The following is a 57,671-nucleotide window of genomic DNA, read 5'->3' as shown; positions in this document are numbered from 1 at the left end:
TTTGTATGCCGGTCAATGGAATCCCCCGGTTTTGGTTGGTGTGTGCGAGGTAGAAGATCGTAGCGTAGTCAACGACCTTGTCGAAAATACAGGCCTTTATCTACTTAATTATTCCGTTGTTCATTTTGATTCTCCCGATCCCCGAGGAATAGATGTTGCCCTTCTTTATCGTTCAGATCGATTTAGCGTCATTAAAGCCTATCCGGTTAAAGTGGGAATGCCGGAAGTTTTGCAGCGCACTCGTGATATTTTGTATGTGAGTGGTGTCATCGATCAAATTGATACGCTTCATGTTTTAGTAAACCACTGGCCTTCCAGAAGAGGCGGGGTAGGTGCTTCTAAACCGAAAAGAATGGTGGCAGCCAATACTTTGAAAGATATATGTGATTCCATTTTATCTGTGTCACCACAATCAAAAATTATTGCTATGGGTGATTTTAATGATGAGCCGGGTGACAATAGTTTGTTAAGAGTGAGTAGAAAACCGGGTGCTAAAGGGCCGGGACTTGTGAACCTTGCCTGGCGACCCAAAGGAGATGTGCCGGGCACCATTAAACATGGTGCATATTGGGCCTGCTTTGACCAGATACTGGTATCTTCTCCTCTTTTGAACTGTCATCAAGAATCTTACTGTTTAGAGGATTCAGTAATGCACATTCTTTCCCCTCAATTTCTTTTGGAAGAAGATTCTGCATTTCCGGGTGTCAAACCATACCGTACCTATTTGGGGTACAAGTACCGGAAGGGGTTTAGCGATCATCTGCCTGTAATGATAGAATTGAAGCGAGAAAAGGACTGTAATTGAATTCATATTAGGTTTTTCCTTGAATTTATTGCCGGTTTTGATCTTGCATAGTTCGATCGGTTTATCCTGTCGGAATTGAAAGACGTAACTAAACTTGTGATTGAATGCATTGTCCTGTTGTTTTGCTTTAATTGCAAAATGTTTTTTAGTTATGTGTTTTTTTAGTTTAAGGGGGATACTTCTCTTTTCTTAAGGATCGATTTTTCCCATTTAATAGGGAATATCACTTCCGTAGGGACGCTGGTTTGTCTTGCTTAATTCCGGAATATTAAAATATCTGAAAAAGAAATCATTCAGAAGAGAAACAAAGTGACCAGATATTCGTACTTGTTAAAGAAATTTTTCTTTATAAGGGTTCATGATGTACAGTTCTTCAAAAATTTTATTGCTAAACAACAAACCTGATTTAGCAAGAGATCTGCAATTCTTCCTTTCAGAAGAGTTTGGGGTGGTAAATCGTTCACATCAGAGCAAAGAGGCTTTGCTCCAAATATTCCATAACGACTATGATCTTTTGATTCTTTCCAATAATCTGGACGACCGAGAGGGAACAGAGTTTATACGAGAATTAAGGAAAAACGGTGCAACCCTTCCATTTATAATGATTGCGGGAAATGGAGGAATTAAACAGGCTGTGGAGGCAATGAAACTGGGAGCGGTAGATTTTCTCCAGTGGTCAGATGACAAGGAGGCTTTTTACCCTTTCGTAAAAGAAGTCGTTAAAAAAGCACTGCATGATCAGGTTTTTAAAAACTTATTTTCCGAGGGAGAGCTCATCTATAAAACATTGTTTGAGAATCTTCGTGATGCAGTTTTTTTGCATTTGATCGATGAGAAGACTCGTCGACCGGGTTTTTTTATTGAAGTTAACCCTGTGGCATGTCGCAGGTTAGGGTATTCTCGCCAGGAATTTGCATCCATGAGGCCTGAGGATATGGAGCTGCCAGGGACTGTAGATCAGGAAAAAATTATTTCGAAACTATTGGAGGAAGGGTCGGCCATTTTCAACTCCTTTCACAAAGCAAAAGATGGTAGAGTTATCCCTGTTGAGATTAATTCCCGAATTTTTGATTTAAGGGGACAGAAGGCGGTTTTGTCGGTGGCAAGAAATATTACAGACCAACAGAGAATTTTGAATGATTTAAAAAAAAGTGAGTTGCGGTTCCGATCTATTATAGAAAAGTCATTCGTGGGGATCTGTATTAGTAATGATAGAGGGATTTTGGAGTATGCAAATGATGCTTTTTGCAAAATAAGCGGGTATTCATCAGAAGAGACCGTGGGTCGCCATTTTAGTGACTTTTTCCTGGATGATTTAAAACAAAAGGTATTCGATCTGTGCGCTGATTTTTTCCATTCCGGGAAGACAGATGGAAAGACCGAGTTGGTTATGATGGATAGATTGGGAAACCAAAAGTATGTTATTATAGACTCAATACTTATTTCTGATATTGATGGTCACCTTAGAGGTGTAACTTTTGTAGAAGATATTACCGAAGAGCGCTTGGCCAAACATGCTCTGGAAATGAGTGAGCTAAAATATCGGACCATGATGGAAGCGCTTCACGATCCGGTTTTCATCAGTGATGACAAATTTAATATTGTATATGCTAATAGCGCTTTCAAAAAGCGGTTTGGCTATGTGGACAAACATACCAAATGTTATAATCATGTGTTTGGTGAAAATGCCCCATGCCCATGGTGCATCTCCGCAATTCGTGAGATGTCAAAAATACGAAAACGACAAGAACGAACGATCAATAAAAGGGTGTACCAAATTACCACAATGCCTATAGAGTTAAATGGAAACTTTCAGGCCAAAATGACCATCCTCAGGGATGTTACAAAAGTGGTAAAAGCTCGAAAAAAAGCGGAGGAAAGTGACCGGTTGAAATCAGCATTCTTGGCCAATATTAGTCATGAAATACGTACCCCGTTGAATGCCGTTCTAGGCTTCTCGAACTTGCTTAAGGATGAGCAACTCACAAGGGACGAGATGTCGATGTATATAGATATGATTAATGAAAGCAGCTCTAATCTTCTGCATGTCATTGATAATATCATTGAATTTTCCTTTGTCGATTCAGGGTTGGTAAAAGTCAGTCCGACACAAATCAAGATTGATCGGTTGTTTGATTTTTTGTATAAAGAGACAGAACAACTGATGGAGAGACTTAATAAAAAGCATCTTCAGATGGTTTTTGAGAATTTTCTCCCGGATGGTTTTGAAATTGTGAATGACGAAGTACGGATCAGACAGGTTTTGCAAAACCTTCTTTCCAATGCAGTTAAATTTACCGAAATGGGTGAAATAACTCTGAGTGCCTATTATGATGAAAACAAATGGGTTGTTTTCTCCGTAAAGGACACTGGCATTGGTATCCCCAAAAACATGCATAGTGTAATATTTAGGCGTTTTCGTCAGGGAGATGAAGGATATACCAGAATGTTTGGCGGAAATGGGCTGGGGCTGGCTTTAAGCAAAAACCTTGCTGAAATGATAGGTGGACATATAAAAGTGCATTCCATGCCGGGAAAAGGTTCTGAATTTAAATTTTATATGCCTGCAAAATTCGATGAATCATTGGCCAAGGCTCTTTCTGTGGAATATGTGCGCTAATGCTTGATTGTCTGTTTCGTTGAAAAAAATGTAGAAATTTGTGGCAATAAACCGAATGATTTTTTGTTTTTAACGGTCAAAAGGAAGTATTGATTGTTCTTTTATTTAAAAAGTGATAAATTGAACATATTTAAAACTTTACTTCCTTATGATTGATGCCATTGTTAGTTTTAGTGTCCGCAATAAACTGATGGTATTTTTGTTTACTGCCACCATATCAGCTTTCGGAATATTTTCATTAACACATCTGCCCATTGGTGCTACGCCTGATGTTACCAATAATCAGGTCCAAATCATTACTACCTCCAGAAATCTGTCAACCCTGGATGTGGAAAAATTTCTGACCTATCCCGTGGAGATGGAGATGGCCAATTTGCCGGGGGTAAAGGAAATACGTTCAATTTCTAAATTTGGACTGTCTGTAGTAACCATCGTCTTTGACGAAAACATGGGCACCTACCTTCCTCGACAGTTGATTGCAGAAAAAATTGTATCGGCTGCCGAAAATATTCCCGATGGTTTTGGAAAACCTTTTATGGGGCCCGTTTCCACTGGGTTGGGAGAAATTTATCAATACACGCTGGAAGTGAAGCCGGAGTTTAAAGATCGCTATTCTCCAATGGAATTACGCTCTATTCAGGATTGGATCGTGAAACGCCAGCTCTCCGGGATTGAGGGCGTTGTGGAAGTAAACACATGGGGTGGACAGCTTAAACAATATGAAGTAGCAATCGATCCTTCACGATTGCAGGCGTTGAATTTAACCCTTGAACAGGTTTTTGAGGCAGTTCGGGACAATAATAGTGTTGCCGGCGGAAGTTATTTGGAGCGTACCGGCAAAAGTTATTTTGTTAGGGCAGAAGGATTAATTGAAAACCTGGAGGATATACGTAATATTGTAATTGCCCACAACAAAGGCAACTCGATAAGGGTGAGAGATGTCGCGGATGTTCGATTTGGTCATGCCAACCGTTTTGGTGCAATAACCGGAAATGGTGATGGAGAGAAGGTGATGGGCCAGGTGATGATGCTCAAGGGGGCCAATCCCAAAGCAGTTATCGAACGAGTTAAAGAACGGGTGGCGCAGATTCAACAGTCGCTGCCCGAAGGGGTATACATTAATCCGTTTCTCGAAAGAAGCAAGCTTATTGGTCGCACTACTACTACCATTGCGGAGAATCTGATTCTCGGTGCGTTGATCGTAATTTTCGTGGTGGTTCTTCTGTTGGGAAGCTGGCGATCCGGTCTGGTGGTAGCCTCTGTGATACCATTGAGCCTATTATTCGCTCTTTCTCTAATGTACATAACCGGCGTAGATGCCAATTTGATGAGTTTGGGGGCCATCGACTTTGGTATCATTATCGACGGGGCCGTGATTATTGTGGAGTATATCAGTTTCAAAGTGAAAGTTCATAGCTCCGGATTACTCAAATTATCCAGAAGGGAGCAGTTGAATGCCTGTGATGCGTTGTCTGTCGAAGGCACCTCCAGAATGATGAAATCTGCCGTATTCGGACAGGTAATTATCATTATTGTCTTGATTCCCATTTTAGCTTTAAGTGGTGTGGAGGGCAAAATGTTTAGACCTATGGCATTAACCTTCAGCTTTGCACTGCTTGGTGCCATGGTTTTCGGATTTACTTTTGTTCCGGCTGTTTCTGCTTATTTCATTAGGCCTACGGTACAGAAAAAAAGAAGTATTTCCGATCGTTTGATGGACTTTTTGAATAAAATGTATGCGCCCTCCATCGATTGGGCACTTTCCCATAAATTGAGTGTTCTTACCATGGCCCTTGTTGTTTTTCTTGGCACTCTGATTGTTTTCAACCGAATGGGGTCTGAATTTGTTCCAACGCTTGACGAAGGTGATTTTGTGATACAACCGGTTCTGAAGACAGGGACCAGTCTGGGTAGAACCATTGAAATTATGACCCGGATTGAAAAAATTGTCCGTTCTTTTCCCGAAACACAGCAAGTGGTCAGTCGTATCGGTGCGGCGGAGGTGCCTACCGATCCTATGTCTATGGAAGAAACGGATGTTATCGTTACACTTAAACCCAAAAAAGATTGGACCTCAGCCCATACCAAAGATGAATTGGTGGACCGTTATAAGGAAAAAATTATGAGTAAAATACCTGGAATAGAGCTGGAGTTTACTCAACCTATTGAGATGCGGTTTAATGAACTGATTACCGGTGTTAGAGCCGACCTGGCGATAAAAGTCTTTGGTGATGATTTGGAGGAGCTAAATCGTAAAGGACAGCAAATAAAATTATTGATGGAGCAAGTCCCTGGTGCTGCAGATGTGGTTTTGGAGAAAACGGCCGGATTACCGGAAATGAGAGTAGAATATAATCGTCAAAAGATGGCTTCCCTGGGGCTTAATATTGCGGATGTTAACCAATTGGTGAGTATTGCTTTTGCAGGGGCAACAGCCGGAACCGTTTATGAGGGGGAGCGTAGGTTCGATTTGGTGGTGCGACTTCATGAAATGGCAAGAAATTCTCTGGCAAATCTTGAAAATATAGCAGTTGCGCTACCGGGTGGTGGAACCATTCCCCTAAAAGAGGTGGCTGATATAGAGATGACTAAAGGTCCGGCCCAAATTTCTAGGGATAATACCCGACGACGTATTGTGGTGGGTGTGAATGTAAGAGGACGGGACCTTCAATCTGTGGTGGAAGATGCCCAAAAAATAATCAATGAGAAGGTGGAATTAAAGCCCGGTTATTATATTGAATATGGCGGGCAGTTTGAAAACTTGAACAGTGCTCGTAACCGATTAATGGTGGTGGTGCCGATTGCACTAATTCTTATTTTTATTATGCTCCATTTTGCCTTTGGACGTATTGGTCCGGCCATCCTGGTTTTTTCGTCGATCCCATTATCTTCCATTGGCGGGGTATTGCTGCTGTGGCTAAGAGGAATGCCTTTTTCCATTTCGGCAGGCGTCGGTTTTATTGCTTTGTTTGGAGTTTCTGTGCTTAATGGTATCGTATTGATAGATTATTATTCAGAATTAAAGAAAGGCGGTATGAATGATTTACGTGAAAGAGTATTGACCGGAGCTCGTCAGCGGTTGAGACCTGTTCTTCTGACTGCCACATCAACGGCATTCGGGTTTTTACCAATGGCTTTTTCAACAGGTGCGGGAGCCGAGGTGCAGCGCCCCTTGGCAACAGTTGTTGTAGGAGGGTTGGTCACCGCGACACTTTTGACCCTCATTGTTTTGCCGGTATTGTATTGCCTGATGGAAAATAAACAAATGAGGCGTCGCATACTGATACCGGACCAACTGGCTTCCTTGGCTTTGGTGTTGGCTTTCATGCCTTTTTAAACTACGATGTGATTGCCCTTAAATGATGAATGGGGCGAATGGCTCTTTAAAAAAGAATAGATGGGATGAAACGAACATGACATGAAAAGTTGTCAAAAAAGAATATGTATTAACCCTTTGTCATGTGAGTTCCATCAGACCAATGAATTAACCTAATTTTGTACTGATGAAACCAATCGTAATTTGTTTTACTTTTTTTATGTTACTGGTTACTTCCTGTGGACAGAAGGATGGTAATGACCGGAAGGATGAAGCTGTTGCACAGGAAAAGAGACTTACCATAACCAGAGAACAATTCGAAGCTTCCAATCTCTCTTTTACTGAATTGAAAAAGATGGAAATTAGCGACAAGGTCAAGGTTACGGGCAAAATAACCGTAAACCCCGACAAGCTGGCTTCGGTTACGAGTATCGTTGAGGGGCGTGTTTTAAAAGTGTTTGTTTCACGTGGGGAATGGGTTAAAAAAGGAGATCCGTTGCTTCAACTTGAAGGGCCTGCCATCCTGGAACTTCAGCAACAGTTCTCCGAGGTCGATGCCCGCCTGCCGGTATTGAAATCCGATTATGAACGGCAAAAAGTATTATTTCGGGAGCAAGTTGCTTCTGAAAGAACTTACCTTGAGGCAGAAAGCTTGTATCGATCTGCTTTGGCCAAATGGCAAGGGCTTAAAATGCAACTTGAGATGTTGGGGATTGATCCTGATAAAGCTGCAATGGTTCGCTTTTCTTCCTCTGTTTTTATTTATGCCCCGGTTGACGGAAATGTGACAGAGTTGAACATTATTAATGGAATGTATATCCATCCCGGGACAGAATTTCTGCAAATTGCCGATCCAGAGGAGGTGTATGCCGATCTTAATGTATATGAAGAAGACTTCTCCGGACTTCAAAAAGGGCAACAGGTGGTGGTCTATCCGATTGGAGAGCACAAAAAATCTTTTAATGGAACAATAGAGACAATAACCTATAAGGTGGATGATGAAAAGAGAAGTATTGCCATACAGGTGGTGGTCTCGGGAAATGACGGACACCTTGTTCCCGGTATGTTTGTGGACGCTGAAATCGTGAAACAAACGGAAGAAAGATTTGTCCTTCCTTCCGAAGCCATTGCCGAAAGTGGAGGAAAGTCGTATGTCCTGATGAAAACTGGTGAAAACAATAAATCATTTGAACTAATTCAGGTTGAGGTTAAGGTCTCTTCTCCTGAAAACGATTATGTCGTTTTGACAGAGCCCTGGAAGTTTCCTCCTGAGGTTAGGTTTTTAAGGAAGGGCGTATTTGCTTTGATAAAAGAATAAAGAGGTTAAATTTGCAGGAGCGGAAGTTGATATCGGGGAAAAAAGAAACCAGCGAAGAGTTTTTCAACTATGACGGAAATTTCACTAACCATAGAAGAAACGGCCAAAAAGGCTGCAGGATTGATTATTCCCGCTCTGTTTGCCACAGGGATCCCATTTTTTGTTTTACATGGGAAGAGTCCTTTCTTTGACTGGTCATTGTACGATGTGTTCCTCTTCATGATATTGTTAATTGTTGGCGTTCCCATGCATGAATTGCTTCACGCATTGATCTTTGGTGTCTTTGCCAGAGGGGGGTTCAAATCCGTAAAAATAGGGTGGGATCGTTCCACCTATACGCCCTATTGCCATTGCTCAGCACCTATAAGGGTTCTTTACTATCGCCTCGGAGCATTGTTGCCATTGATCATTCTTGGGGTTGTGCCTTTTGTGGGATCTCTGTTCCTCGGCTCTTTCGGATGGTGGCTCTTTGGCTATATTTATATTATTGCTGCCGGAGGTGATCTGGTGGCCTTAAAAATGCTGAAGAGTATTCCTGCCCATACAAAAGTCCTGGATCATCCCCATAAAATGGGCTTCTTTGTGTTGGACTAAGTTTTCAACACTATAAAATTAGGTGAAATCATTGGTCTGATGGAACTCGCATGACCATTAGTTTATACATGTTCTTGTGGTGACCATCTCACATTATCCTGTTTGTTTCATCTACGTTTATTCACCTATTCAAATATTACGTTTTTGGGCTGTTTTTCGGCTTAAAGCATCGGCATATCTTTGATTGAAAATAGCATGGCATCATTTGAGGCTTTTTCCACGATTCTAAGGATGCAAAAAAGCTGTATTAAGTGAGTCTTTCCATGCGATAGAAATGTTTTAGCTTCGATTAAACTAAGAAGATATGCATAGTGAATTATATCGCTCACTCTTGGCGGATGTCCGTTTAAAAGAGGGGCTGCATGCTTGTATGAACTGTGGCATTTGTACTGCGGTTTGTCCCGCCGCCGAATATTACGATTACGATCCCCGAAGCATAGTGGTAGCCACGCAAACAGGGAATATTGAACGTATCCAAACGCTGCTGGAAGGAGATGAAATTTGGTACTGTGGTCAATGTATGTCGTGCAAAACCCGTTGCCCCAGAAATAATTGCCCGGGATTGATTATTAGTGTTCTGAGGGAATATTCTCAATGGTCAGGTGCGTTCATAAAAAGCCGCTTTGGGCGCCAGCAATATCTTTTAGTGAAATCGCTTGGCGCCAACATCCTTAAGTTTGGATATTGTGTCCATCCTTCGGTTGTTACACCCGATATGCATCCCGAACAAGGCCCGGTATGGGAGTGGATCTTTAATCATCGCGAAAAAGCATTTGAGGCGATTGGGGCCAATCTGGACAGAGAAGGAAACGGAGCCATGCGAAAAATTGACCCTGTAGATCTGGCTGAAATCAATGATATTTTGAGCGTGGGAAATACCATTGACCTTTTTGAAAAAATTGAAAAATATAGCCAACAAGCCGCAAGGGAATTTGGGTTTGTCAATGATGACGGATCGCCCGACATGGATCAATATTCCATGTTTATTGCCAACGGAGAGGAGGGAATGGCATGAATAATACGGCAAAACGCAGGTGGAGTACTTACCAAAAAGGAATCGCCCACAACCATTTCTATTTTTTGCGAAGTTGTATTCGCCAAAATTTTTTTCCTGGTGCCGAAAAGGTTTTTCTTGACTTTATGATCAACAAACTAGGGAAGAACATTCTCGATGATCCTCATCATACGACTTGTACCGGCATTGGATACCATTCCGGAATAGTCCCTTTTCGTACCTTCCAAATCATGGTGGCCAGACAGTTCTCTCTCATGACCGAACTAGGCTTTAAAAATGCAGCGGTTTCATGTATCACCTCTTTCGGAGGATATAATGAGGTGCTGGAAACCTGGAAATCTTTTCCGGAGGAGGAAGCGATAGCACGGGAAAACTTGTGGAAAGCCACCGGTAGGGAATTTGACATTCCGGAGTGCGTGGCGCACGTTTGTGATATTATTTTTACTCTGAAGGAGGAAATCGCCAACCAGGCCAAATACAAACTGATTCATAAACAAACAGGAAATCCCCTGAAAATTGTGGATCATATAGGCTGCCACTACGCAAAGATTTTTCCGGAAAAAGGAATGGGGGGGGCTGAGTTTTCTTCTGTTCTAACCGGGATGATCAAGGCCTGGGGCGGTGAAACCGTGGATTATCCGGAGCGGAGACACTGCTGTGGGTTTGGCTTCCGGCAGTATTTCATTAAATGTAATCGCGGTTATTCACTCTCCAATTCCAAAAAGAAATTTGAAAGTATGGAACCTTTCTGCCCCGATGCCATCCTGACCAACTGCCCCGGGTGCAATATGTTTCTGGATCGATGGCAATATGTTTTGGCCCAAACCGAAGGAAAAACCTATAGTGGCGACAATAATGGGATACCGGTGCTTTCGCATGAAGAACTGGCGGCCCTTGTTTTGGGGTACGATCCATGGGAAATCGGATTGCAGTGGCATCAGGTGAATGTTGAACCCTTGCTCGACAAAATGGGGGTAGACTATGATCCGGACGCCAAGTATAGGGGCCGGAATGATGAGTTTTTTGGACAACCCGCTTTTTCAGGTTGTTTGATATCTTAAAAGATTTGAAGGATGAACAATAAAAAACATGTGGCTGTGGTGGGCGGTGGAATTGCCGGTTTGGAAGCTTCCTGTGCATTGGCAAGACTGGGATATCAGGTTACCTTGATTGAAAAGGAAAAAGGTACGGGCGGTCATGTGGCCCGGTGGTTCAAACTTTTCCCGGATTTTTCAAACCCGGAAAAATTGCTCGATGAATTAAGAGAGGAGGCAGTCAAGTTATCTGTAGAGATGGTTTTTGATACCGATATTTCCCGATTTGAGAAAATGGATGGTCGTTTCGAGCTGTCCGACCAGGGACATGTATGTCTTTTGGCGGATGCGGTAGTTATGGCTACGGGCTTTCAGCTGTTTGATGCTTCTTTTAAAGAAGAATATGGTTATGGGTTATTCGATAATGTTATTACCTCTGCCGATCTGGAAAAAAAGATGGCGGAACATCACACCCTGTTAACTCGACAGGGGCGGACGCCTAACAGAGTGGCCATTATACATTGTGTCGGCTCGCGGGATGCCAAAGCGGGAAATACCTATTGTTCCAAAGTATGCTGCATTACAGGTATTAAACAGGCCATCGAAATCAATAAAATGGTCCCCCAGTGTGAAGTGTTTTGTTTTTATATGGATCTTCGATTGTACGGTTCGAAGTTCGATGCTTTGTATTTGGAGGCACAACGACATCATAAAGTTCAGTTTATTCGAGGACGCTTGTCGGAGGTGGCCCCTAAAAATGACGATAGGTTGCAATTAAAAGCTGAAGATACTTTGTCGGGAAGACCCCTTCGAATGAGTGTGGATATGGTGGTGTTGCTGGTGGGTATGGAGCCATGCGCTAACAACTCTGTGTTTATTCGACATAATAGTATGGAATTGGATGAGAATGGGTTTCTTAAATCCAAAACCATACATGCCAACCGCAACCACTCTATGCAGGAAGGCATATTCATGGCCGGCACCTGTATTTGCCCCATGTCGGTAAACGAAACCCTCGAGAATGCCAGATCGGCAGCTTTTCAAGTGAAAAATTATCTAGACAGAAAATGATATGAGTAATTTAAGTTTTTTAAAAACCAAATCCAGGAATATTGATTATGACCATTTTGACAGCAGGTTGCTGAATTATGTTTTGAAATATGAACCCTCATTTCTGACCTGTATCTCCTGTGGCGGCTGCACCGCCACCTGCAGCGCCGGTAACCTTACCAGCTTTAACGTTCGGCAAATTGGGCTTTCTCTTCGACGAGGTGAAACAGAGGTGTTATCCCAGGAAATTCGAAAATGTATGTTTTGCGGGAAATGTACCCTCGTATGTCCACGTGATATTAACATTCGAAATGTGGTGCTCCTGATCAAAAAAGGATTGTCCATGGAAGAGTTGGAAGACTAAATGTTTATGTCAGTGGTATAAATGCTGCAATTATTTTTGGTGGTTGTGGAATACTTTTCATAAAATGAAATTGTGATGGATTATTGGATTATTCTTCCCTTTTCGATTGGTCTGGCTTACCTGCTTTTGGTGCTTTCGGGGAAGGGTGTAGAATGGATCAGGCGGTTGTCGCCTAACGATAAGCGTCGTTTGTTAAAAGGCTTTACAGGAAAACGATTGATAGACTCCTTGAAAGAAATTTTTCTGGAATGCCTGCTACATCGGAAAATATTCCGGAGAAATCCAGTGCTTGGATATATGCACATGAGCCTAGCCTTTGGTTGGTTCCTGCTGATCCTTGTCGGCCATATTGAGGCCTTTACCGCAGAGCGTTCGTTTTGGGTGCCATTTTATATGCCTGTGTTCTTCAGGTACTTTAAAACAGGCAATGCATTTACTTATGCCTATGGTTTTTCTTTTGCCATGGACTTTTTGTTGTTGGTTGTTTTGAGTGGTCTATACTTGGCCGTTTTAAAACGATTTCGAAAAAAGCCGTTCGGGCTGAAAAGAACGACCCGGTTAAAGCGAGGAGATCAAATCGCTCTGACTTCGCTGTGGCTCATTTTTCCTCTTCGATTATTGTCGGAAGGGGCAACGGCGGCCATTCATGGCAATGGAAATTTTTTGACCTCTTTTGCCGGGTATTGCCTGCAGGTGTTGGGCCTTTCAGAGGTTCTGGAGTTCCCGTTATGGGTCGCCTATTCTTTTGTTCTGGGGTTCTTTTTTGTGGCATTGCCCCATTCTCGCTATATGCACATCCCCGTGGAAGTGTTGCTAATCTTCATGCGAAATGCCGGAATACGGCTTAAAAAGCGTAACAACAGCTATACGGAAGTGCAGGTTTATGCCTGTTCGCGCTGCGGTCTCTGCCTGGATCAGTGCCAACTTGCCAACGCGGGCATCAGCGATAGTCAATCGGTCTATTTGCTGAAGCAGATTCGCAATCGGAATGTGTCTGATGAACAGCTTTTTAATTGTTTGATGTGTGGAAAATGCCAGATTGATTGTCCTGTTGGAATTGACATTATTGATTTAAGGACGACGCAGAGAATCGAGTCGGCAAGACAATACGATTCTTCCTATGAATATCTGGGTGAGAGTTCTGTTCCACAAGTGGAAATGGTATATTTTGCGGGGTGTATGACCCATCTCACGCCTGGTATTATTGCTGCAATGCAACAATTGTTCAGATCCACTCACGATAAAGTATGGTTTATGGATAAGCACCAGGCCCCTTGCTGTGGCCGACCGCTGATGCTCGCAGGACAATATGATGCGGCATCAAAGCTGATTCAACACAACACCAAGATGATTCAGGATAGTGGCGCCAAAAAGCTGATTGTATCTTGTCCCATTTGTTATAGAGTTTTTAAAGAGGATTATAATTTGGATAAGGTAGAAGTCGTTTTTTATGTGGATTATATTTTGAACGCCATGGCGGAAGGGGATCTGGAGGTGGTAAACTCACACCAACGGTTTATTTACCATGACCCTTGCGAATTGGGCCGTGGTATGGGGATCTATGCCCAACCTCGGACACTATTGAATCGCGTGGGGTCGGTATTGGAGATTCAGAACCAAAAAGAGAAATCCCATTGTTGTGGGGGAAGCTTAGGTAATCTGAAAATTTCCCACGCTCAACGAGATAGCCTCACAAGTAAGGCTTTGGACGACTATCTGATGTATTTCCCCGACCTATTGGTTACCGCTTGTCCCTTATGTAAAAAGACTTTTTCACGAAGCCGGCGTATCAAAGTGATGGATATTGCAGAGGTGGTTGTTGCCAATGCCTTGAATCATAATTATCAACCTGGGTTGCAGCTGTTCCGCCCAATACAAATGCCGGAAAATACCTACTAAAAGCCGAATGATTTCTCTTTATTTCTTCCTGATTTTCCATTGGGATCTCTACTCCATTGAAAAGTAAAAGTGATTAATAATAGAACAATTTCATCGACAACTTTACAATTGTTTTCGATATTCTTATCTTTGAGTCAAATAAACTATTAAAATAATAGTATTGTAAGGTCGGGATGGATAAAATATCATCCTGACTTAAATATTAACAAAGAAAAAAGTAAAGGTTTGTGGATGAAAAGAGCATGACAGAAGGAGTGTCATTCCCTGTCCCAATTCTTCGGGAATATCGGAAATCAATGATATCGATTAATTGTTGTCCTGATGAAATCATTCAGAAACAAATAAAGAGTACATTTTATGTCAAGAAAGAAAAAAAGAGATAATAAAACATTATCAAAAAATGATTTACATGCAGCGGTAAAAAAGCTATTTCAGAATAATCCGCAAAAAACCTATAATTATAAACAAGTTTCAGCAGCTCTGGGTGTAGCCAAAAAGAAGAATCGGCTTCAGATTGAGGTCTTTTTGTTCGAGCTGGCAGAAGCCAACTTTTTGAAAGAAGTTTCAACCGGAAGATTCAAATTACTTACAGCTCCGGGCACTTTTGTTGAAGGGGTTGTGGAGATGACCCAGAGGGGAGCCGCCTACATCGTCCCTGACGAGGGTGATGAAGACATCTTTGTGGCGCAGAGTAATCTGGGACATGCCTTAAACGGCGACCGAGTAAAGGTGCTTAGATATGCCAGAAAGGCTCGCCGACAAGCCGAAGGAGAAGTGGTCGAAATTCTGGAAAGAAGCAGAGATCACTTTGTGGGGGTGCTGGAAGTGTCCAGAGGGTTTGCCTTTCTGGTGGCAGATTCCCGCATTATGCATCATGATATTTTTATTCCCTCCGATCAGCTTAAGGGAGGCAAAAATGGACAAAAAGCGGTCGTCAAAATCATCGAATGGCCCCAAAAAGCGAAAAACCCCATCGGTCAGGTGGTCGATATCCTCGGAAATCCCGGTGAAAATAATGCAGAGATGCATGCCATCCTTGCCGAATATAACCTGCCTTATAAATATCCGGAAAAGGTTGTCGAGGCCGCCAATAAAATCAGTGCTGACATTCCTGCATCGGAAATCAAAAAAAGACGCGATTTTCGTGGAATAACCACATTCACCATCGACCCGGCAACGGCCAAAGATTTTGATGATGCCCTTTCTATTCAAAAACTGAAAAATGGAAACTGGGAGGTGGGCGTGCATATTGCGGATGTAACCCATTATGTACAGCCCAATACCATTATTGAAAAAGAAGCAGCCAAACGAGCCACTTCTGTGTATCTGGTCGACAGAGTGGTGCCTATGCTGCCGGAGCGGTTAAGCAATGAACTATGTTCCCTGCGACCGGATGAGGATAAGCTATGTTTTTCTGTTGTTTTTCAACTTGATGATGACGCCCGAATTCTGGACAGCTGGGTGGGGCGAACGATTATTCGCAGTAACCGACGCTTTGCCTATGAAGAAGCGCAGCAAGTGATCGAAACGGGAAAAGGCGATTTTGAACAGGAATTAAAGGTGTTGAATAATTTAGCACAGAAACTTCGGGCAGAAAGATTTAGTAAAGGCTCCATCGATTTTGAACGCATTGAGGTGCAATTTGAGTTGGACCAAAACGGAAAACCTCTGAACGTCCTTTTCAAAGAACCCAAAGAGGCCAACAAACTGATTGAGGAATTTATGTTGCTGGCCAACCGACGGGTCGCAGAAATTGTCGGAAGTAATCAATTTGCCGGTAGTTCGGCGCATGGCGCAAAAAGTGCCAAAACATTTGTTTACAGGATTCACGATGAACCCGATCCGGAAAAATATGAAACCTTTAGCCGGTTTGTCCGCAAATTTGGGTTCGAAGCGCAGCCCAAAGGGAAGGAGTCCATTAGCCATTCGCTGAACCGTTTATTGAATGAGGTGCAGGGTAAAAAGCAACAAAATATAGTGGAAACGCTGGCGATTCGCACCATGTCAAAGGCCGTTTATTCCACCCATAATATTGGCCATTATGGCCTCGGGTTTAAATTCTATACCCATTTCACATCTCCAATACGGAGGTATCCCGATATGATGGTTCACCGTCTGTTGCAAAGATATCTGGACGGAGGACGATCGGCTTCCGCTCAAAAATATGAGGAGTTGTGCGATCACAGCTCTAAAATGGAAATTCGTGCTGCGGATGCGGAGCGTGCTTCCATCAAATATAAACAGGTGGAGTTCCTGAAAGATAGAATTGGGGAAGTATTTGATGGCGTCATTTCCGGCGTTACAGAGTGGGGTATTTATGTGGAACTGACCGAGAATAAGTGTGAAGGTATGGTGCCGATTCGCGATCTGGATGATGATTTTTACCAGTTTGACGAGGAGAATTATTGCCTGGTGGGGCGTCATAAAAATCGAAAATACCAGTTGGGCGATGCCGTGCGGATACAAATTGCCCGTGCCAATCTGGAACGACGACAACTCGATTTTACATTGGCCGCTGATTAAGGTCGAAACGTGGATGTTTATTTTATGAAATGTCGGTCCTGTTGGAATGGTCCAACAAATGTTTTTTTGAAATCCTGATCTTTTATTCAACTTTTTTGTTAAAGTAACTAGACCTAATTATCCTGAAACCTTAATAATTTAATGTTATGAGTAGCATTTTTAATTCCTTTATTTCGGGACAGGATACTGTCCGAAATTCAATTTTAAGGTCGGCCCGAGATCTTTTTGCAAAGTACGGGTATCGTAAAACCACCATGGAGGATATTGCTGTTGCCCTGAGGAAAGGGAAAAGTTCTCTCTATTATTATTTTAAGAATAAAGAGGAGATTTTTCAGGCGGTTATTGAGCTCGAGGCAGAGATTCTTGACAACCGATTGTGGGAAGTCGTCAAAAGTCAGTATCAGCCCAAGCAAAAGTTTAACGATTTCGTCGTGATCCGAATGGAAACTTTGAGGGAACTGGTGAACTATCAGCGGGCCATGCGAGATGAAACCTATAGCGATTACCATTTTCTGGACCAGGTGCGGGAAAAGGCCGAAAAGAACGAGAAAGAAATGTTGAAAACCATTCTGGAAGAGGGGGTTGGTGCCGGTGAGTTTGACATCAAAAATTTGCGGCTGGCAGCCATTGGGATCAGTACCGCATTGAGAGGGTTGGAACTTCCACTTTTGAGGGGCATCGAAAATTTTGATGACTTCAGACTTCAGCTGGATAATATTTTGAGTATTCTGTTTTATGGAATATTAAAGCGTTGAAAAGAGGATTAACAACGCCTTGGTGCACTTGGAAGAGGTGAAGGATCCATGATTTCGCAACTTTCTTCAGTGTGAAATATTTTGGGGGGGAACTGCTCAATATTCCGATTCGGAGCAGTGTTATTTGTTCCTTCGCCTGTCTTTCCCATATTTTATCAGATCATTTCAGGGTAAGATGATGCCATCGGTATTTGGAAGATATTGCAGAAGACCTTCGTCTAGGGGGAGAACAGCAAAGAGCGTCTGTGAAATATCAGAGTTGCTTTTGTCTTCCGAAAGGCCATCCTTCTTGGTAAAAAAAACGGGCATGGCAAAGTTTATGGTCGCATAAAATTGTATTTCTTTTGACTCGCGAGTTTCATTCGGTCAATAACTTAAATGAATTATCTTTGTAACCTCTTTTTTTAATATAGAAAGATACGCCATGCCTGTAAATATTCCTGATTTACTACCTGCCAAAAGTTTACTGGAGGCGGAGAATGTGTTTGTGATGGGAGAAAGCCGGGCGGTCTCTCAGGATATAAGGCCGTTACGCATTCTCATCTTGAACCTCATGCCCTTAAAGATAAAGACCGAGACACATCTTCTCAGAGTGTTGTCTAACACCCCTTTGCAGGTTGAGGTTGAGTTGTTGGTCACCTCTTCTCATACCCCTAAACATACCCCCTCAGAGCACTTGTTTAGTTTTTACAAAACCTTTGATGAGGTTAAAGAGAGACATTTCGATGGTTTCATTATCACCGGGGCACCAGTAGAGTTGCTGGATTTTGAAAAAGTAACCTACTGGCAGGAGCTTAAGGAGATCATGGCATGGAGCAAGACAAACGTAACCTCAACGCTTCACATCTGCTGGGGAGCACAAGCCGGTTTGTACTTTCATTACGGGATCCCCAAATATGAACTTCCGGCCAAGCTGTTCGGCGTTTTCGAACATTTTGTCAATGCTCCTACCGAACCTTTGGTGCGCGGTTTTGATGATGTGTTTTGGGCCCCGCATTCCAGATATACAGAAGTGAGAAAATCCGACATTGAAAAAGTTGACGATCTCATACTGCTTTCCGATTCCCATCAGGCCGGACCTTATCTAATGTTGTCCAAAGACCGCAGTCAGGTCTTTCTGACTGGGCATCCCGAATACGATAAACCAACTCTGGGCGAGGAATACGAACGCGATCTTAAGAAAGGGTTGGCGATCAATATGCCGGAGAATTATTTTTTGGATAATGATCCCCGGAAGGATGCGGTGGTAAGATGGAGAAGTCATGCCCAGCTGTTATATTCCAATTGGCTTAATTATTATGTGTATCAATCTACTCCTTACGATTGGAGTTGACAGAGAATCAATAAAAGCGACTTCCCTGTAATTGTTTTCCGAAAATTTTGTTTGGCTTTTCTGTTGATGGTTTTGCCAATCAAGATCATTGTTTTGATTGCGTAATTCCTTGCAAGCGGTTTGCTGAATTTTAAGATCGCACCTGCATGTTGCTTAAATTTTATTTATTCCCCGATATGGGGAACACCTAAATCAGTGTGGGGAACACTTTATTCGAGCCGGGGAATATCTATATCGATATGGGGAACAACTAAAATTATATGGGGAAGACATTCTCTTTCCCATGGAAAATGATATTCTGTCGTGGGGATAAAGCAGATTTATCCGGGAAAGGAAGATTTTTTGAAAACAATAAAATCACCGAGACGGGAATATTTTCCAAAATCCTTGAAATGGGGGTTGATACTTCCGGAAAAACCCCTTCCATTTCCCGGAAGCAGCAAATGGCAACCATGGCGGCCTTAATGATAAGCTACCGCTATTTAAGCTTAAAAGAGAAGTGACCAATGTTGGCCCCATCGGCAAAAATATCGGCGATGTACTCCCCGGCAATCAATTCACCCATATCGGCATCGTAATAGATGCAAATATCAATTTCTTCGCCACCATATTCCACATTTCGCATGGCCGAAAAATGAATGTCTTCACCTTCAAAAGTAAAGAGATCGTCCCGGCTGTGCAGCAGTAGTTGCCCGTCCGGACGTTCCAGTCGGAGGTAGAATGGTTTGATGCCTACCGGAGCGGTCACATTTTTTTTGATCGTAAAGCACACTTCTATTTTGTCGGTTCGGTTAACCCGCTGTGTCTTCTGACCTCTGGTATTTAGTCCGGTAGCACGGAGATTGACGGTCTCTAACCGGCTGGCAATTTCCACTTTGTTTTCCAGTTCGGTTTTGACATTTTCCAGCTCCTTATACGAATCTTTAATCCGGGAATAACGTTGCTGGTATTCCTTGTTTTCCTTTTTTAATTCTTCATTTAGGCGGTTCAAGCTGTCGATCTGAACAACATAACTTTTAAGCACACCGCGAAGCGTTGTCAGCTCATTGCGAAATTCCCTTATCCTGGATGCATTAGTGGCTTTAATGGTTTTGATCTCTTCGATGAGGTGCTCCACTTTTTGCCGCTCTTTTTGCAACATCAGGTTAATGGTGTCGTTGGTCGATTCCAGCGAGTCGTAGCCAAGCGCCAGTTCTTGGTATTCTTCGGTGAGAATTTGTTTTTCTTTAGTCATTTCTTCAACCACTTCTTTCATCTCTTTGCTTTGGCTGAAGTAAAGAACTGCTAAAAGGATCAGTAAGGCACCCAGTATTCCAAAGATGATATAAAACGTCTTTTGATTGCTGTGATTGTTATTGTTCTCGGTTTGCATACTTTTTGTTTGATGATTGCCGGGCAAATTTAAAAAGTTTCAGCATTTTACTCTAACTTTGCGATGGTGTTTACTGAAAATAAACGTTTGATGATTAAAAATATTTTTTTTGTATTGCTTTCTGTTTCCCTGATCGGTATTTGGGGGTGCGCCAATCAAGGGTATCCTGAAGGAGGACCCAAAGATGAGATGCCACCACGGATGATCGCTTCCGATCCCCCGTTAAACGCCACTAATTTTTCGGGCGATAAAATCGAAATAGAGTTTAACGAATTGATTGTTCTCAAAGATGCACTTCAAAAAGTGGTGATTTCACCGCCTTTGAACCAATTACCTATAGTCAGAGGCCTGGGAAACAAGGTTACGGTGGCCTTTGACGAGGAGCTTCAACCGGCAACCACTTATACCATCGATTTCTCTGATGCCATTCAGGATAATAATGAAGGAAATCCCCTGACAGGGTTTACATTTTCTTTCTCAACAGGTGATACGCAGGATTCGCTGCAGGTATCCGGGCAGGTATTGGAAGCTCACTCCCACCTTCCGGTAGAAGGCGTTTTAGTGATGGCTCATAGTAATCTTGCCGACACGGCTTTTACCAAGACGGTGCCGGTGCGAGTCGCCAAAACCAATGAGAAAGGTGAATTTATAATCAGAAATCTTGCGCAGGGAAAGTACCGCATCTTTGCCCTCGAAGATATGAACAGAGATTACAAGTTCGATCAACCGGGAGAACGAATAGCTTGGCATCCCGAGGTCGTTGAACCTTCTTTTGAGTGGAGAACCCGACCCGATTCCATTTTTAAAGATTCATTGACCCTCGACACCGTCCTTTTTGTGCAGGAGCTGGCTTACTTGCCGGATAGCCTGAATTTGTTCCTTTTTCAGGAAGATTATGAAGAACAATATCTCGACTCCCGGGAGCGGGATGAGCCTCATCGTCTTGATTTTGTTTTTAATCGGCCTCTCCGAGACACGCTAAGGATACATCCTGTTGATGGACCTGCCGAAAAAGAGGATTGGTTTATCTATGAACGATCCATCCGGCATGACACCGTTTATGTTTGGATGACCGATAGTTCCTTCATTACCCGTGATTCGCTGATGGTGGAAGCTGTTTATCAGGTAAGAGATTCCCTCAATAATTTTATTGACCGGATGGACACCCTGAAAATGTTTTATCGACAAAAAACCGAAACCGAAGGCCGTCGACGTCGGGAGAAGGATAAACCCCAAGAACCCGTTATAGAACCCTTAAGGGTACAAACTTCGGATGGAACACTCAATATCGGTGCTGATGTGTTTTTTAATTTTCCGGTACCCCTGACTCGTATCCTGGCGGATTCAATAACTCTTTCACAATTAACGGATACCATATATCAGCCGGTTCCGTTTGATATTGCTCAGGATTCATTGCGCATACGCCATTTTTCCGTTTTGCACCAGTGGATGCCGGGAGCGGAATATCGGCTGGATGTCGACTCTGCCGCGTTTGTGGGAATCTACGGACGGGTGAATGCCCCATTTAGCTATTCCTTCAAAATTAAGCCTGAAGACAACTACGGTACCTTATATGTCAGTGTGCTCAATGTAGGAGAGGATGCTCTTTTGCAGCTGCTGAACAGTAAAGAGGAGGTTGTGCGAAAAAGTAATGTGCCCGATAACGGAAAGCTGGCGTTCCGTTTTGTGAGTCCTGGGGAATACTTCCTTAGGATCGTAGACGATCGTAATGGAAATGGAAAGTGGGATACCGGTGATTTTAAAGAAAATAATCAACCCGAAAGTGTCCACTACTATCCCGAAAAAATAAAGATGAGAGCCAACTGGGATCAGATGGTAAATTGGGACTTGAATCAATTTTCGGTACTCGATTTTGTAAACCGGAATCGTATTCAGAACAAAAAAGGATCGTCAGGGACCAGGCGTTAGTTTTTCGTCGGGAAAAAGGCTTAAGGGATTTTATAGTGTTGGGGATATAGCCCCGTATTGGAACATGAGGATGGATTTTTGTTTGATAATGATTTGAATTGGACGGGCTTTTGTGTTGTTCATCTGCTGAAACCAACCGGCAGAAAAACTGAAAATGACAAAAGATGCGTTCCATAATGTTTGTTTTAATTTTTTTTGAATTGAATTTTATTCAAATAAGAAGTTATGTCAGTTTTATTGAATTTTGCAATGTTTCCCACCGATAAAGGGGCCAGTGTCAGTCAATATGTTAGTAAAGTACTGGAATATGTAAGGGATAGCGGAGTGGCTTATCGCCTGGATTCAATGGGGACAACCATCGAAACCGAAACTCTTGAAGAGGCGCTTGACGTAGTTAACAAAGCGTATTTGATTCTTGAACCCGTTGCCGACAGGATTTATTCCACCATTAGTATTGATGCCAGGAAAGGGCGCTCCGGTAGGATGGATGGCAAAATACAGTCGATTGAAAACAAAATTGGTGGGGTGAATCAGTAAGCCGAGTTGGTGGAGTATTGGATAGAGAACCTCGTTGACTTGAAATCCGCTCAATGCAGGAGTGTGTCTTTAATGCCTGAACATGCTGTCAACCGATAGGAAGATTTTATGGGCAAAAAGATCTATCCCTATGGTGCAATCATTTGTAAAGGAAGTAAAATAGTAAAAGCCAATGAAACGATGTGTCCGATATTATAAAATGGTTTTATCCCATAAATCCATTTTTAGTTTTTTGCTGATCCTATTTCTTTGGGGTTCCTTAGTTGAAATATCGGGCCAGTGTTTCAACAACCGGAATGTTTTTGCCCCGGGAGAGGAGGTAACCTATCATGCCTACTATAATTGGGGCTTTATATGGATTAACGCAGGACTGGTGACTTTTGGGGTTGAAGAAGCCGCCTGGCAAGGAAAACCCGCCTGGCATATGAAGGCCTACGGTAATACCTATAAAACTTATGATCTGTTTTTTAAGGTTAGAGACAGTTTTGATGTTTGGGTGGATCCTCATTCCCTGCGCCCCTTTGAGTTTCTTCGAAAAACCAATGAGGGATCTTATCAGGCCCAACACCACTATTTGTTTGATGGAGAAGAACGGGTTATCCGAGCCAATATTCAAAAACCGAAACGTCCCAATTTTGATACCGTATTGACATGGCCTGAATGCTCCTATGATCTTTTATCAATGGTTTATCAGGCCCGAAATATTGATTTTTCGAGGTATGAAGTCAATGATAAGATTCCCATTAATTTGATCGTTGACGGCGAGGTGCATAATTTGTATATTAGATTCCTCGGAAAAGAAATCATTAAAAACAGAGATGGCCGTCGCTTTAGGTGCTTGAAATTTTCCCCGCTGCTGGTGGAGGGTACTATCTTTGAAGAAGGAGAAGATATGGTGGTCTGGGTAACCGATGATGAGTGTCGGATCCCGATTGTGGTGGAAGCAAAAATACTCGTAGGCTCCGTCAAGGCTGTCTTTGTGGATGTTAAAGGGCTGAAAAATCCCATGACTGCCGAAATAACTGATTGAATTACTTCATCGCCGTCCGCTATTGTTCCGGCTGAATTGTTATCGTTCTGAAAAACAATGGGATGATCTGTTTTTTTGTATCTGTGCCAAAAAAAAGTGCAGTGGAATAAAATAAAAATCAAAGAAAACCTTTATAAAGAAGAACACCCGGTTGTATTGCAACACTATCAAGGGCCATGAAGAATAAGTGAAGCAGTTGCCGGGTGTTCGTATTTTTTATTTCAGTTATTTACTGAGCGGTTTTACTAAGTCGAACAATGTGATTCTTTTGAGTAGGTTGTTTGTCCGAAGGTCTGGACGGAGAATCCATCGGCTTTGCAGGGCTTTCCATTCGGGCAATCGGTAAATTCAAGAACGTTTTATAAAAATTGACTTGTTCAAAATAATTAAGTTTAATCGTTGTCGGGCTGAAAAGATATTTTTTTAACCAAAAGTTGGTTTTTGAATTTATTTCAATGGTCTGCAACCCTTTTATCTTGAAAAAATAGTCTAACATTTCTTCCTCGCTGAAACGACCCTCTGTTATTTCGCGAAACGCTTTTAAGACTTCATCTTTCTGTCGGTTCCCTTTGGGGAACAGCACTTCTTCAAGCTGTTTGGAAGCTTGTTTTCTTGCCAATTCCGGGAAGAACCTACGAATCGCAAAGTAAGACAAAAATGAAGCGACGCCTGTAAACAGTGCGACTAGCGAGAGACTCATTTTTCTTTTTTTGGTTTGTTTCGAATTGTTACGGAGAATATTCAGAAAAGTTTCCTGTTTCTCCATAATCATTTTTAGTGGATACTGGTTTTATCACAAAAGGTTGCTTAATTGTGATGAATGGTGGTTTTTTGTCGACGATTGAACCATTGCAGGACAGGGGGTAATTATTATGAAAATCTAGTCATTAGGGTCTAAATGCATTGCTGAGTTTCCATAAAATTTTGATCCATGAATTGGGGATGATTAAACTATTCTAAAAAGTCTTTCAGAATCTCTCGGAAGTCTTTTTTCATGGCTGCCGCTCTAATATCGTCGGGGGGTGGGGTAAAATAGAATGGTCGGAGACGTTTCAGCTCTTCAAAGGGGAATTTCGACGGACTTTTTCTATGATGAAATTTGGCCAGATATTCCTGCTCGGTTTGTCCGGGAGTTGGGATCATAAACATGCTTTGTTTTAGAATGTACATATCCATGATGGTTGAGTAACCCGAACGGGTGATTATGATTTCGGAGGTTGCTGCTTTTTCATGTAGTTCCGGGGTAGGTAAGTGGTTGTATATTTCCCTGGTTGCAGTTTGAGCTTTTAAAAACCTCCGGTTGAATCCTTTCCCTCTTATCAGGCAAACTTTCCCTCGGTAATGATCAAATAGTTTTATTAGTTCTTTTTCCAATAGTGTGCGATGCGGTTCAGGGCCGGAGATGATGGCCAATAGGGTGCCGGGTTTTAAGCCTAGATTATATTTTAATTGGTTTTTGGAATCGTCGAACCGTGAAAGAGGACCAATCAATTTGATGTTTTTGGGATATCGGTATTTGTGAACCAGATCGCCGGCCAGAGAAAATTCTTTTTTGAAGTCGGGCACCCAGCATTCGTCAAAGAATTGTATCAGCTTTTTGATTAACAGATGCAATGGATATTCAAACCATTTAATGTATAGGGGGAGTTTCAGCATCAACTGGTGGGTGACAATAACGGAAAATGTTGAACGGTGTCTTACCCCGTATCGGTTATCGGAAATGATCAGATCAGGATGATATCGGGATATCAGATTGGCAGTATATCTTTTCTCCCGGAAGTACCACCATATTAACAGTGGAAGTTGAAACAACAACTTCAGTATCAGCGTTCCTTTTTGTCCATAGCGTATTTCTGGTCCCGGGAAAAATACTGTTTCTGTGTCAGAGTATTCCGTTTTAAGCCATTCGATAAGTCTTGAAGAAGCAGCCACAATCACCCGATGACCGTGCTTCCTGAACTCCTTGATAAGGGGCAGGTCGCGTGACATATGTCCAAGCCCCCAGTCGAGTGGACAGATAAGTATGGTTTTGGGCCTGTTGGCAACAGGTTCTTTTGATCGCGTCACTTGGCAAAGGTTTTTTTCAACAATCTTATGGCGGGTTTTACAAAAGTAGGATAATAATTTAGACAAAGAGTGTCCGAATGTTTTTCTTATCTTTGACCACTAGCTGATGAAAACTTCAAATTGTGGCGAAGAAAAAGGATTGAGAAAGGAAGTTGAAAATTAGTATTTTTGGAAGAATGATCTTTTAAATCTGGCATTTGTCGGATCTTCCAGCTTTGTTAAGATAGTTTTTGATATGCTGTTTAAAGATGTAATAGGACAAAAGTCGATAAAAGAGCATCTGATATCCATGTTTCGAGAAGACAGGATTAGTCATGCTCAACTTTTTACGGGACCGGAGGGAGCAGGATTGATTCCTCTTGCCTTGGCTTTTGCTCAATATGTGAATTGTCAAAATCCCGGTCCGGAAGATTCCTGCGGGGTTTGCCCGGAGTGCAAAAAGATGTCCCGTTTGGTACATCCCGATTTGCATTTTGTATTTCCGGTGATCAATAAGGGCGGTCATACGCCCTCGGTATGCAACGACTTTCTTAGTCAGTGGCGCCAATTTGTGGCGCAGAGCCCCTATTTTACCAAACATGAATGGTCATCCTTCCTGAATGCCGAACGAGGACAGGTGAGAATCTTTTCGAGGGAAGGAAATGAAATAATAAAAAAACTTAGTTTCAAGGCATTTGAGGCCAAATATAAGATTATGATTATTTGGCAGCCGGAAAAGATGGGAAAAGAAGCCGCCAATCGGTTGCTGAAAATTTTGGAAGAGCCGCCGGCTAGAACTTTATTTCTTTTGATATCTGATTATCCTGCCGGGATATTGCCAACCATCCTATCCCGAACGCAGCAGCTTAAAATTCCGAAGATTGATGATGAGTCAATGGTGCACGCTCTTCAGGAAACTTTTCAGATCCCGGAAGAAGAGGCAAAATCTGTAGCTCGGATTTCCAGAGGTAATTTTGTCGAAGCGCGTAATATCATTAAAAACAGTGAGGAAAAACAGCTGTTTCATTCCTTGTTTGTCTCGGCCATGCGCAATGCTTATTCCGGTAATTTGGCAGCCATTAATGAGTGGGTGGATAAGGTCGCTTTGCTCCCTAAAGAGCAATTGAAAAACTTGCTTGAATACAGCATCCGGATTTTGCGCGAAAGTTATATTGCCAATTTTAATATACCGGAGCTGGTTTATGCCACTCCGTCCGAAAATAAATTTATCGAAAACTTCAAGTCTTTTGTGAACGATCGAAATGTGGAACAGATGGTCAAGGAATATGAGCTTGCACTGGCACACATTGAACAGAACGGTAACAATAAACTTGTGCTTTTCGATATGTCGATGCAGATTAGCGGATTGTTCCGGGTAACGAACAATTTGGTCTGAATCTGCCTTTAGTAGTTAAAATTTATATATATCCTGAGAGCATTGAAGGGGATTTCCCTGGCGAGTGTTTACCCGTCCGTTTTGACCGGTTTTCCATGCTCCGTGACGGGACCCATGTGATTCTTATTGGATCATAGGTGGCCACAGCGGACAGTAACCAGTACGGTTCAAAGCTCTCTCTTAAATCGCGTTTTTATGGAAACAGAGACCATTGCGCATACCAGCAAATGCAATACTTGCAGCAGTCGGTGCGGCAAACTTGAAGTGTTCGACTGGCTGTCTGACCTTCCGGGTGGAGGAAAAACCACCGATATTGTTGAAGTGCAGTTTAAAAATACCAGAAAGGGATTTTACCGTAACAGCAATCAGCTGAAAATCAAAAAAGGGGATATCGTGGCCGTTGAGGCTTCTCCCGGACATGACATCGGCGTTGTAACGTTAACCGGAGAGTTGGTGCTTTTACAAATGAAAAAAAGCAATCTGGACCCCGCAGCCTATGAATATAAGCGGATATACCGTAAAGCAAAGCCGGTGGATATTGATAAGTGGGAAGAGGCCAAAGCTTTGGAACATGAAACCATGTTGGAGTCGCGACGTATCGCCGATCAACTGAACCTTAATATGAAGATCGGAGATGTGGAATATCAGGGTGACCGCACCAAGGCCATCTTTTATTACATTGCTGATGAACGGGTCGACTTTCGCGAGCTGATAAAAGTATTGGCCGATCGTTTTAAAGTCAGAATCGAGATGAGACAGATTGGTGCTCGTCAGGAAGCCGGCAGAATCGGCGGTATTGGTCCTTGCGGAAGAGAACTGTGTTGTTCCACCTGGATTACCAATTTTGTTTCTGTAACAACCAATGCTGCAAGGTATCAGGAGATATCGCTGAACCCTCAAAAACTCGCGGGACAATGCGGAAAATTGAAGTGTTGTCTCAACTATGAGCTGGATACCTATATTGATGCCCAAAAAGATTTTCCGCCAACCAATATTCCTCTGGAAACGGAATCTGAAACTTATTACCATATTAAAACCGATATCTTTAAAAGATTGATGTGGTTTGCGGCCGGAAGAGAAAATTCCGGAAATGTGGTGATGCTGGCCGTAGATAAAGTGAAAGAGATTATTGAGTTGAATAAAAAGGGGCAGAAAGTTGAAAAACTTACTTCCGAAACATTTAATAATATTAATACCGAAATTGACTATACTAATGTTGTCGGTGAAGACAGTATAACACGCTTCGATAATCAAAATAAGAAATCGTCAAGGAAAAAGAAGAGTAAACGAAGAAAAAGTTTTAATAGATCCGGAAATGGCGGCAATCAGAACAGAAGAAACAAAAAAAGAACTTCCAACCCATCAAATGGCAGCAAAAGTTAGTTGGCTGTGGAAATTGACTTTCCTGGTTTTTGTGGTCGGTGCCTGTCAAAATAGCACTCTTTACGAGCAGGGGAGCGATTTTTATGCCCAATCGTGGGATAAAGACTCTACCCTGGTGTTTAAACCGGTTATTAACGATACTTCTCAGGTTTTGAATGTTGGGTTTTCTCTGGTTCATACCAACGATTATCCATATAGTAATATGTGGCTCTTTATAGAAGTGGAGGGCCCCGATGGCACCATGCAGACCGATACAATGGAATATTTTCTGGCTGAACCTACCGGACAATGGATTGGCCGCGGAAACGACAATAGAAAAACGTTATACTGGATTTATAGAAGAGATGTAAAATTGACTTCTCCAGGGCAATATAGGTTTTCTGTAACACAGGGAATGAGACGGGAGACCTTGCCGGGTGTCGGGTCCTTCTCTCTATGGATCGAAAAAGCGGCAAAGCCGAAAGTTAATTCTGATTAGTTCAAGCAAATTATTGGTTGTGGGTAAAAATAAATTGAAAAAATTTGCGGAAATGGACACCTATCCGCATGTGGTGCAAGCCGAGTTCAAGGATGTGCTCAATGCCGATCATCCTTTAAAGGGAAAATGGAGACAGGATTTTTTTAAGAATGATAATCCGATCGTTCTGGAGTTGGGATGCGGAAAAGGTGAATACACAGTTGGATTGGGCAGACTTTATCCGGATAAAAATTTTATCGGAGTAGATATTAAAGGTAGCAGGATGCATCGTGGCGCTACCGATGCACTGAATGAGGGCCTGAAAAATGTGGGCTTCTTACGGACGAGAATTGAGGTTATTGCCTCTTTCTTCGGGCATTCGGAAGTGGATGAAATCTGGCTGACTTTTCCCGACCCTCAAATGAAAAAAGTAAGGAAACGTTTGACCAGTACCGTATTCCTTAAGCGATACAGCCAATTTTTGAAACCCCATGGGGTGATTCATCTCAAAACGGATAGCAATTTTCTTTATACCTATACCAAGGCAATGTTGGAAGAAAATATGATTACACCATTGGTGGATGAATCTGACTTGTATGGCAATGGGTATCAGAATGAAATTTTAAGTATTAAAACTTATTATGAAACCAAGTGGTTGGGACAAGGCATCCCGATTAAGTACTTGAAATTTGAACTTCATGGAGCCTCGCAGCTTACGGAGCCAGATGTTGAAATTGAGCCAGACAGTTATCGCAGCGCGGGTAGAGGGGTGAAATACCGCAGCAAAAAACAACCTGCTGATCAATGATTCTTTCTGATTTTATTCGCTTGAATTGAGAGCAATCGTGGATAATGATAATTTCTTTGTTAAGGTTTATGAAGTGGTAAAGCTGATTCCACCCGGTAGAGTTACCACTTACGGTGCGATCGCTGCCGCCATTGGTTCACCAGGAGCCTCAAGAATGGTGGGGTGGGCCATGAACAAAGCTTTTTCGCACTCCGACTTTGTCCCCGCCCACAGGGTGGTTAACCGCAATGGGATGCTTACCGGAAAACATGCTTTCCCTAATCCGGAAACCATGCAGCAGTTACTCGAGGCGGAGGGCTTAAAAGTGGTAAACGATAAGGTGGTAGATTTCCCTAAAGTATTCTGGCAACCTGAAGGGTTTTGATCGAGGCAAATAAACTATTGCTCACTTTCTGTTTTTTTTTACCTTTGCCTTATATTTATAAAGTTTAAATAAGATCTGGTATGAGTTTCTATCCAAAGCTGATCATAGATGCCTTAAAGCACGTTGTACATCCCGAAAAGCAAAAAGATATAGTTTCCCTGGGTATGGTCGAAGACGATATACGCATTGATGGGAAACGAATCAGTTTCAGTCTTAAATTTGACAGGACCAATGATCCATTTATTGCTTCCATTAAGAAAGCCTCGGTTCAGGCGATCAAAAAGTATGTGGGTGAGGATGCTGAAATAGAAGGAAATATTTTTATTAAAATTAATCCGCGCGTTCCCAAACCTGCACAAAAATTATTGCCGGAAGTAAAAAATGTTGTTGCCATTGCCTCAGGAAAAGGAGGGGTGGGGAAATCTACTGTGTCTGCCAATCTTGCGGTGGCATTGGCTCGAATGGGCTATAAAACAGGACTTTTGGATGCCGATATTTACGGGCCTTCTATCCCTAAAATGTTTCATACTGAGGATGCCCGTCCTTTGCTTCGCAAAATAGACGGAAAGGATAAAATTATTCCGGTAGAAAAATATGGCGTAAAACTTTTGAGTATCGGCTATTTTGTGGATCCGGATGATGCGTTGGTGTGGCGTGGTGCCATGGCAACCAATGCGCTGAAACAACTGATTGCCGATGGAGATTGGGGCGACCTGGACTATTTGCTGATTGATCTGCCTCCCGGTACCAGTGATATTCACCTTACTGCGGTTCAGACCATTTCTATTACCGGGGCTGTTATTGTGAGCACTCCGCAGGATGTTGCATTGGCCGACGCGAGAAAGGGGATTAGCATGTTTAAGGGAGATAAAATCAATGTGCCTGTCCTCGGGTTGGTTGAAAATATGTCTTGGTTTACTCCTGCCGAACTCCCCGATAACAAATATTATATTTTTGGAGAAGGAGGATGTCGTAGACTTGCCGAGGAGTTGAAGACCCGATTGCTGGGGCAAATTCCTATTGTGCAGAGCATTCGCGAAGGCGGTGACAAAGGAGAACCTTCTGCGCTGAACCCGGATACTGTTACTGGAAGGGCGTTTACTGAACTGGCCGAAGCCGTTGTGACGTCCGTGGACGAACGCAACCAAAATTTACCCCCGACAAGAGTAGTTGAAATAACCAGAAAATAATTAAATCATGGATGCAGAGCGGGAAAAACTGACCCAAAGGGTTTTAGAAGCACTGGATGTGGTTCGGCCATATCTTAAATCGGATGGTGGTGATATTTCATTTATAGAAATTACTGACGATTTGTGTGTAAAGGTAAAGCTGACAGGTTCCTGTAACGGATGTCCCATGAGTCTGCAAACCCTCAGAGGGGGCGTGGAAATGGTGGTGAAGCAAAGAGTCCCGGAGATCGTTAAAGTGGAGGCCGTCTGATCTCAAAAGGAATCAGACGGGACCGGAAGTCGAGTCCTGCCGGCCATGCTTTCATTGACACCCGATGACATAATTTGGGAGAGAAACTCTTTGGACTGACGGGAGGCCATTTTGAATATCCATCCGATTATTGAATTTCGGAATGTTTACTTTTTAGTAAATTATAAATGGTAGATTTCCCAATATTCAGTTTTTTAGCCACTGTCATTACATTTTTGTATTTCCCGAGGAAGTAGAGGATGATCCTTTCATTGTATTCCTTGAGGGTAAGTTCTTCATGAAATAGCGCGGGAGCTGGTTCCGATGCGTTAAAAATAATGTGTTTCTCGTCTATTATGCCATCGTTGGAGAGAACGGCCGACAATTCGATAACGGCTTTTAATTCTCTGATGTTTCCCGGGAAAGAATGAGAAAGAAGTTTCTTTTTTGCAGTAGGGGTTAAAGAGGAGGCAGGTAATCCGTTTTCCTGACAGAAGACTTTCAGAAATTCGGATGCAAGCAGTATAATGTCATTTCCTCTTTCTCTGAGGGGAGGCAGGGATATGGGTAATCCGATAAGATGATAGTAAAGATCTTCCCTGAACTTCTGTTCTTTAACTTCCTTTAAAAGGTCGAAACAGGTGGCAGAAATAAAGCGGCACTTTACAGGGATTTCTTTCTTGCCGCCAATTCTGGTTATTCTTCTATCCTGAAGAATATTTAAAAGCAGCGATTGTATTTCTGGATTCAAAAATGCAATCTCATCAATGAATAAAGTGCCTTCGCCGGCTTCCTCTATTTTTCCTTGAATGATTTTGGTATTTCCTTCCGAATCGTTTTTTTCGATGCCCAATAACAAGCTTTTTAGTTGGTCATTCATTTTAGGTGTGACATTCAGCGATACAAAAGGATGATTCTTTCGTTGTGAATTATAATGAATGATCTTGGCTGTTAAGCTCTTTCCGGTACCCCCTTCGCCGTGAAGTGAAACATTTATATTGGGAACTTTAATGGCCTTCTCAATAAGAGGAAATGAGTTTTTTATGTTCTTACTGTTTCCAATGATCGTTTGTTGAAATTGGTACCGAACGGCAATCTCGGTTTTGAGATCTATTAATTCCTGCTTTAGTCTCTGATGGTCTTCAATTTTTTTCAGAGTGTGTAAAAGTCTCTCTTTGATATTTTCATCTTTGGCGATATAGTCGTATGCGCCTTCTTTGAGTAGTTGTACGGCCAGAGATATTTTATTTTGACCGGAGATTATTATGACTTCGGTTTCAGGATAGAGATTTTTTATTTTTTTCATTAATTCGGAGCCGTGAATATCCGGCAATCCTAGGTCGAGAGTTACAATATCCGGAGAGGGAGATCGTTGATTTAAAAAACTTATTGCATTGAAATAGGTATTAATTTCATGATTCCCGCTTTTGGTTATAATCTCTTCAATAATTCGATTAAAAACAGGGTCATCTTCAATGATATCCACTCTCATGTTCTTCCGTTGGTATGATTATCTTTGTTGTTGAATGCATAAAAATATTTTTTCTCATCCACTTAGGAAAATATTTTTGCTGCATAACAGTTAATAATGTATTATCAGCAGGATTCTATAGATGAAGAGAAAATACCTGATATATTTAGTAACGTTGTTGCTCTTCGTTCATTGTTCTACGAAGAAAAACACTTGGGTTTCCAGAAGTTATCACAATCTTACTGCCAAGTATAATGTTTTGTTTAACGGTCTTCAAAGTTTTGAAGAGGGGCGGCAGCAAATGCGACAATCACTGAATAATGACTTTTTTGATTTGCTGCCCATGTTTGCCTATTGTAATCAGGCTCAGGGACAAGTGCCCCTGTCGCAGATGAACCGGGCCATTCGAAAAGGACAGAAACTGATTGAAAAACATTCTATCACTGCAAAGCCCGGGAAAAAGCCAACCTCTGCCAACATCGAGTATCGTGATTTTTATGATCAGAATGAATTCAACCGTTGGGTGGATGATGCATGGATGTTAATTGGAAAGGCACATATCTATTCTCAAAAATGGTATGAGGCCATTAGTGCTTTTGACATGGTGTTGCAGGTATTCCCCGGGCAAAAGGTGCGACTGGAAGCTTTTCTGTGGATGGCACGTGCCTATATTGAACTCGAGGACTTTGAAAATGCTGATCGATTATTGAAACTTTATCAATCGGAAGCCGGGGGAGAAAAACGTTATTTTGTATTGGAACAATCTACTCTGACCTGGTTTTGGCTGGCACAAGGAAATTATATCAATGCGTTGGAATATTGTCGTCAGGCTGCTGGCAATACCCATGATAGGTGGGAGAAAGTGCGGTGGAATTTTGTGCTTGGGCAGATCGCACAAAAATTGGGTAAAAGGAATATTGCCTTACAGGCTTTTGATAGGGTGATACAGTTAAAACCCGACTACGAAACCACCATACATGCCAGAATTCAACAAGCACTTCTGGAAGGGGCCCCTGATCATCCGGAAATGTCGAGAGATATACTGGAGAAGTATGCCGCAGAATATAAAAATCAGTTTTTTCGTGGCCAGATTTATTATGCCATTGCAGATACTTGGTTCCGGGAGGGAGATACGATTATGGCCTTGGCTAATTTACAACTAGCTGCAGGGTACGCGGCTGAAAATCCTGTCTTGAGAGGAATGGTTTTTAAACAACTGGCAGATGTCAGTTTTGAATTGGGAAATTACATTTCGGCCGATGCCTATTACGATTCGACCTTAACTTCACTGCCGGAGGATTACCAAGGTATTGCAGAAATTGAACAAATAAAGAGAAAACTGTCACCGCTGGCCGAAAATCTTAATGTTATTGAATATGAAGATAGTCTTCTGAGGATTGCATCAATGCCGGAGAATGAAAGAGACCTGTTTATTGAGCAATTATTGGAACAAAGGCAGGAACAAGCGGCATCAGATCAATTTGTTGACAATAGTGATGATGCCTTTTTTTATCGTAACTTTGGCAATATAAGTTCCGGCATGTCAAGTGAGTCGGGAGAATGGTATTTTTACAACCAGATGATGGTTAGTCTGGGCAAAATGGAATTTGAAAAGCGATGGGGCCGTCTGAAGTTGGAAGACAACTGGCGTCGGTCCAATAAAAAGATGCAGATGCAACAAGCCGAAGATAATCCAGTGATGCCCGATGATCCATTTGCTCAAAATCCCGCCTCTGCCCAACCAAACGCAGAGAAACCTGCAGAATTGTTTCAATCGGAAATGGTAGACCGCGAGAGCCTTTTGGCCGGATTACCTTTAGATTCGGAACAAAAGGAGGAAGCGCATCGCAGGATAGAAAAAGCATTGTTTAATGCCGGTAATATTCTGGCAAATAATTTTAATAAGTATTCTGAAGCGGTAAGTTTATTTGAGCAACTTTTGGCGCAATATCCTGAATCTCCATATGTCGAGCAAACTCTTATGGGAATCTATTTGGCCTGCAGGGAATTGAACGATACAGAATGCATGGGGCATTACAGTAATGTGATTACACAAAATTACCCCCAAAGTCGTTTTGCTAAAATTGTTAGCAATACTGATTTTCTTGAAAATATTGATGCGTTGGAGACGGAAATGGAACAAACCTATAACCGCGCATACCTTTACTTGAAAAGAGGCAGCTGGCAATCCGTGGTCCAGGCAACCAAGCCTATCATGATCCAAAATTATGAGCCTCTGATGCCTCAAGCCTATCTGCTTAATGCATTGGCATATACCCAGATGGATGAGGACAAATTAACCACCAGTCAATTGCAGCAAGTTGTGGATAATTTTCCACAGTCTCAACAGGCAGAGGTGGCTGACTACTGGCTGCAGAAGTTAAAAAGTGGTGAAAAGCCGGGAAAAATTGATTTTGGTGCATATTTTGACGTACCGGATTCTACAAAATTTACTGAAGGGCAAGTTTCCACAGAAAAATTGTTGGTGGCGAATAAATTTTTGACGGCAACGGACTCGGTTCACCATCTGATCGTCGTTGTTGATCAGAATACCGATGTTAATGAACTGATCTTTCAGCTGGCCAATTTTAATTTTGACCATTATGCCACAGGAAGGCTTCAATTGGAAATTTCACAGTCGGTTTCGGAGCGAACGGTCCTTATGACCGGCCCATTTAAAGATCAAAGAACTGCACTTGATTATCTGTTCTCTTTGATTAATCAGCCTTCTGTTTTTTGTGTAGAGAATGCCAATGAACCATTGGTGATGGTTGTTGCAGATACCAACTGGAAACAAATTCATAATTCCGGTGATTTGGATGATTATGTGAAATTCTTTTTGGAAGAATACCTGCCCGGAAGTGATCGCTCATCCATTGTTATTAATGACAGTGAAATACCGAAGTACCCCTATACCGAAAGGGCGAAAAATGAGTAACAGGAAAGCATTTTTCTTAGAAGAACTAGCTTATGGAAGAGATAAAAAAGATCAGAATATTATGGATCGACGATGAGATAGAGCATCTCAAAGCGCATTTGATTTTTCTTAAGCAGAAAGGGTTTGTGGTAGATACGGCTTCCAATGGAAATGATGCTCTGGATATTCTGGAGGAAAATCATTTCGATTTGGTTTTCCTGGATGAAAATATGCCCGGGCTGAGCGGGCTTGAAACCCTCCTCAGGATTAAGGAGATGAGGCCCAGCCTGCCGGTTATTATGATTACAAAAAGTGAAGAAGAGGATATCATGGATCAGGCTATTGGAAGCAAAATCGCCGATTATCTGATCAAGCCGGTTAAACCTACACAAATATTGTCGTCCATTAAGCGGCATGTGGACAGGGATCGTTTAGTCTCGCAGAAAGCAACCAGTGATTATCAAGCTGAATTCTCGAATATTGGTTTCCGACTGAGCGATCATCTTTCCTGGAATGAATGGCAGGAGGTGTATAAAAAACTGGTTTATTGGGAGCTGGAACTTCAAAGCACACACAGCCCCATGGATGAAGTATTGAAGATGCAAAAGAATGAGGCCAATCAGTTGTTTGCAAGAACCGTCAAAAGCAATTATGAAAATTGGCTTATTGATAAGAAGGGGCCTTTGATGTCGCACAGGGTTTTTAAAGATTATGTTCTCCCATTTCTCGATAAGGGAGAAAAAGTGGTGTTGATAGTTATTGATAATTTCAGACTCGATCAGTGGGAAACCATTCGATCCGATCTTAGACCCTTTTTTGATGTGGCAGCCGACCATTTATATTGCAGCATATTACCGACCTCAACCCAATATGCACGAAATGCTCTTTTTTCCGGTTTATTACCTCTGCAAATTCAGGAATTCTATCCGGACCTTTGGATCGATGACGATGAAGAAGGGGGACGAAACCAATTCGAAAAAGAATTGATAGGGACATTTTTAGATCGTATGCGTCGTTCTTTTTCTTTTTCCTATCACAAAATAAGTGATAGTGAATCGGGAAAAAAACTGGCAGAAAACTCCGATCAACTAAAATCTTATGACCTCAATGTGATTGTTTTCAATTTTATTGATATGCTTTCACACGCGCGTACCGAGCTTAAGATGATCCGCGAACTGGCCGCGGATGAAGCGGCTTATCGTTCCCTGACAAGATCATGGTTTGTTCATTCTTCATTGTTTGAATTGCTTAAGCGGCTTAGCGGTGAAAAAGTCCGCATAATCCTCACTTCCGATCATGGCTCTATTCGGGTTCAGCATCCCCTGAAAGTTGTTGGCGATCGAAATACAAATACCAATCTGCGATTCAAACAGGGAAAAAACTTAGCCTATAAGGCTAAAGACGTTTTTGAGGTGAAAAAACCTGAAAGTTTCTTTTTGCCACGCATAAATATTTCTACTTCTTATATTTTTGCAAAGGGGGATGACTTTTTTGCCTATCCCAATAATTACAATTACTATGTTAATTATTATAAAGATTCATTTCAGCATGGTGGCATCTCCTTGGAAGAGATGCTAGTCCCTCTGATTGAATTGGTTCCCCTTTGATTATTTAAAGAACTTAAATTAAAATGGAGCATTTACTTACTATTCGGTCGGAACAGGAAATAGAAAAAGCGGCCAGAGCATTTTTGCCTGTGTTAAGCAAGAAGAGTGTGGTCGCCTTTTATGGTGATATGGGGGTTGGAAAAACCACTTTTATCAAGGGATTGTGTCGGGCGATGGGGGTCTCGGATCCGGTTACGAGCCCTAGTTTTGCCATCGTAAATAAGTATGTCACCTCTGACGAAAGAAGTATTTTCCATTTTGATTTTTATCGATTAAAAAATGTAAATGAAGTATTCGACATTGGCTATGAAGATTATTTCTACAGTGGTGATATCTGTTTGATTGAATGGCCTGAAAAAATTGCCGAAGTATTACCTGCCGATCGATTGGATGTTTGGATGGCAGAGAATCCGGATGGGACTCGTTCGCTTCGTTACGAGGGCTAGATAAGGATTTCTGATGCTTTGTTGTTGGGATGTTCTGGCGTAATGAGTGAGGAACTTTGGCAGAACCGGATAATCAAAACAAAGTGGCAATAAAGGGCTTTGTGGATAATATAACTACACTGGAGGATTAGCTTGTTGTTGGATGGGTGACTGTAGCTTATTCTCGATTTAATTTCTGAAGGCTACATATTTTTTTTGTAACTTATGCCGGAAATCAAATGTTGTAAATGACGGATTAGTTTTATGGGCGATATTGGACAAAGTGCATCGCATTATTTCGCCATGAATCAAACGGGGTTGATGCCTAAGGAAGAGTTGATGGAAGTAGGGAAAAGACAGAAATCAATGTCGTTTGGCATACCTCGCGAACGGGAGGAAGGTGAATATAGGGTGCCACTGACACCACAAGGTGTGGAACTGCTTACTGCCAATGGGCATGAGATTATTATTGAAAGCGGTGCTGGCAATGCCGCCAATTATTTTGATCATGACTTTTCGGAAGCAGGTGCTCGGATTGTTAATAATCACGAAGATCCTTTTCGCTGTGAGGTCGTTCTTAAAGTAGCTCCCCCTGATGAGGAAGAACGACAGCTTTTATCGTCAGGGCAGTTGCTTATTTCTTTGTTGCATCTGTTTAAGCAGGATCGGAAATCCATCCAACAGTTAATGCAACGGAAAATAAATGCTCTGGCGTATGAGTTTTTGAGAGATGAGTCGGAGTGTTATCCGGTGGTAAGAAGCATGAGCGAAATTGAAGGTTACGCTGCCATAATGATTGCTTCGGAATATCTAAGTAAGGAAAAGAACGGGAAGGGTGTTTTACTGGGAGGAATAACCGGTATTTCTCCCGCTGAGGTGGTGGTTATAGGAGCAGGTACTGCCGGAGAATTTGCTGTAAGAGCTGCTCTTGGGCTTGGCTGTCAGGTTAAAGTGTTTGATAATTCGTATCGAAATTTGCGGGAGTTGGAACGCAACGTCGGACAACGGCTTTTTACTTCTATCCTTCATCCTCAGGTCCTTAGTAAAGCGCTGAAGTCGGCCGATGCCGTTATTGGTAGTCTTCGCTATTTCGATCCCCAAAGCAGGTTTTTAATTTCAGAAGATCAAATTGCAGGGATGAAGCCCGGGTCGATAATTGTCGATTTGAGTATGGGAAATGGTGGATGCATCGGATCTGCCTGCGGTTCTTCAAATCATAAATCGGCAGTTACCATTCAGCATGGAGTTATTCATTACAGGGTACATAATATCTCATCTCGTGTGGCACGAACGGCATCAATTGCTTTAAGTAATATTTTTGCTCCGGTATTGTTGCGGTTAGCAATGGCAGGAGGTGTAAGTCATCTTATTAAGGAAGATATGGGGGTGAGCCATGGTCTTTATCTTTACAAGGGAATTCTTACCAATCATACCATTGGCGATAGATTTAATATTCCTTCAAAAGATATTGGTTTGCTGATGGCCGCATTTTAAATGATTATGAGATGTTGATGGTGCTATAGGAGATGCTGTCGTTTGACGGTTTCGATAAAAGGTGAACTTTTATAGATTTTTGAGTTTGGTGGTTGCAGCAGGAAATGATAATTGTCGTTTACTTCCTTCATTGGGATCCATTGTTTTGTCTCTTGTGTAAAGGTCTTTAGTGGAAGGATTGTATGGCAAAGCAAATTTGAATATGGCGCCTGTGACACCATTCCCTTTTCCACGATTACTACACCAGATTTTTCCACCCATGGCACCCACAAAGCCTTTGGCAATAGCCAATCCGATGCCTGTACCTCCAAATTGACGACTTAGGCGAAGATCGCCTTGCCTGAACAGATCAAAGATTTCTTTTTCTTTTCCTTCGGGAATTCCTATTCCACTGTCTTCTACAAAGAAAATGATTTGTTTGTCGACTACTTCATAGCCAAAATGAACAAAACCCGAAGCAGTAAATTTAATGGCATTGTCAATCAGATGGTTTAAGACCTTGTAGATTGCTTCCTTGTTAAAAAACACGGTATCTTGTCCATCAATTGTTCCGGGGGTCATTTTCAGGTTTAACGGTTTCCCGGAAATGTTTATTTCTGAGAGATAATGGGAATAAAGCAGTCTTAAAATTTTGTTTAATGAAAAAGGCTGTTGTTCATTTCCAATTTTTTTGGCCTGAAATCGTGAAATATCGATGAGAGAATCCATGATATTCAAAAGCCGGGAGGCATTTTGTTGGATAATGTCAATGTAATTTCGTCGCTGATTGGACGACATGTCTTCTGCGCTTAATAATTCGGTAAAGCCCATTATCACATTCATGGGCGTTCTTATTTCATGACTTAGATTGGCCAAAAAGGCAGATTTTAACCGGTTACTTTCTTCAACAATTTGTTTGGCTCTGGATAATCTTTTGTTGAGGTTGTCAAGTAGTGTGTTTTTATTTTTTAGTTCTTCTTCTGTTTTTAGTAATTGTTCGTTTTTCTTTTCAAGAATTTCTTTGATTGCGATGTGTCGCAATTCTGAAGCAATATAAAATGAAAAGAAATGCAAGGTGTTCGTGACAAGGAGTTTTGATTGGTGGCTTCTGGTGAAGATAAATATTACGCCTAAAGGTATGTTTTCATGATCTTTGAGCAACATGGCTGTAACCGTCTTTGCGTGATGCTTTGTTATGCCTAACGAAGTTAATATTTTGTTGGCATGGCTACTGTTAACAATGGTGCTATCCAATAAAGCAGGAAATAGTGGTGTTTGAAACGGGGCTATATGTGCGTTGGGGAATAGCTGATCCATGTGTGTGAATGCAGCCACCTGAAGTTTCTGTTTTGGGGTAAGCCTGGTAATTAGCGTGTATTCGGCACGACTGATTTTGGATATTTTTAAGGCCAGGGCTTCTAAAGAAGAGATTGTCTCGGACTCGGAGATGGCAGGATTTACCGATTTCACCAATTCTTTCGCGTAGCAACTGGCAAAAAAGTCGGAGGGATCTTTTAAGCAATTGGTTTTTCGATTGAATGGAAAAAATTTAGTAATTGGTTTGAATAGATTCATCTGGCCTATTTGTTACATCAAATAAAATCTTTTATTTGGATTCATTCAAAATCTTTTGACGAACAACCTATTTGTATTGACAACCTGATTTTTGTGGATCGCTAGTATCAAGAGTGTGTTGGAGAAAATGAGAACACCGAGACCGAATACAACCGGAGAGGCGATGGTAGGCATTAAAAAATGAAAGCCGTAAAACGCATTGTTTTACGGCTTTTGTAGCGGGGGCCAGACTCGAACTGACGACCTTTGGGTTATGAGCCCAACGAGCTACCAACTGCTCCACCCCGCAATATATTTTTGATGTTTTATTTCTCTTTTGCGAGTGCAAATATACAAGCTTTTATTGCCTGCTCCAAATGATTTCCGTGTTAAAAAATAATAATTTTTAAAGGCTCGGTTTTTATGGCTGGTTAACAGAGGAAATGAATCCCAATAGAAAAACTTTTGTTTCGATAGATCCATTATAATGCTTAATTTTGTCAGATTTAGAAAATGATGATAGTTTGTTGAAACAGCCGGGGGGATGAAAATGGATGCGGCTGCCGATATTGTGTTGGAATAATTTCTCCAACCATGACGGTGGTGGTTATGCCCGGGGGTTCGATTAACCAACTATTTTAACGATTCCTTTAATTGAAATCATGGAAGAAAACAAAAGAAAAGCCTTCATTCAGAAACTAAAGAGTAAATATAGACTCGCGGTTTTTAATGAACAGTCCTATCAGGAAGTATTGGTTGTTCGATTATCTCGCCTCAATGTTTTCACTTTTATTGGATTTTCTGCTATTCTGCTTATTGCTTTGGTGATTCTTCTGATCGCCTTTACCGGATTAAAAGAGTATATCCCTGGTTATCCCGATCCCAATCAGCGCCTGTTAATTGTCAGAAATGCGGAGAGAGTAGATTCTCTCATTTTGGAGATTGAAAAGAGAAATAAGTTCATTGAAAATATGCAGATGATACTTAGTGGGGAAGTGCCGAATGAAGATCAGGAAGCCTCTGCAGGAGAAGCTTCGGAGTCTTTACCTGAAACGCATAAGGATGATTCTTCCGGATGGAGAGCCATAGAATTTACCAAGTCTGAAGAAGATTCTGTTTTTAGAGCATTGGTAGAACAGGAAGAAAAATTCAACTCTCACCATCAAATTGCAAAGGGGTTGAATCCCTTGCTTGAAAACACTTTCTTTTTTCCTCCGTTGGAAGGAATGGTGGTGAATCAATTCGGAAACCCCAAAGGACACTATGGCGTGGATATAGTGGCGGGCCCCGGAGCGCGGGTTTCTGCCGTCATGGATGGGGTGGTTATCTTTTCCGGTTGGACGGTAGAGACAGGATATGTGATACAAATTCAACATGCCAATAATTTTATTTCCATGTATAAGCATAATGAACGATTACTGAAATCTACCGGAGAGCATGTGAAAGCAGGTGAAGCCATTGCCAATGTGGGTAATTCGGGAGAATTGACAACCGGACCCCATCTTCACTTCGAATTATGGCATAACGGTGTTCCCCTTGATCCGCTGGAGTATATTTCCTTTTAAAAGGGGGAAAGGGTTTGCCCGTTTTTGAACGGTTTAATTTCTTGGACAAAAGAATTGCATCCTCTGTTTTAATCCATATAAAAGCAAAATATGGCAAGCATGACAATAGCGTTGGCTTCGACTTATCCCTTTTTTCCGGGAGCAGGATGGTTCAAAACTTTTGTCGTGCAGATACTCTCGGTCGGTTCCAATCATTTGGAAAAGCCCCGGGAGTCAATAATTTTAGTGAATTTTACACGAAACGAGCATGATAAATAAAATGTCACGAAAGGTGATGGATAACATTAAGTCATGCGAGTTCCATTAGACCAGTTTTTTAGATAATTCGTATTTTAATGAAACGACGTATAGCACTTCTTGGCTCAACAGGGTCAATAGGAACTCAGACCCTTGAAGTTGTAGAACAACACCCTGATCTCTTTGAAGTAGAAGTACTCACTGCCGGGAAGAATGCCACTCTTTTGGTAGAACAGGCCCGTAAATTCCAACCCGGAGTTGTTGTGATCGGGGATAAGAGTAAATACCAGTGGGTGAAAGAGCAGTTGTCTCGTCTCCACATACAAGTATATGCCGGCTCCGGCGCCTTGGCCCAGATTGGAACGCTGAGTACGGTGGATATGGTTGTGGTGGCGTTGGTGGGGTTTGCCGGATTACTCCCCACCATGAAAGCTCTGGAGGCCGGGAAGACCATTGCTTTAGCCAATAAAGAAACCCTGGTGGTGGCCGGTGATTTAATAATGGATCTGGCTCGCAAAAAAAAGGTGTCGGTGCTTCCTGTCGACTCAGAACATTCCGCCATCTTTCAGTGTTTGGACGGGGAAGATCATCGGTCTGTGGAGAAAATTATTCTTACCGCTTCGGGAGGGCCTTTCCGTGGAAAAGATGTTGAATTTCTCAGAAAGGTAACACGATGTCAGGCCCTGAACCACCCCAACTGGAAAATGGGCGACAAGATTACCATCGATTCGGCCACTCTGATGAATAAAGGATTTGAAGCCATCGAAGCCAAGTGGTTGTTTGATATTCAGCCAAAGCAGATTGAGATTGTTGTGCATCCCCAATCGATTGTCCACTCATTGGTCATGTTTCACGATGGATCCCTTAAGGCTCAGATGGGACTGCCCGACATGCGGCTGCCCATTCAGTATGCACTGGGTTATCCCAACCGATTGCCCAATGCGTTTCCCCGGTTTAATTTTTCGGAATATCCTTCCCTCACCTTTGAAAAAGCAAATGTAGAAGTGTTTAGGAATCTCGCCCTGGCTTTCGAGGCCATGCATCAGGGAGGGAATATGCCATGCATCATCAATGCCGCCAACGAGGTGGCAGTAGATGCCTTTTTGAATTCTAAGATTGGATTTGTGCAAATGTCGAGGGTCATTGAACAAACCATGAACAAAGCCTCTTTTGTTGAGAAACCTTGCTTCTCCGATTATATCGAGTCGGATAAAGAGGCCAGAGGGTTGGCTGCCGAAATAGTTGAAAAATAAAGAAAATCAATATATTTGTGAGGTTCCTGCGGAATTTTTTTTGGGTTTTATGTCCATAATATATTTTTGACAGAGAGAATTGACACTATTTATTAATTGAATTTAGGTTTAATTCCACGGAGTTGGACCATAAACAAAACAAGAAGAGAAAAAGCATGGTGTTTTTAATAAAAGCGTTACAACTTATTCTAAGTCTTTCCATTCTGGTGATTCTGCATGAATTTGGTCATTTCCTTTTTGCTCGTCTTTTTAATACGCGGGTCGAGAAGTTTTATCTGTTCTTTAATCCCGGCTTTACCTTGTTTAAGTTTCAGAAGGGCGAAACAGAATATGGTATGGGATGGCTCCCACTGGGAGGCTATGTGAAAATCGCCGGAATGATCGATGAGTCGATGGATAAGGAACAATTAAAGCAACCGCCACAACCTTGGGAGTTTCGTGCCAAACCGGCCTGGCAAAGGTTATTGATCATGGTGGGAGGAGTATTGGTTAATTTCATCCTTGCCTTGTTCATCTTTTGGATGGTTCTGTTTAAATGGGGCGAATCCTATGTCCCTGTAGAGGGTGCCCAATATGGCTATTCCTATCATCCCGTTGGCCATGAAATGGGACTTCAGGATGGAGATATTGTGTTGGCTGTGGATACCTTTAAAGTCAAGACCATTTCCGATGTGGCGCATTTTCTTTTTCTGGAAGAGCCGCATGCAATGACCGTCAAACGGGGCGATTCCATATTTCAGTTGCCGATTCCGGAAGGGGTGGGGCAAAGATTACTTTCGGAAAGGGTGAAGCAGTTTGCAGGCTTCCGAATCCCTTTTGTGGTCGATTCTATTGTGACGGGGATGCCTGCCGATATCGCCGGAATCCAAAAAGGAGACAGTCTGGTGGCCGTTGGGGGCAAACAAGTACCGTTTTTTTATGAATTTGTTGAGGAGTTGAAGAAATACTCCGGAGAGACTACAACCATCTCATTTTACCGAGATGAGATGTTGATGTCGTTGCCCGTTCGGGTAAGCAGTGCCGGAAAAATCGGAATATCCCCCTGTTCGCTTTACAATTATCTGGAGGTGAAAGAACGTAAGTATGGCTTTTTTGAAGCTTTCCCTGCCGGAATAAGGAAAGGGGTAAATGTGTTGGTGGGGTATGTGAAACAATTCCGACTGGTTTTTACCAAAGAAGGAATGCAACAAGTGGGTGGCTTTGGAACCATTGGTAATTTGTTCCCGCCCAGCTGGGATTGGTTAAGCTTTTGGACCACTACCGCCTTTTTGTCACTGATTCTGGCCTTTATGAACATCTTACCCATTCCTGCGCTGGACGGGGGCCATGTGTTGTTCCTCTTCTATGAGATGGTTACCAGAAGAAAACCCAGCGAAAAGTTTATGGAATATGCTCAGATCGCCGGAATGATTCTTCTGCTTGCGTTGTTGCTTTATGCCAACGGAAACGACATCGTCCGATGGCTGAGTAAGTAGCTTTGATAATTAATTTTAGGGAAAAGGCCACGCCTCTTTTCACAATTTAATTAATACATTTGTAGATGCAGGGTGTGTGGCTTGCGCATAAGTTGTTACTTTTAGTTTTCTGTTAATTTAAAAGAAATATATGGAACTGTTTTCGTTATTTTTGGCAATACCCGGCGGTTGGGAATGGATTGTTATCATTCTGGCCATTTTATTATTGTTTGGAGGGAAAAAAATTCCCGAACTGATGAAAGGGCTCGGCCAGGGTATGCGGGAATTCAAAAAGGCCCGGAATGATGCCGTAGAGGATAAAAAGAATGCCGAAAAAAAAGAGGATACCGACGATAAAGAGAAATCCTGATGGTGGCCCGGCTTTTTTTGAGAGAGCGTGATTGTGTTCCTGAGTTTTAGACCTGGGTGCTCAAAAATGATCCTGAAACGAGCATGACCAGCGGTGATGGGCTCTACGATCCCTGTTTTTCAGGAACCAGAATATGGATAAAAAAAGCCTTGCCTTGCGAGTTCCATTCGGCCAATAAGTTAGGGTAATTTTATAAGGATGAGTGATTTCGTGGGTGTTGAAATCCCCACGTTTTGTTCTATTGTTTAATTTATGTTTCCTTTTTAGGTGAATCCAATTCAATGGGGGATATGACCGATTCCTGGTGGGTAAAGCGTTTCGTATTTTTATTTGTGTTGTTATTCCCGATGCTTTCTGCGGGTGCCTCAGATCATAATAGTGTGCCTTCCTATCTGGTCAAGTCCAGATTAGAAAAACTCGATTTGCAAACGCCGGTTTCTCTGCAATACAATCAATATGTCCAAGCCTATATTGATGTGTACACCAAGAAGCGCCCCGAACATCTGGCCCGCATTCTGTCGCGAGCCCGTCTCTATTTTCCGCTTTTTGAAGAATACCTGGATAAATACGGATTGCCATTGGAACTGAAATATCTGGCCGTTATCGAATCGGCATTGGATCCCAAAGCCAAATCCTCCTCCGGCGCCTACGGTTTGTGGCAGTTCTTGTATCAGGCATCCCGGATGTTCGACTTAGAAATTACCTCTTATATCGATGAGCGTGCCGATCCGGTGAAGTCGACGGATGCTGCTTGCCGTTACCTGAAATACTTGTACGATAATTTTAATGACTGGTTGCTGGCCATCTCTGCCTATAATGTGGGAATTGGAACCATCAAGGCGGCCATTGAACAGGCTGGTGGCGAAAGAGATTACTGGAAGCTGCGCCCTTTTCTGCCGGAACAGGTTCGCGGATATGTCCCTGCCTTTGTGGCTGCCAATTACGTGATGAATTTTCACCACACCTATAATATTGAGCCATTACCGGGCGGCTTTCATTATGATGATCTGGCAACCACCATGGTGAAGGGCGGTCTTTCTTTTGATCAGATAGCTCGCTTGACCGGTATTTCCGTTGACGTTTTGCGCTTGTTGAATCCGGTTTTTAAAATGGATTACATTCCCGTGCAAAACGGACTGATTCGGATTGTTATTCCGGAGGATAAAGTGGAGATTTTTAACCGGAAACGTTCCGGCTTCCTCACCGAAGAAGCACCTGCACCCAAAAAAATGCAGGCATTGGGCGATACCATCGGTCGGGAAAAAACCTGGCATATCGTTAAGAAAGGCGAGTTTTTCCATGCCATTGCCATGGAATACGAGTGTAGAATTGAGGATCTGATGTATTGGAATAATTTGAAGAATAAACAACTCTATGCCGGACAAAAGTTGGTTGTGTGGAAACCCGGGGAAGAAAATGCAAAAAATAAACTTATTAAAGACATCATTGATCCATAATCCCTCCCCTTTTATATAAGTAATGACCGTTTGGGTTATCGGTCAGACAATGTTCTTTCTTTATTTTTTGTAACTTCACCCTTACATTAATAGAAATTTTAATCGCTATAAAAATTGATGATGATGCGAGTCACGAATATGGTCTCTAAGAAAGTGTTGATAGCCTTTTCATCGCTGATGATGCTGCTGTTTTTTTCCTGCAAGGAAAAAGGGAACGTTTATAAACCCAATCTTTCCGGTAGCCAGGGAGAAATGCTGATTGTGATGAATGATTCGGTGCGGGAAAGTGTGGGGGGCAAAACGTTGGCTGCCATTATGCAGCAATCTATGGTGGGGCTGCCGCAGGCCGAACCGCTTTTCGACACTTCAATTATCCCTCACAGGGCTTTTAGTGAACGTATGAAGCCCTTCCGGAATCTGATTCTTGTGAATATCAAGAATAACTACAATGCAGATATTAAATTTTATAAAGATCGTTGGGGAAAGCAGCATGCCATGGCTGAAATATACGCCAAAGATACCTGGCAGCTCGACTCATTGGTTAAGGCACAAGAGATAAAACTCGCCGGTTTTTTTGTGAAGGCCGAAAGAGATCGAAATCAGATCTATTACCGAAAATACATTAATCAAACCCTTACCGAAAAATTTAAAAACCGATGGGGCGCATTTATGATTGTGCCGGTCAATTTTAAGGAAAACAAACCGGGAAAGAATTTCGAGTGGATGTCCAACGAAACCCCTCTGACCAGTCAGGGACTATTGGTTTACTCCTTCGAATATACCGGTTATGAAAGTATAACAGAAGCTTATTTGCTGAATAAAAGAGACTCGGTGCTGAGGATTAATGTTCCCGGACCCTCCGATGGATCCTATATGACCACCGAGGGGAGAGTGCCCGTCACTTATAAGCGTTTCGAATACAACGACCATCAGATTGTGGAAATTAGAGGGTTGTGGAGAGTCGAAGGCGATATTATGGGAGGGCCTTTTGTGAGCTTTGCCCACATCGATCCGGAAAACAGCCGCATCGTTGTTACCGAAGGATATGTCTATGCCCCCGAAAAGCCAGAAAAACGTAATCTGGTTTGGCAATTGGAATCCATTCTTTATTCATTCCGGTTTTTGGCGGATAATAAAGAGGCAAACAAGGAGGGCGAATGATGCTTCCTTCTTTTTCTAAAGAGGAGCTGGAAAAAGCGTCCAGACGGGAAGAGTTGATCGAAGAAACCATCCGGCAGATCATTAAAGATTTTTCGGAGTTTGATCTGGATATTCGGTTTCCCGGGAGTGATGATGATTATTATGGCCATCTTTTTCAACAGATGCAAAAACATGTCACCCATTTACTCTTACATCACCGGGAAAAACTATTCAATTTGCTCTACCGAATTGATTTAGAGGTGTCTGATGTGGATTCCTATCAGAAACAGATGCCGGAAGTCCCCTTTGAGCCGCTTCTTACCGAATTGATTATTCACCGTGAGCTGAAAAAAGTTATAACCCGGGACTTTTTCCGGCAATCAGGAAATCAATGATTCCAAAGTGGCTGGATTTTTTATTCTGACGCTGCATGTTTTTCCCCAACATGCCACATCCTTCCGGTTCCGACAGGGTGATTTTGAGACGAAGATGTGATTGTAGATTTGTTTGACGAAGTAAAAAAAATTAAATATGAGCAGTGAAAAAATAAAAGTTGCCATTACTCAGGGTGATATCAACGGAATAGGATATGAAGTGATTTTTAAAACGCTGGCCGATCCCAAAACATTGGAATTTTTTACGCCGGTGATTTACGGGTCGTCCAAAGTGGCCGCTTACCATCGCAAAGCATTAAATATTTCCAATTTTAGCCTCAATAGCGTGAAATCGGGAGAAGAGGCCATGCCCAAGCGGGTCAATATTGTTAATTGTCTGGATGATAATGTTCGTGTTGAACTGGGTAAACCGACACAAACCAGTGGAATGGCCGCTTTTGAAGCTTTGAAAAATGCTGTTGAGGACCTGAAAAACGGATTTGTAGATGTCCTTGTTACCGCCCCGATAAATAAAAATACCATCTATTCGGACCAGTTTTCCTTCCCCGGTCACACCGAATATCTTGCCGAACAGTTTAAGGCCTCCTCTCATATCATGCTCATGGTGAGTCCTAAATTAAAGGTAGGAGTGGTCACCGGACACATTCCTTTGAAAGATGTGGCCAATAGCTTGTCTCCCGAAAGAATTCTGGACAAAATCCGTGTTTTGGACCATACCTTACGAACCGACTTTACCATCCGTAAACCGCGGATTGCTGTTCTGGGACTTAATCCTCACGCCGGAGATAACGGACTCATCGGGGACGAGGAAATCAATACCATTATACCTGCCATCGAAATGGCCCGTCAAGAGGGAATTATGGCTTTGGGACCCTATCCTGCCGACGGTTTGTTTGGCTCGGAACAGGTGGGAAATTTTGACGCGGTACTCGCCATGTATCATGATCAGGGACTGGCACCGTTTAAAAGTATTGATTTCGCAGAAGGCGTCAACTTTACAGGAGGACTACCCATTGTTCGTACTTCACCCGACCATGGTACCGCTTTCGAAATTGCCGGAGAAAACAAAGCGGATGCAAGTTCTTTCCGGGAAGCCGTTTACCTGGCCATCGATGTCTATAAAAGAAGAAAGATGCATCAGGAGATCTCTGCAAATCCATTGAAAAAGGCGGATATTAGAGATCTTGAAGGCGGTAATTAAAGCGGATCCCTCAGGGGGGTAAAAAGAATGGTGAGCGTGACCGACATCGGCGTTTTGTAGCGGTTGCAATGGCTGATTGATCGTTCTGCGTGAATCAACGCCTCTCCCGAATGTTTGGATTGGCAAACGGAAGGGCTGACAGCAGGAGCAAACCGCTGTTTTTTGCGTGGCAACTCTTTTTTCTCAGATCTCGAAAGGTCTTTTTCTGCCGAAACGTCTTCTTTTCAACGTTGCCGGTGAACTTTTTTTCCTGAGAACTGCACTTTTTTAGTTCGAAGATCGACTTTTTAACGCCGCAACTGACAGAGTTTCAGTCGCGGGTGACATATTTAACGCCGCGACTGACAGGGTTTCAGTCGCAGGTGACATATTTTACTATGCGGATGACAAGATTTCAGTCGCGTGTCGTTTTTTCGACTCCGCGACTGACTGGATTATAGTTGAAATTCGTTTTTTTAACGCAGCCGCTGCCAGGTTTTCAGTTTGAGATCGCTTTCTGGACTTCGCGATTGTCATTTTATCCTTTTTAAGGCGTTGGTTCCACGTTGCAATCGTCTTTCCGACAGATTGAAAGGGGTAATCCCTCATCTGATGGTACTTTCCTCAGTTTTCCACATTCGGGGAAGACCTTCACCGGCCTGTTGACCGGTATTGCGATCCCAATCTGATGATTCCTGATGGCGATGCTTTTTATCTATCCGTTGTTTTCCGGATTATAGTAGCCTTTTATGATTCCTCTTTGAGAATTCTTAATGAAGAGGATGATTTCATCGCGTTCTTTGGAAGCGGGCAGTTCGGCTTCGATGCGTTCAATGGCCTGACTGTTATTGAGCCCTTTCTGGAACATGAAACGATAGATGTCCTGGATGTCGCGGATCTGATCGTTGGTGAAGTTTCTGCGTCGCAACCCTATTGAGTTAACACCCGCATAGGAAATGGGCTCTCTTCCGGCTTTAACATAGGGGGGAACATCTTTACTTACCAAACTGCCTCCGGCGATCATCACATGGCTGCCGATATGGACAAACTGATGGATGGCCGACATTCCGCCGACAATGGCCCAGTCGTCAATTTTTACTTCCCCGGCCACTTGAACACTGTTAACCAGAATAACATGATCCCCTACAACACAATCATGAGCGACATGTACATAGGCCATTAGTAAACAATTGCTTCCGACAACTGTCTGTCCTTTGGATTTTGTTCCGCGGTTAACCGTCACAAATTCCCGAATGGTGGTGTTATCACCAATGATCGTCACGGTCTCTTCGCCTTGGAATTTCAGATCCTGTGGGATGGCGGATATTACTGCTCCGGGGAATATATTACAGTTTTTCCCGATTCTTGCACCTTCCAAAATAGTGGCATTGGAGCCGATACGGGTTCCTTCGCCTATTTCTACATTTTTATCGATGGTCACAAACGGTTCAATAACTACATTGGGAGCTATCTTGGCTTCGGGATGGATATACGCTAATGGTTGTTTCATAAATGGTTTTTCGAGCAGAGATTGGCTCCCTTTTTTATTTAGGGGAAGCCAATCCGGTTGGGAAATAGATTAATTACTGTTTATTTTTTGCTATTTGAGCCATGAATTCACCTTCGGCAACAATGGTATCACCCACAAAGGCAGTTCCTTTCATATTGGCTACGCCACGTCTTATTTCGGTGATCATTTCCAGCTTGAAAATAATGGTATCGCCTGGAACCACTTTTTTTCTGAATTTGATGTTATCAATTTTCAGGAAGTAGGTGCTGTATAACTTGGGATCATCCACCTGACTTAATACCAGTATGCCACCGATTTGTGCCATGGCTTCCACCTGCAGCACGCCCGGCATTACGGGCTCGTCGGGGAAGTGACCGACGAAGAAGGCTTCATTCATGGTGACATTCTTAACGCCCACAATGGTTTTTTCTTGCAGGTCAATGATTTTGTCAACCAGCAGGAATGGAGGACGGTGTGGCAAAAAGCCTTTGATGGCGTTGATGTCATAAACCGGTTCGGCATTGGGATCGTATTCCGGCGCATCGGTCTTCAGCTGACGGCGACGAATTTCTTTACGTAATGCTTTGGCAAACTGAGCGTTTATTTGATGTCCCGGTTTATGGGCGATGATACGTCCTTTTATGGGCATCCCGGCAAGGGTTAAATCGCCGATGATATCCAACAGCTTATGTCGGGCCGGCTCATTGGAGAAATGTAGCTCCAGATTGTTCAGGATGCCGATCGACTTTACTTCTACCGATGGTTTATTAAACAATTTAGCCAACCGGTCCAGTTCTTTCTGATCGACCTCTTTATCTATGATGATAATGGCATTGTCCAGATCGCCCCCTTTGATGAGGTTATTTTTCAATAATGGTTCCAGCTCATGAAGAAAAACGAAGGTACGGCAATTGCTAACCTCTTTTTCAAATTGATCCAGGCTTTCTATCTGGGCAAATTGGTTGGCAAGAGTCACTGAATTGTCGAACGAAATAAGCGCCTGATAGGCTTGTCCGTCTTCGGGTATGGCCATGATTGAACTGCCCGTTTCGGGATCTTCCACCACCATTTTTTCTTTTACCACGAAATATTTGCGTTCTTCATCCTGCTCTTCGATGCCTGCCTTTTTGATGACATCCACGAAAAAGCGGGCGCTACCGTCCAATATGGGCGCTTCCGGGCCATTCACTTCAATCAGACAATTGTCTATTCCCATGCCTCGTAATGCAGCCAAGCAATGTTCAATGGTACTTACACGTGCCTCGTTTTCTTCCAGCACGGTCCCGCGTTCGGTAAACACTACGTTATCTGCCAACGCCTTAATTTCAGGATGTCCTTCCAGATCGATGCGTTTAAAGCAAAATCCATAATTGGCCGGGGCCGGTTTCAACGTTAGTGTTACTTCTGCGCCGGTATGCAAGCCTGTTCCTTGCAATGAGACGGCTTCGCGAATTGTTCTTTGTTTTTCAACCATGACAATAAAGATATTAGGCCAAACCGTTCTGAGCTGAATTTGTTCACCTCCGATTTGGGTTCCTACTTTTTATCTGTTTTTTTGTAATTCTTGAATTTGTTGGTAAATCTCCGGCAGCTTCCGGAATAATACGTATGCTTTATTGTATTTCATATAATCCATTGCGGGTGATCCCATCAACGTGGAGCCGGGTTCTTTAACGGTTTTTCCGACGCCGGTTTGCGCGGCCAGTTTGGTGCCGTCAGCGATGTGAATGTGTCCCGCAATTCCGGTTTGGCCGCCAAACATACAATTTTTTCCGATTTTAGTACTTCCGGCGATTCCGCTTTGTGCAGCAATCACGGTATTGCTACCTATTTCAACATTGTGGGCTATTTGTACCAGGTTGTCGATTTTTGCACCGTTGCGGAGGATGGTCGATCCCATGGTGGCTCTGTCGATGGTGGTGTTGGCTCCCACTTCCACATTGTCTTCAATGACCACATTGCCTACCTGCGGAATTTTTTCATAATTTCCGTCGGGACCTGGCGCAAATCCAAAGCCGTCAGCTCCGATAACTGCTCCGGCATGGATAATACAGTTTTTCCCCACCACACATTGCTTATAAATCCTGACACCCGAATTGATGATGGTGCCTTCGCCGATGGTGACTCCTTCACCAATAAAAGCACCGGGCCATATTTGTGCGCCTTTCCCTATTTTCGCTTTTTCGCTGATATAGGCAAAAGCCCCTACGTAAACAAAATCGCCCAGCGTAGCCGTTTCATGAATAAAGGATGGCTGTTCTATGCCTGTTTTTTTAGGCAGTGAACTTTCGTAAAATTGAAGCAAGGTGGCCAAAGCCCGGTAGGCATCTTCCACCTTGATAAGCGTGGCTTTGACATCTTGTTTGGGAACAAAGCTTTTGTTGACTATTACCACCGAAGCTTCGGTGCTATAGAGAAAATGTTCGTATTTGGGATTGGCCAAAAACGTCAGGGTCTCAGGCCGACCTTCTTCGATCTTTGAAACATCTCTTATCACCTGATTCTCGTTGCCTTCTATCTCGCCCTGAATAAGGCCGGCAATTTGTTTTGCGGTAAATTCCATGTTGAAAAATTTGGCACAAAACTAATAAATATATCCTACTGTGTGAAATATAGTTGCCTGTTGGGGGCTATTTTGTCGATGAGAAATTATTTTGGGTAGCAAAGCAGATATTTGTTGACGGTTTTTGCAAAGGCTGAATGGTCAAGCATATCAGAGGCGTAAGAGATGTCTTTGAGGGTCCCGTCTTTGTAGAGAATTTTAATGTTTTCTTGACCAACATTATAGGTGCTGTTGGAAATATGATCGGTGAAGACAAAATAGTTCATTTCCTCATCACTCATATTCCCGAATAATTTCTTTTCCTTTTTTAGCTGGTCTATTCTTCCTTTGTCGAAAGGGGTGTCAGAAATCTCTATCCCCAGCAATTTACGATCGAGCAATCTCGATGCCAGGCACGATAAGACATTATCGTCATGCCGGCGCCAAAGTTTTAAGGAACTCATGATGTCGTTGTCGTCGAGCATGGCAAAGTCGTCCAGAATCTGAGGATTGGAAAGAAAATCATCGCTGCAGAACCGGTTGGTGAGGAAGGTTTGAAGAAAAGGAGGAGCCGGAACTTCGATCTTGTTGAGGGAGAGATGTTTGGCCCGCTTCAAGGCATTGATTAACATTCTTTCGGCCACCAGGGCCGTTTTGTGAAGATAGACCTGCCAGTACATAAGTCTTCTGGCCACCAGAAATTTTTCGATAGAGTAGATGCCTTTCGCCTCGATTACCAGTTCGTTGTTTTTTATTTCCAGCATTTTGATGATGCGATCGGAGCCGATGACACCTTCCGAAACCCCCGAGAAAAAACTGTCTCGTTTTAGGTAATCCAGGCGGTCCATGTCCAGTTGACTGGAAACCAGTTGGTGTAAAAATAACTTTTCGGTTTTTCCTTTGAAAACATTTATCGCATTGGTCAATTGACCCTCAAAATGTTGGTTGAGGCGATCCATGAGCAGCAGTGAAATATCTTCATGGGTAAGGCTTTCGATCAGTGTCTGTTCCAGCGCGTGAGAAAAGGGACCGTGACCAATATCGTGCATCAATATGGCGGCATGGGCCGCGAGCGTCTCCTCGTAGGAGATATGATGTCCCTTGTTTTTGAGTACCGAAATGGCCAACCCCATCAGATGAAAAGCCCCGAGCGTATGTTGAAACCGGGTGTGAACGGCGCCGGGATAAACCAGGGAGGTCAGACCCAGCTGCTTAATTCTTCGCAACCGCTGCAAATAGGGATGTTCGATTAATGCAAAGAGAATATTGTCCGGGATGCTGATGAACCCGTGCACTGGATCATTCACAATTTTCCGTTGCTTGTATTGTTGCAGGTCGTTCACGTCACCTCGTTGATTTTGTGTTACAAAGAAAGCGATTCATGGGCAATGAAGCAAACCGCACCATTTTAAATTATCAAAAACATTTGATTTTAAGGGGGAAAGGTTTTTGCAAAATTCTTTTTCATTGCTTATCTTTGCCCCGGTTTTCATACAGAAAGCAGGTAGGGGACAGGTGTCCCCTATTTTATTAACCGGTTGTGAATGATAACAAAAGAACAAATAGTTGAGCGCATCGATTCCAAGGTAAAGGAAGACGGGGCTTTTATTGTGGAGGTTAATGTCAGGCCCAACAACAAGATTGAGGTGCTGGTCGACAGCGAAGCCGGCATTTCCATCTCGTACTGCGGAGAGCTTTCCCGATTCATTGAAGCAGCGTTCGATCGGGAAGAGGAGGATTTTGAATTAGAGGTGTCATCGCCCGGAATCGGATATCCCTTTAAGGTAAAAGAACAGTACTATAAAAATTTGACTCGTCCGGTGGAGGTGTTGACCTCCGAAGGGAAAGTGTTTAAAGGGATCCTTAAAGAAGTGAATGAGGATGGATTTGCGATAGAGGAAGAAAAAAAGGTGAAAATTGAAGGAAAAAAGAAAAAAGAGTTAAAAGTTTTCAGATATGAGTTTAACTTTGATGCAGTTAAGCGTGTCATTGAATTGTTGAAGTTGTAACTTTGGAGGGTCGTAGCCCGACAGAAAAAACACAAAACTCTTTTGGCGGCCGATAAGGGCCGGTATTACGTATGAGAACTGTTCCAGAAGGCCGGATATAGATACAAATACAAAGTTGTTTCATGAAGCGTAGGTTTTTACTGTGAATGAATTTGAGTATTAATCAATCGGATTTGCAAACGGCAATAACCACACATATTAATTACAACGATGGAAAATATAAATTTGATAGACACATTTTCGGAATTTAAAGAATTGAAAAATATCGATCGGGCCACCATGGTTCGCGTTTTGGAAGATTCATTCCGAAGTGTTCTGGTCAAAATTTTTGGTAGTGACGAGAATTTTGATGTCATCGTAAATGTCGACAAAGGAGATTTTGAGATTTGGAGAAACCGTGAAGTGGTTCCCGACGGGGAAGTGGAAGATCCCAATACGCAGATTTCTCTGAGCGAAGCAAGAAAATTTGATCCTGACTATGAGGTGGGCGAAGAGGTGGTTGATGAAGTCGACTTTCATAAGTTTGGCCGTAGAGCAATTCTTTCGTTGCGGCAAAATTTGGCCGGTCAGATTATGGAACTGGAAAAGGATCAACTCTACCAAAAATATTCTGAGCGTATCGGTCAGGTGGTTACCGGAGAGGTTTATCAGATCTGGAAGCGGGAGATGCTTATTCTGGATGATGAAGGAAACGAACTGATATTGCCGCGCGCCGAGCAAATACCCGGAGATTTTTTCCATAAGGGCGAAACCGTTCGGGCTGTAGTTATTAAAGTGGAGATGCGCAACAATACACCATTGATTATTTTGTCGCGTACTTCACCCGTCTTTTTGGAACGTTTGTTTGAATTTGAAGTTCCCGAAATCTATGATGGGTTGATCACCATCAAGAAGATTGTACGTGCACCGGGCGAACGGGCAAAAGTGGCCGTGGAATCTTATGACGATCGCATCGACCCGGTAGGGGCTTGCGTGGGGATGAAAGGGTCTCGAATTCATGGCATTGTTCGGGAATTGCACAACGAAAATATCGATGTCATCAACTATACCACCAATAATCAGCTGTTTATTCAGCGCGCGTTGAACCCGGCTAAAGTGTCCAGCATAAAACTTTTTGAAGAAGAGAAACGAGCTCATGTCTATCTTCAACCGGAGGAAGTTTCGTTGGCGATTGGTAAAGGGGGATTAAATATCCGTCTGGCCAGTCAGCTCACCGGTTATGAAATAGATGTTTACCGAGAAACCGGTGATGAGGACGAGGAAGACGTTTCACTCGATGAATTTTCTGATGAAATTGAAAGCTGGATCATTGATGAATTGAAAGCGATTGGTTGTGATACTGCCAAATCAGTTCTGGATCTGACGGTGGAAGATCTTACCAAAAGAACCGATTTGGAAGAGGAGACCATTCGTGACGTAATTAATATTCTGAAGGCTGAATTTGAATAATTCGTTTATCTTTGTTGGTCAAAGATTTTTTATCTTTTTTATCAGAAAAAAACCGAAAGTCCTTTATATGGCAGTTGGAAAAAGACTTAGTAAAATAGCAAAAGAATGCAATGTGGGAATTAACACCATTGTTGAGTTCCTGCATAAGAAAGGATTCGAGATTGAATCTAACCCGAATACGAAGGTTTCAGAGGAAATGTATGATCTTCTGAAAAAAGAATATCGTTCTGACCTGACTGTAAAAATTGAATCAGAGAAATTGGTAGAACGGAAACAAAAGAATAAAAAAGTTTCAC

48 protein-coding genes and 1 tRNA gene (2 of these 49 cut by a window edge) are annotated in these 57,671 nt (G+C 42.5%); 39 read left to right on the top strand and 10 right to left on the bottom strand.

Annotated elements, in window-relative coordinates:
- The 14 genes from ACT29H_RS08305 to ACT29H_RS08240 form a co-directional block, all read left to right on the top strand.
- Positions 1–805, top strand: the 3' portion of a protein-coding gene (locus tag ACT29H_RS08305; RefSeq protein WP_444821157.1) for an endonuclease/exonuclease/phosphatase family protein. It extends 224 nt beyond the left edge of the window; 805 of the gene's 1,029 nt are visible here — the last part of the coding sequence; its start codon lies off the left edge, out of view; its stop codon occupies positions 803–805.
- A 358-nt stretch (positions 806–1,163) separates the two neighbouring features.
- On the top strand, positions 1,164–3,425 hold the full coding sequence (locus ACT29H_RS08300; protein WP_444821156.1) for a PAS domain S-box protein: 2,262 nt from the start codon (positions 1,164–1,166) through the stop codon (positions 3,423–3,425).
- A 148-nt stretch (positions 3,426–3,573) separates the two neighbouring features.
- A complete protein-coding gene (locus ACT29H_RS08295) occupies positions 3,574–6,762 on the top strand; it encodes an efflux RND transporter permease subunit (RefSeq protein WP_444821155.1) in 3,189 nt (1,062 codons plus the stop codon).
- A gap of 166 nt (positions 6,763–6,928) precedes the next feature.
- Positions 6,929–8,059 carry an efflux RND transporter periplasmic adaptor subunit gene (locus ACT29H_RS08290; RefSeq protein WP_444821154.1) on the top strand — a complete coding sequence of 377 codons (1,131 nt, stop codon included), beginning with the start codon at positions 6,929–6,931 and terminating at the stop codon, positions 8,057–8,059.
- 69 nt (positions 8,060–8,128) lie between these two features.
- Positions 8,129–8,653 carry a DUF3267 domain-containing protein gene (locus tag ACT29H_RS08285; RefSeq protein WP_444821153.1) on the top strand — a complete coding sequence of 175 codons (525 nt, stop codon included), beginning with the start codon at positions 8,129–8,131 and terminating at the stop codon, positions 8,651–8,653.
- 304 nt (positions 8,654–8,957) lie between these two features.
- Positions 8,958–9,668, top strand: a complete 711-nt coding sequence (locus tag ACT29H_RS08280) for a 4Fe-4S dicluster domain-containing protein (protein ID WP_444821152.1) — start codon at positions 8,958–8,960, stop codon at positions 9,666–9,668.
- Positions 9,665–10,729, top strand: a complete 1,065-nt coding sequence (locus ACT29H_RS08275) for a heterodisulfide reductase-related iron-sulfur binding cluster (protein ID WP_444821151.1) — start codon at positions 9,665–9,667, stop codon at positions 10,727–10,729. Before ACT29H_RS08280 ends, ACT29H_RS08275 begins: the two co-directional genes overlap by 4 nt.
- Before the next feature lie 12 nt (positions 10,730–10,741).
- Positions 10,742–11,773: an FAD-dependent oxidoreductase gene (locus tag ACT29H_RS08270; protein ID WP_444821150.1), complete on the top strand. Its 1,032-nt coding sequence runs from the start codon at positions 10,742–10,744 to the stop codon at positions 11,771–11,773.
- A 1-nt stretch (position 11,774) separates the two neighbouring features.
- Positions 11,775–12,116 (top strand): 4Fe-4S dicluster domain-containing protein, encoded by a 342-nt coding sequence (locus tag ACT29H_RS08265; protein ID WP_444821149.1) that lies wholly within the window; start codon positions 11,775–11,777, stop codon positions 12,114–12,116.
- 75 nt (positions 12,117–12,191) lie between these two features.
- Entirely contained in the window at positions 12,192–14,015 is a 1,824-nt protein-coding gene (locus ACT29H_RS08260) for a (Fe-S)-binding protein (protein ID WP_444821148.1), read from the top strand.
- Between the two features lie 357 nt (positions 14,016–14,372).
- Entirely contained in the window at positions 14,373–16,538 is a 2,166-nt protein-coding gene (gene rnr / locus ACT29H_RS08255; protein ID WP_444821147.1) for a ribonuclease R, read from the top strand.
- 146 nt (positions 16,539–16,684) lie between these two features.
- Positions 16,685–17,293: a TetR/AcrR family transcriptional regulator gene (locus ACT29H_RS08250; RefSeq protein ID WP_444821146.1), complete on the top strand. Its 609-nt coding sequence runs from the start codon at positions 16,685–16,687 to the stop codon at positions 17,291–17,293.
- Between the two features lie 424 nt (positions 17,294–17,717).
- A complete protein-coding gene (metA, locus tag ACT29H_RS08245) occupies positions 17,718–18,626 on the top strand; it encodes a homoserine O-acetyltransferase MetA (protein ID WP_444821145.1) in 909 nt (302 codons plus the stop codon).
- 260 nt (positions 18,627–18,886) lie between these two features.
- The gene (locus tag ACT29H_RS08240) at positions 18,887–19,129 is read left to right on the top strand and encodes a hypothetical protein (protein WP_444821144.1); all 243 of its coding nucleotides are present in this window, start codon (positions 18,887–18,889) and stop codon (positions 19,127–19,129) included.
- Here ACT29H_RS08240 and ACT29H_RS08235 read toward each other — a convergent pair.
- Positions 19,105–19,998: a hypothetical protein gene (locus ACT29H_RS08235; RefSeq protein ID WP_444821143.1), complete on the bottom strand. Its 894-nt coding sequence runs from the start codon at positions 19,996–19,998 to the stop codon at positions 19,105–19,107. The genes ACT29H_RS08240 and ACT29H_RS08235 overlap by 25 nt on opposite strands.
- A gap of 90 nt (positions 19,999–20,088) precedes the next feature.
- Here ACT29H_RS08235 and ACT29H_RS08230 point away from each other — a divergent pair, with 90 nt between their 5' ends.
- From ACT29H_RS08230 to ACT29H_RS08220, 3 genes are all read left to right on the top strand, one after another.
- Positions 20,089–21,927, top strand: coding sequence for an Ig-like domain-containing protein (locus tag ACT29H_RS08230; RefSeq protein ID WP_444821142.1), 1,839 nt, complete (start codon positions 20,089–20,091; stop codon positions 21,925–21,927).
- Between the two features lie 225 nt (positions 21,928–22,152).
- Entirely contained in the window at positions 22,153–22,464 is a 312-nt protein-coding gene (locus ACT29H_RS08225) for an MTH1187 family thiamine-binding protein (protein ID WP_444821141.1), read from the top strand.
- 172 nt (positions 22,465–22,636) lie between these two features.
- Positions 22,637–23,494, top strand: a complete 858-nt coding sequence (locus ACT29H_RS08220) for a DUF3108 domain-containing protein (protein ID WP_444821140.1) — start codon at positions 22,637–22,639, stop codon at positions 23,492–23,494.
- Positions 23,495–23,723: 229 nt separating this feature from the next.
- Here ACT29H_RS08220 and ACT29H_RS08215 read toward each other — a convergent pair whose 3' ends face one another.
- Both ACT29H_RS08215 and ACT29H_RS08210 read right to left on the bottom strand, forming a co-directional pair.
- Positions 23,724–24,260 (bottom strand): hypothetical protein, encoded by a 537-nt coding sequence (locus ACT29H_RS08215; protein ID WP_444821139.1) that lies wholly within the window; start codon positions 24,258–24,260, stop codon positions 23,724–23,726.
- A gap of 185 nt (positions 24,261–24,445) precedes the next feature.
- Positions 24,446–25,561 (bottom strand): glycosyltransferase, encoded by a 1,116-nt coding sequence (locus tag ACT29H_RS08210; protein ID WP_444821138.1) that lies wholly within the window; start codon positions 25,559–25,561, stop codon positions 24,446–24,448.
- Positions 25,562–25,796: 235 nt separating this feature from the next.
- Between ACT29H_RS08210 and ACT29H_RS08205 the strand changes: the two genes are divergently transcribed.
- The 7 genes from ACT29H_RS08205 (at position 25,797) to ACT29H_RS08175 (ending at position 31,388) form a co-directional block, all read left to right on the top strand.
- Complete coding sequence (locus ACT29H_RS08205; protein WP_444821137.1) at positions 25,797–26,936, top strand: DNA polymerase III subunit; 1,140 nt, start codon at positions 25,797–25,799, stop codon at positions 26,934–26,936.
- A 195-nt stretch (positions 26,937–27,131) separates the two neighbouring features.
- The gene (locus ACT29H_RS08200) at positions 27,132–28,319 is read left to right on the top strand and encodes a PSP1 domain-containing protein (protein ID WP_444821136.1); all 1,188 of its coding nucleotides are present in this window, start codon (positions 27,132–27,134) and stop codon (positions 28,317–28,319) included.
- On the top strand, positions 28,303–28,797 hold the full coding sequence (locus ACT29H_RS08195; protein ID WP_444821135.1) for a gliding motility lipoprotein GldH: 495 nt from the start codon (positions 28,303–28,305) through the stop codon (positions 28,795–28,797). The genes ACT29H_RS08200 and ACT29H_RS08195 overlap by 17 nt, the downstream gene beginning before the upstream one ends.
- A 19-nt stretch (positions 28,798–28,816) precedes the next feature.
- Positions 28,817–29,584: a tRNA (guanosine(46)-N7)-methyltransferase TrmB gene (gene trmB / locus ACT29H_RS08190; RefSeq protein WP_444821134.1), complete on the top strand. Its 768-nt coding sequence runs from the start codon at positions 28,817–28,819 to the stop codon at positions 29,582–29,584.
- Between the two features lie 37 nt (positions 29,585–29,621).
- Positions 29,622–29,948 carry an MGMT family protein gene (locus ACT29H_RS08185; protein ID WP_444821133.1) on the top strand — a complete coding sequence of 109 codons (327 nt, stop codon included), beginning with the start codon at positions 29,622–29,624 and terminating at the stop codon, positions 29,946–29,948.
- 80 nt (positions 29,949–30,028) lie between these two features.
- Positions 30,029–31,138 carry an Mrp/NBP35 family ATP-binding protein gene (locus ACT29H_RS08180; protein WP_444821132.1) on the top strand — a complete coding sequence of 370 codons (1,110 nt, stop codon included), beginning with the start codon at positions 30,029–30,031 and terminating at the stop codon, positions 31,136–31,138.
- A 7-nt stretch (positions 31,139–31,145) separates the two neighbouring features.
- On the top strand, positions 31,146–31,388 hold the full coding sequence (locus tag ACT29H_RS08175; RefSeq protein WP_444821131.1) for a NifU family protein: 243 nt from the start codon (positions 31,146–31,148) through the stop codon (positions 31,386–31,388).
- A 127-nt stretch (positions 31,389–31,515) separates the two neighbouring features.
- Here ACT29H_RS08175 and ACT29H_RS08170 read toward each other — a convergent pair whose 3' ends face one another.
- Positions 31,516–32,859, bottom strand: a complete 1,344-nt coding sequence (locus ACT29H_RS08170) for a sigma-54-dependent transcriptional regulator (RefSeq protein WP_444821130.1) — start codon at positions 32,857–32,859, stop codon at positions 31,516–31,518.
- A 121-nt stretch (positions 32,860–32,980) separates the two neighbouring features.
- Between ACT29H_RS08170 and porW the strand changes: the two genes are divergently transcribed.
- The 4 genes from porW (at position 32,981) to ACT29H_RS08150 (ending at position 39,281) form a co-directional block, all read left to right on the top strand.
- The gene (gene porW, locus ACT29H_RS08165) at positions 32,981–35,776 is read left to right on the top strand and encodes a type IX secretion system periplasmic lipoprotein PorW/SprE (protein ID WP_444821129.1); all 2,796 of its coding nucleotides are present in this window, start codon (positions 32,981–32,983) and stop codon (positions 35,774–35,776) included.
- A gap of 32 nt (positions 35,777–35,808) precedes the next feature.
- Positions 35,809–37,362, top strand: coding sequence for a T9SS response regulator signal transducer PorX (gene porX / locus ACT29H_RS08160; protein WP_444821128.1), 1,554 nt, complete (start codon positions 35,809–35,811; stop codon positions 37,360–37,362).
- Positions 37,363–37,385: 23 nt separating this feature from the next.
- Complete coding sequence (tsaE, locus tag ACT29H_RS08155) at positions 37,386–37,808, top strand: tRNA (adenosine(37)-N6)-threonylcarbamoyltransferase complex ATPase subunit type 1 TsaE (protein WP_444821127.1); 423 nt, start codon at positions 37,386–37,388, stop codon at positions 37,806–37,808.
- A 243-nt stretch (positions 37,809–38,051) separates the two neighbouring features.
- On the top strand, positions 38,052–39,281 hold the full coding sequence (locus ACT29H_RS08150) for an alanine dehydrogenase (RefSeq protein ID WP_444821126.1): 1,230 nt from the start codon (positions 38,052–38,054) through the stop codon (positions 39,279–39,281).
- Positions 39,282–39,350: 69 nt separating this feature from the next.
- Here the strand turns inward: ACT29H_RS08150 and ACT29H_RS08145 are convergent, their stop codons facing one another.
- Together ACT29H_RS08145 and ACT29H_RS08140 are read right to left on the bottom strand one after the other, a co-directional pair.
- Positions 39,351–40,835 carry a sensor histidine kinase gene (locus tag ACT29H_RS08145; protein WP_444821125.1) on the bottom strand — a complete coding sequence of 495 codons (1,485 nt, stop codon included), beginning with the start codon at positions 40,833–40,835 and terminating at the stop codon, positions 39,351–39,353.
- Between the two features lie 216 nt (positions 40,836–41,051).
- Positions 41,052–41,124 (bottom strand) — tRNA-Met (locus ACT29H_RS08140).
- A 352-nt stretch (positions 41,125–41,476) separates the two neighbouring features.
- Between ACT29H_RS08140 and ACT29H_RS08135 the strand changes: the two genes are divergently transcribed.
- The 8 genes from ACT29H_RS08135 to pdxA all read left to right on the top strand — a co-directional run bounded on the left by ACT29H_RS08135 (position 41,477) and on the right by pdxA (position 49,886).
- A complete protein-coding gene (locus ACT29H_RS08135) occupies positions 41,477–42,379 on the top strand; it encodes a M23 family metallopeptidase (protein ID WP_444821124.1) in 903 nt (300 codons plus the stop codon).
- Between the two features lie 335 nt (positions 42,380–42,714).
- Positions 42,715–43,869 carry a 1-deoxy-D-xylulose-5-phosphate reductoisomerase gene (locus ACT29H_RS08130; protein ID WP_444821123.1) on the top strand — a complete coding sequence of 385 codons (1,155 nt, stop codon included), beginning with the start codon at positions 42,715–42,717 and terminating at the stop codon, positions 43,867–43,869.
- A gap of 155 nt (positions 43,870–44,024) precedes the next feature.
- Positions 44,025–45,344, top strand: a complete 1,320-nt coding sequence (rseP, locus tag ACT29H_RS08125) for an RIP metalloprotease RseP (protein WP_444821122.1) — start codon at positions 44,025–44,027, stop codon at positions 45,342–45,344.
- Between the two features lie 130 nt (positions 45,345–45,474).
- On the top strand, positions 45,475–45,693 hold the full coding sequence (locus ACT29H_RS08120; protein ID WP_444821121.1) for a Sec-independent protein translocase subunit TatA/TatB: 219 nt from the start codon (positions 45,475–45,477) through the stop codon (positions 45,691–45,693).
- A gap of 281 nt (positions 45,694–45,974) precedes the next feature.
- Complete coding sequence (locus ACT29H_RS08115) at positions 45,975–47,150, top strand: transglycosylase SLT domain-containing protein (RefSeq protein WP_444821120.1); 1,176 nt, start codon at positions 45,975–45,977, stop codon at positions 47,148–47,150.
- A gap of 117 nt (positions 47,151–47,267) precedes the next feature.
- Positions 47,268–48,311: a DUF4837 family protein gene (locus ACT29H_RS08110; RefSeq protein ID WP_444821119.1), complete on the top strand. Its 1,044-nt coding sequence runs from the start codon at positions 47,268–47,270 to the stop codon at positions 48,309–48,311.
- Complete coding sequence (locus ACT29H_RS08105) at positions 48,308–48,685, top strand: hypothetical protein (RefSeq protein ID WP_444821118.1); 378 nt, start codon at positions 48,308–48,310, stop codon at positions 48,683–48,685. The genes ACT29H_RS08110 and ACT29H_RS08105 overlap by 4 nt, the downstream gene beginning before the upstream one ends.
- A 136-nt stretch (positions 48,686–48,821) precedes the next feature.
- Positions 48,822–49,886 (top strand): 4-hydroxythreonine-4-phosphate dehydrogenase PdxA, encoded by a 1,065-nt coding sequence (gene pdxA / locus ACT29H_RS08100; protein ID WP_444821117.1) that lies wholly within the window; start codon positions 48,822–48,824, stop codon positions 49,884–49,886.
- 694 nt (positions 49,887–50,580) lie between these two features.
- Here pdxA and lpxA read toward each other — a convergent pair.
- The 4 genes from lpxA to ACT29H_RS08080 all read right to left on the bottom strand — a co-directional run bounded on the left by lpxA (position 50,581) and on the right by ACT29H_RS08080 (position 55,260).
- The gene (gene lpxA, locus ACT29H_RS08095; protein WP_444821116.1) at positions 50,581–51,375 is read right to left on the bottom strand and encodes an acyl-ACP--UDP-N-acetylglucosamine O-acyltransferase; all 795 of its coding nucleotides are present in this window, start codon (positions 51,373–51,375) and stop codon (positions 50,581–50,583) included.
- Between the two features lie 73 nt (positions 51,376–51,448).
- On the bottom strand, positions 51,449–52,849 hold the full coding sequence (locus tag ACT29H_RS08090; RefSeq protein ID WP_444821115.1) for a bifunctional UDP-3-O-[3-hydroxymyristoyl] N-acetylglucosamine deacetylase/3-hydroxyacyl-ACP dehydratase: 1,401 nt from the start codon (positions 52,847–52,849) through the stop codon (positions 51,449–51,451).
- A gap of 69 nt (positions 52,850–52,918) precedes the next feature.
- Positions 52,919–53,938 carry a UDP-3-O-(3-hydroxymyristoyl)glucosamine N-acyltransferase gene (gene lpxD, locus ACT29H_RS08085; RefSeq protein ID WP_444821114.1) on the bottom strand — a complete coding sequence of 340 codons (1,020 nt, stop codon included), beginning with the start codon at positions 53,936–53,938 and terminating at the stop codon, positions 52,919–52,921.
- 86 nt (positions 53,939–54,024) lie between these two features.
- Complete coding sequence (locus ACT29H_RS08080; protein ID WP_444821113.1) at positions 54,025–55,260, bottom strand: HD domain-containing protein; 1,236 nt, start codon at positions 55,258–55,260, stop codon at positions 54,025–54,027.
- Positions 55,261–55,461: 201 nt separating this feature from the next.
- On the opposite strand from ACT29H_RS08080, the gene rimP reads away from it, so the two are divergent.
- The 3 genes from rimP to infB form a co-directional block, all read left to right on the top strand.
- Positions 55,462–55,926, top strand: a complete 465-nt coding sequence (rimP, locus tag ACT29H_RS08075) for a ribosome assembly cofactor RimP (protein ID WP_444821112.1) — start codon at positions 55,462–55,464, stop codon at positions 55,924–55,926.
- 210 nt (positions 55,927–56,136) lie between these two features.
- Positions 56,137–57,375, top strand: a complete 1,239-nt coding sequence (gene nusA, locus ACT29H_RS08070) for a transcription termination factor NusA (protein WP_444821111.1) — start codon at positions 56,137–56,139, stop codon at positions 57,373–57,375.
- A 67-nt stretch (positions 57,376–57,442) separates the two neighbouring features.
- Positions 57,443–57,671 carry the 5' end (the start) of a translation initiation factor IF-2 gene (gene infB, locus ACT29H_RS08065; RefSeq protein WP_444821110.1) on the top strand. 2,921 nt of this gene lie beyond the right edge of the window, so the window shows 229 of its 3,150 coding nt (coding positions 1–229); its start codon is at positions 57,443–57,445; its stop codon lies beyond the right edge, outside the window.

It is taken from the genome of Thermophagus sp. OGC60D27, from assembly GCF_052400625.1.
Lineage (GTDB): Bacteria > Bacteroidota > Bacteroidia > Bacteroidales > Marinilabiliaceae > Thermophagus.
Note: the sequence above shows the minus strand (reverse complement) of the source record. Positions and strands in the feature narration are given on the sequence as shown.

Coding starts and splice junctions, on each gene's coding strand:
- ACT29H_RS08300 (WP_444821156.1), top strand. CDS start 1,164: ATGATGTACAGTTCTTCAAAAATTTTATTGCTAAACAACAAACCTGAT.
- ACT29H_RS08295 (WP_444821155.1), top strand. CDS start 3,574: ATGATTGATGCCATTGTTAGTTTTAGTGTCCGCAATAAACTGATGGTA.
- ACT29H_RS08290 (WP_444821154.1), top strand. CDS start 6,929: ATGAAACCAATCGTAATTTGTTTTACTTTTTTTATGTTACTGGTTACT.
- ACT29H_RS08285 (WP_444821153.1), top strand. CDS start 8,129: ATGACGGAAATTTCACTAACCATAGAAGAAACGGCCAAAAAGGCTGCA.
- ACT29H_RS08280 (WP_444821152.1), top strand. CDS start 8,958: ATGCATAGTGAATTATATCGCTCACTCTTGGCGGATGTCCGTTTAAAA.
- ACT29H_RS08275 (WP_444821151.1), top strand. CDS start 9,665: ATGAATAATACGGCAAAACGCAGGTGGAGTACTTACCAAAAAGGAATC.
- ACT29H_RS08270 (WP_444821150.1), top strand. CDS start 10,742: ATGAACAATAAAAAACATGTGGCTGTGGTGGGCGGTGGAATTGCCGGT.
- ACT29H_RS08265 (WP_444821149.1), top strand. CDS start 11,775: ATGAGTAATTTAAGTTTTTTAAAAACCAAATCCAGGAATATTGATTAT.
- ACT29H_RS08260 (WP_444821148.1), top strand. CDS start 12,192: ATGGATTATTGGATTATTCTTCCCTTTTCGATTGGTCTGGCTTACCTG.
- rnr (WP_444821147.1), top strand. CDS start 14,373: ATGTCAAGAAAGAAAAAAAGAGATAATAAAACATTATCAAAAAATGAT.
- ACT29H_RS08250 (WP_444821146.1), top strand. CDS start 16,685: ATGAGTAGCATTTTTAATTCCTTTATTTCGGGACAGGATACTGTCCGA.
- metA (WP_444821145.1), top strand. CDS start 17,718: ATGCCTGTAAATATTCCTGATTTACTACCTGCCAAAAGTTTACTGGAG.
- ACT29H_RS08240 (WP_444821144.1), top strand. CDS start 18,887: ATGGGGAAGACATTCTCTTTCCCATGGAAAATGATATTCTGTCGTGGG.
- ACT29H_RS08235 (WP_444821143.1), bottom strand. CDS start 19,998: ATGCAAACCGAGAACAATAACAATCACAGCAATCAAAAGACGTTTTAT.
- ACT29H_RS08230 (WP_444821142.1), top strand. CDS start 20,089: ATGATTAAAAATATTTTTTTTGTATTGCTTTCTGTTTCCCTGATCGGT.
- ACT29H_RS08225 (WP_444821141.1), top strand. CDS start 22,153: ATGTCAGTTTTATTGAATTTTGCAATGTTTCCCACCGATAAAGGGGCC.
- ACT29H_RS08220 (WP_444821140.1), top strand. CDS start 22,637: ATGAAACGATGTGTCCGATATTATAAAATGGTTTTATCCCATAAATCC.
- ACT29H_RS08215 (WP_444821139.1), bottom strand. CDS start 24,260: ATGGAGAAACAGGAAACTTTTCTGAATATTCTCCGTAACAATTCGAAA.
- ACT29H_RS08205 (WP_444821137.1), top strand. CDS start 25,797: ATGCTGTTTAAAGATGTAATAGGACAAAAGTCGATAAAAGAGCATCTG.
- ACT29H_RS08200 (WP_444821136.1), top strand. CDS start 27,132: ATGGAAACAGAGACCATTGCGCATACCAGCAAATGCAATACTTGCAGC.
- ACT29H_RS08195 (WP_444821135.1), top strand. CDS start 28,303: ATGGCAGCAAAAGTTAGTTGGCTGTGGAAATTGACTTTCCTGGTTTTT.
- ACT29H_RS08180 (WP_444821132.1), top strand. CDS start 30,029: ATGAGTTTCTATCCAAAGCTGATCATAGATGCCTTAAAGCACGTTGTA.
- ACT29H_RS08175 (WP_444821131.1), top strand. CDS start 31,146: ATGGATGCAGAGCGGGAAAAACTGACCCAAAGGGTTTTAGAAGCACTG.
- ACT29H_RS08170 (WP_444821130.1), bottom strand. CDS start 32,859: ATGAGAGTGGATATCATTGAAGATGACCCTGTTTTTAATCGAATTATT.
- porW (WP_444821129.1), top strand. CDS start 32,981: ATGAAGAGAAAATACCTGATATATTTAGTAACGTTGTTGCTCTTCGTT.
- porX (WP_444821128.1), top strand. CDS start 35,809: ATGGAAGAGATAAAAAAGATCAGAATATTATGGATCGACGATGAGATA.
- tsaE (WP_444821127.1), top strand. CDS start 37,386: ATGGAGCATTTACTTACTATTCGGTCGGAACAGGAAATAGAAAAAGCG.
- ACT29H_RS08150 (WP_444821126.1), top strand. CDS start 38,052: ATGGGCGATATTGGACAAAGTGCATCGCATTATTTCGCCATGAATCAA.
- ACT29H_RS08145 (WP_444821125.1), bottom strand. CDS start 40,835: ATGAATCTATTCAAACCAATTACTAAATTTTTTCCATTCAATCGAAAA.
- ACT29H_RS08135 (WP_444821124.1), top strand. CDS start 41,477: ATGGAAGAAAACAAAAGAAAAGCCTTCATTCAGAAACTAAAGAGTAAA.
- ACT29H_RS08130 (WP_444821123.1), top strand. CDS start 42,715: ATGAAACGACGTATAGCACTTCTTGGCTCAACAGGGTCAATAGGAACT.
- rseP (WP_444821122.1), top strand. CDS start 44,025: ATGGTGTTTTTAATAAAAGCGTTACAACTTATTCTAAGTCTTTCCATT.
- ACT29H_RS08120 (WP_444821121.1), top strand. CDS start 45,475: ATGGAACTGTTTTCGTTATTTTTGGCAATACCCGGCGGTTGGGAATGG.
- ACT29H_RS08115 (WP_444821120.1), top strand. CDS start 45,975: ATGGGGGATATGACCGATTCCTGGTGGGTAAAGCGTTTCGTATTTTTA.
- ACT29H_RS08110 (WP_444821119.1), top strand. CDS start 47,268: ATGATGATGCGAGTCACGAATATGGTCTCTAAGAAAGTGTTGATAGCC.
- ACT29H_RS08105 (WP_444821118.1), top strand. CDS start 48,308: ATGATGCTTCCTTCTTTTTCTAAAGAGGAGCTGGAAAAAGCGTCCAGA.
- pdxA (WP_444821117.1), top strand. CDS start 48,822: ATGAGCAGTGAAAAAATAAAAGTTGCCATTACTCAGGGTGATATCAAC.
- lpxA (WP_444821116.1), bottom strand. CDS start 51,375: ATGAAACAACCATTAGCGTATATCCATCCCGAAGCCAAGATAGCTCCC.
- ACT29H_RS08090 (WP_444821115.1), bottom strand. CDS start 52,849: ATGGTTGAAAAACAAAGAACAATTCGCGAAGCCGTCTCATTGCAAGGA.
- lpxD (WP_444821114.1), bottom strand. CDS start 53,938: ATGGAATTTACCGCAAAACAAATTGCCGGCCTTATTCAGGGCGAGATA.
- rimP (WP_444821112.1), top strand. CDS start 55,462: ATGATAACAAAAGAACAAATAGTTGAGCGCATCGATTCCAAGGTAAAG.
- nusA (WP_444821111.1), top strand. CDS start 56,137: ATGGAAAATATAAATTTGATAGACACATTTTCGGAATTTAAAGAATTG.